Below are 44,049 nucleotides of genomic sequence, written 5' to 3' on the forward strand. Positions count from 1 at the left end.
ACCGAGTTAAACGTGAGACGGACGAGAACATCACCCACGACTCGCCGGCCACGATCCGATTGATCTGCCCAGCAGCTTAATTTAACGGCATTGCAGCATGGCCGACATGACCACCACTGATCTCGCCGATGGAGAGGCGGTGCGCGAGGCCGGCCGGACGCCCGGCTGGGCCGCGCTGCTCGCCGCGTCCATCGGGCAGTTCCTCGTCGTCCTGGACATCTCCGTCGTCAATGTGGCCCTTCCGCACATGCGCGAGGGCCTCGGCCTCGGCTCCACCGGGCTGCAGTGGGTCGTCAACGCCTACTCGCTGACCTTCGCCGGGTTCCTGCTCCTCGGCGGGCGCGCCGCCGACCTCTACGGGCGCAAGCGGGTGTTCCTGGCCGGTCTCGGCCTGGTCGTGGCGTCCAGCCTGGCGGGCGGGTTCGCGCAGGACGGCGCCATGCTGATCGGCGCCCGCGCCGCGCAGGGGCTCGGCGCCGCGATCCTCGCCCCGGTCACGCTGTCGCTGGTCACCGCGACGTTCCCGGCCGGCCCCGCCCGGACGCGGGCGATCGCCATGTGGACGGCCGTCGGCACCGCGGGCGGCGCGACCGGCGGACTCGTCGGCGGGCTGCTGACCGACTACCTGAGCTGGCGCTGGGTCCTGCTGATCAACGTCCCGGTCGGGGCGGTGGTCGCGGTGGTCGCCGCCCGCTGGCTGCGCGCCGACCGGCCCGCCGCCGGGCGCTCCCGGCTCGACCTGCCCGGCGCCGTCCTCGTCACCGCGGGCGTCGGCCTGCTCGCCTTCGGCATCCAGCGGACGGAGGAGCACGGCTGGTCGTCGCTGATCCCGCTGGCCGCCGGGCTCGCGCTGCTCGGCCTGTTCGTCGCGGTGGAGGCGCGGGCGCCGCAGCCGCTCGTCCGGCTCGGGATGTTCCGGCGGCGCAGCGTCGCGGTCGGCAACCTCGCGACGCTCGTCATGACGATGGCCGGGTTCGCGCTCTGGTACTTCCTGTCGCTCTACATGCAGAACGTCCTGCACTTCAGCGCCGTCAAGACCGGCCTGTCGTTCCTCCCGCACACCGCCGGGATCATCCTCGGCTCGCGGCTCGCGCCGAACCTGATGGCCCGCGTCGGCGCGCGGCTGCTGGCCGGTGCGGGCGGGCTCATGGCCGCCGCCGGGTTCGCGTGGCAGGCCGCCGTGCTGGACGCCGATGGAACGTTCCTCGGTGCGATCCTCGGCCCCGGCGCGCTGATGGCCCTCGGTTTCGGGCTGCTGATGACGCCGCTCGTGGAGGTCGCGACGAGCGGCGCGGACGAGTCGGAGGCGGGTGCCGTCGCGGGCGTCGTCAACACCTCCCGCACGATCGGCGGGGCGACCGGCCTGACCGTCCTCGGCACCGCCGCCGCGAACGCGGGCCCCGACCTGGTGGACGGCTACTCCGCGGCGTTCGTCGTCGCGGCCCTCGTCACCCTCGCCGGCACGGCCATCGTCCCCTTCCTTCCCCGCCCAGTGCGCGCCTTGAAGGAAGAACCGGCCATCCCTTAGGGCACGCCGTCCGGCGGAGACGCCTTCCCGGGAGGCCGCGCCCTCCCGGGAAGGCGCACTCTGTCGTCCGCACTCTGTCGTAGGGCAGGCAGCCTCGCGCGGCGCCGTCGTGCGGGGCGTGTGGCCGAGGTCGGTCGCGTCAGCCCGCATTGGAACGGGGAGCGCGCCGCCGTGCCGGGGGACGGTGGCGCGGGGCGGCACGTCACCGGGAGGTCGGGTTGCACGAGGACGAGCGGATCACCTGCATCGCGTTCCGCATCGGGGGATGGGACCGGCTGGGCACTCCGGCGCGGTTGCGGGCGCGCGCGGAGGCCGCCGGATTCCTGGGGCGGGCCGGGCGCGCCGGGCGGGTCGGGGCGGTGCTCGGGTCGGGGGAGGTGCTGGCGCTCGTGCTGCGCGCAGACCCCGCCGAGGCGGCCCCGGCCCTGCTGGACGTGCTGCGCCGCCGCCGCCCGCCGGGGGACGGGACGGCGATCGGGGTCGCGGGAGGCCCGGCCGGTCCGCGCACGGGCGCCGAGGTGGTCGCGGAGGCGGTCCGCCTGATGCGGCGGCCCGGCGTCCGGGACGCCCCCTTCACCGTGGTGCTGGGGGCGCTGCTGCACTGGCGGCTCCGGGACGCGCCGTCCATGCCCGCGTTCCAGCGGGTGAAGGGGGAGGCGTGCGGGCCCGACCACTGGGTGTGGCCGGCGGGGAACGCGCCCGGTGCACCGTGCGGCGCGGGGTGCCCCGGCCCGGAACCGCTGCTCGCCCTCGCCCGGCGGCAGCGCAGCCTCGGGCAGCGGCGCGCGGCGGTCGAGACGTGCCGGTTCCTGCTGCGCCGGTATCCGCTGACGCCCGCCGCCTACCCGCTGATGGACCTGGAGGAGCAGGACGACGTCGCGTCCGCCTACCTCGCCGACGGGCTCCGCGTCGTCCGGGCGCGCACCGGGCCCGACCGGGAGCGCCTGGAGCACGAGCTGCTGCTCGCGCTGGCGGACCGCGCCTACCGGCGGGGACGGCCGGAGCAGGGCGACCGGCTGGTGAACGCGGCCGCGGAGGTGTTCCCCGGGGCCGCCGCGCCGCTGCGCCTGCTGGCCCGCGAGGCCGCCCGGCGCGGAGACGGACCGGGGGCACGGGCTCTGCTCGCCGCCGCGCTCGCCCGGACGCGGGAGACGCCGTAGAGCCGCGGGAGACGCCGTAGAGCCGCCGTAGAGCCGCGGGAGACGCCGTGGATATGTGTCTCATGACCGGATCGGCCGGTAAAGCGGCTGCCATACTGGGTCCCCGTCCGGGCGGCCCGGCTCCGCGGGGCCGGCGCGGCGACACGTACGTGCGCTGAGGAGACGTCGATGACGAGCTCCGGTTGGCATCACCTCTCGTTCCTCGGCCGGCTGACCCCGCCGGCCCGCAACGCTGTCCTGCGGCTCGGCATGCCGCGGACCGTCCAGCGCGACCGTCCGCTGATGCGGCAGGGCGAGCCGGGCACGGAGGTGCACCTGCTGCTCGACGGCCGGGTCGCGGTGGCGCGCGGGGTGGAGAACGGCAGCGTGTCGCTGCTCGGCATCCGGCACCGCGGCGACCTGGTCGGCGAGATGGCGGTGCTCGGCGGCGGCGTCCGCACCGCGACGGTCACCACGCTCGACCGGTCGGTCCTGTCGGTGATCCCGGCGCAGCCGTTCATGGCGTGCCTGCGCGAGCACCCGGAGGCGCTGATCGCGCTGAACCTGATGACCGGCGACCGGCTCTCCCAGGCCAACACCTACCGCGCCGACGCCGCCGGCTACGAGGTCGAGGTGCGGCTGGCGCGGGCGCTGCTGTACCAGGCGCGGCGGACGCCCGAGCGCGAGGACGGCAGTCCCGTCGTCCGGCTGCGGCAGCGGCAGCTCGCGATGCTGATCGGCGCGCAGGAGGGCACGGTCCAGAAGGCCCTCAACGGGCCCGCGCTGCGCGACATCGTCCTGTGCGCGCGGGGCCGGGTGGTGCTGCTGGACGTCCACGAGCTGGCCCAGCTCGCCGAGATGAAGGCCCCGTCCGAACTGTGCGAGTGATGCTCGGCGGCGGCTTCTGAGGCAATCTCGCCTTTCCCGCACTGGTGCGGGTTGCTTCGTCCCCCGGGCCGCGAGACTGCGGTCACGGATGGAAGGGGGACGCATGGGGGCAGGATCGGCGGCAGGGGCGGGAGCGGGGGCGCGGTCGCGGCGTTCGCTCTGCGCGGCGCTCGACATCAAGGGGTGGAGCGGCCGGCTCGTGCCCGAGCAGATCCGCGCCCAGCAGGCGCTGGTGACCGTGGCGATGGCGGCGTGCCGGGAGGCGGGGCTGCCCGAGCAGATCGTGCAGAGCAGCGGGGACGGGGTGCTGATCCTGCCGCCGAGCGACATCGACGAGACCGCCGCCATCCCGGCGCTGGTGTCGGAGCTGGAGGTCGCGCTGCGGCAGGAGAACCGGCTGCTGGCCGAGGACGCGCGGATCCGGCTGCGGCTCGCGCTGACCAGCGGGCTGGTGACGCCGGGCCCGGCCGGCTTCAACGGCGCCGCGGTGATCGACTGCTTCCGGCTGCTGGACAGCCCGCCGGTGAAGGACGCGCTGGAGGACTATCCGGCGGCGCAGCTCGCGGTGATCGTGTCGGACCACCTGTTCCAGGACGTGATCCGCAACGGGTTCCGGTCGCTGCGCGCCGAGGACTTCTGGCGGGTGCGCAGCTCGCTGCCCGGCAAGGGCTTCGCGATGGACGCCTGGCTGTACGTCTCGGACCGCTCCGGCGGCCCGGCGCGGGCGCCGTCCGGCACCGCGGGGGCGCCGGACAGCGCGGCCGCGTCCGGGGGCACGTCCGGGGGCGGCGCCGCGGCGCCCGCCCCGCCGGAGGGGGTGGCGCGGGCGTGGGAGGCGCTGGAGCGGGGCCGCCCGCAGGAGGCGGTGCGGCTGCTGGCCGGCGTGGCGACCGATGACCGCGAGGGCTGGGCCGCGCTGCTGGACGTCCGGGCGGAGGCGCTGATGCGGCTCGGCGAGTTCGAGCGGGCGCGCATCGACCTGGAGGAGCTGCTCGGCCTGCGGGACGACCCGGTGGCGCCGCCCAGCCCATCGGCGCTGCTGCGGCTCGGCCGGTGCAACGTCGCGCTCGGGGCGGTGCAGGAGGCGCGGCAGACGCTGCTGTTCCTGCTGGAGCACGTCCCCTCGTCGGCGGAGGCGCACCTCGACCTCGGGCAGCTGGAGCGGCGCGCCCGGCGGTTCGCGACGGCGCAGAGCCATCTGCTGGAGGGGCTGCGGCTGATCCGGGAGCAGGCGCGCAAGGCCGGGCCCGGTGCACAGGCATCCGGTACACAGGCCGGGCCCGGCGCGCAGGAGCGGCTGCTGGACGCGTTCCTGCGCGAGCTCTCGGCCCTCCCCGTCATCGACGACGCCGCGCTGGACGACGCCCCGCTTGACCACGCCGCCCAGGACGGTCCGGGGTCCGGCGGCCCCGTCCTCCAGGGGCCGGCGCTTCATGGCCCGCCCCTCGACGGCCCGCCCGTAGGCGGCCCGCTCCTCGGCGGTGCGGGGCCGGAGGGCACGGCGTCCGGGGGCACGGCGTCCGGGGACACGGCCCTGGACGGTGGTCCGCCCGGAATGGCGACCGATTCCGGCCAGCGGCGCGGTCATTCTGATAACCGATTCTAATTCGGTGTCCGATTTAAACCGATAAGTCAATCGGCCAAGTGGGGCAATCTCCCCGTCAAACGGAAAAATTAGGACATCGAGCAACTTTTGATCTTCCTTCAACTGGAAGATCGTTAATCAGTAACAGTCGGATAACTAGCGTCGGGTCGTATGACGGGGCCCGGTCATCATCAGAAAAGTTCGGGGCGTACGGGGGACAGACACCATTGCAAGGGCGCTGGAGAATGATGCGAATGACGGGGCGAGCTTCGGCGTGCCCGCTGCGAATCACCATGGCGGCGGTGGTCACCGCCGTCCAGCTGGGGCCGCTGGCCGCGCCCGCCGCCGCGGCGCCCGCCGCCGCGCGTGCCGCCGGGCCGGCCGCGCGTGCCGCCGGGCCGACCGCGCGTGCCGCCGGGCCGACCGCCGCCCCCGAGCCGACGCTGATGGACGTGTCCATCCTGGTGGACGAGTCGGGGAGCCTGTCCGACGCCGACGTGCGCGAGGAGATCAAGGCCGCCACCTCGATCGCGCTCAGCGGGCTGAACCCGCGCAGCCGCGTGTCGGTCTACGGGTTCGGCAGCCAGAACCGACCGGGCCAGAACGCGATCACCGAGGCGTGCCCGCCGACCGTTCTGGACAGTTCGGTGAAGAAGGACGCGCTCGGCGCGTGCATTCGCAAGATCCACCGCCGCGCCGACGGCGAGGGAAACGACACCGACCATGCCGCCGCCCTGGCCAAAGGGCTGAGCGCGCTGGGCACCGGAGGCCCTGAAGGCGCGCTCAAAGTCGTCTTCCTGCTCACCGACGGCCGCCTCGACGTGCACCGCAGCCCCCATTACGGACGCATCGAAATCGACCGTAACCGGGAGGCGGAAAAGCAGGTCGAGACGCAACTGGCGCTCGCCTCCTCCGGCCGCGTCCAGGTTTGGCCGCTCGGCTTCGGCAGCGGCATCGACCACGCTGCGCTGGAGCGCTTCGCCGCCGGCGGCTACCAGGGCGCGTGCGACGGGCGGACCGCGTCCCGGCCGAAGGCCCGCGTCGTCCGCGACTCGGGGGACGTGGTGCGCTCGCTCACCGACGCGTTCGCCGCGGCGGGCTGCGCCGGTGTCAGCCGCAGCGACGAGACCACCCTCGGCCCCGGCCAGACCCGCGAGCTGAAGATCGACATCCCGATCATCGCGACGGACGGCAACATCACCGTGGCCAAGGGGGACCCGCGCGTCCGGGTGGACTACGTCCAGCCGGGCGGCGAGACCGTCGTGCCCAACGGCAGGTCCGGGCAGTCGGAGTTCAAGCGGGCCGGGGAGAACGCGGGCGTCGAGACGCTGCACATCGTCAACCCGCGCAACGGCACCTGGACGATCCGTCTCACCGCCCCCGACAAGCTCGCGAAGCAGCTGGTCAGCGCCACCGCCATCTGGCAGGGCGCGGTCAGCTCCTCGCTGGTGGTCGAGCCGCCGAGCGCGCGGACCGGGCAGCCGCTCACCGTCCGGCTGTCCCTCGTGACCCGCCAGGGCGCGGTCACCGACCGCAAGGCGCTCAGCGGCCTGAACTTCACCGTCCAGGCCACCGGGCCGTCGCTCGGCGCGCCGCAGAGCATCATCATCCGCGACGACGGCAAGGCCCCCGACGACCGGGCCGACGACGGCCGGTACGCGGGCACGTTCACCGCGCCGGGGCGGCCCGGCGACCTCACCTTCACCGGGGTGGTCAGCGGCTACGGCATCCACGCCGACAAGCTGCCGGTGACCGTCGCGGTCGGCGCGCAGGCGCCCGCGCTGCAGGGCCGCGTCGAGTTCTCCGCCGACCCGGTCGTGCACCCCGGCGCCGAGGTGCGCGGCAAGGTCACGATGGAGAACGCGGGCGCCCCCGTCCGCGGCCGGATCGTCCTGGAGGGTGCGGGGCGGGCCGGCGGCGCGGTGCTGGCCGGGAACACCGACCTGGCGATCGGGACGGGCGCCACCAGCCGCCCGTTCACCGTCCGCTTCCCGGACGACGCCGCGCTGGGCGGCACCTCGATGACCGTCAAGGTGGTCGACGCGGCCGACCTGTCGAAGGTGTACGCCAACGGGCAGCTCACCGTCACGGTGAAGGAGCCGCCCGGCTGGCTGGAGCGCAACCGCTTCCTGATCGCGGGCGCGGTGCTGCTCCTGCTGGCCCTGGCGCTGCTGCTCCACCTGCGCCGACGCGCGTGGAAGGCCGGCGTGGACGTCCGGTGGCTGCGCGCGTCCCTGCGGCAGGACGGCGAGGAGGTGGCCCGCCTCAAGGCCCCGTCGAAGTGGGCGCAGGAGTTCCGGTTCGTCGTCCACGACGGCTCGGCGGGCGAGCCGGGGCTCGACTACCCCAAGGCGGGCGACCGGCCCGTCCGGGCCCGCCGCGGCGCGCCCGGCAAGGTCGTCGTCCAGTTGCCGGACGGCCCGCGCTACGAGATCGCCGTCGGCGGCGACGGGGAGCCGCTGGAGGAGACCGGCCTCACGCTCGCCTTCACCGACGACCGGCCGCGCCGCGTGCGGGCGGGCCGCGGCGGCACCGGGCGCGGGACCGGCGCCCGGCGCGGCGCGAGCGGTACCCGCGACACCCCCGGGCGCAGCACCGCGGACCGCACCGCTTCCGACCGCACCGCTTCCGACCGCACCGGCCCCGACCGCACCGCCCCCGACCGCGGCGGCGAGACCTCCGGCGCGGCGCGGACCGGGCCCGCGGGCACCGCGAGACCGGCCTACGAGGACGACCCCTGGCTCTAGCCCGCCGATGACAAGGAACCCCCCATGAAGCTCTACCAGTCAGTCCTCTTCGTGGGACTCGGCGGCACCGGCTGCCTGATCGGCGCGGAACTGGAGCGCCGCCTCCGCGAGGAGTTCTGCGGCCCCGACGGCACCGCGTTCCAGCGGGTCCGCGAGGACGCCCTGCCCTACCAGCTGCCCGACTGCACCCAGTTCGTGTACGCCGACGTCAACCAGGCCGACCTCGACCGGCTGCCGGCCAGCGTCGTGCCGAGCCCGCAGCACGTCCCGGCGGTGCAGCGCACCGCGCACTACGTCCGCGGCCTCGTCCCGCGGGTCGACACCTACCCGGAAGTGGCCCGCAACCTGCGGCTCACCGCCGAGCGCGAGGTCGCCGCGTGGCTGCCGCCCGAACCCGGCGAGCCGCGGGTGACGCCGCTGCAGCGCGGCGCCGGGCAGCTCCCGACGATCGGCCGGGCCGCGCTGTTCGAGACGTTCCGCAGCGGCGTCGCGCACGCCACCGCCGACCTGAACAACGCGGTCGGCCGGCTGTCGGGGCCGCAGGCCGCCACCGACCTCTACAAGATCGGCGGCAGGTCGAGCAACAAGAACGCGGTGGACGTGTTCGTCGCGTTCTCCGTGGCGGGCGGCACCGGCGCCGGCATCTTCTACGACTACCTGCACCTGATCGGCGAGCTGTTCGAGCGCACCGACCTGCGCCCCAAGATCTACCCGCTGGTGCTCATGCCGTCGGCGTTCGTGGACGGCCTCGGCGGCGGCCGCCCCGCGCAGCTCAACGCGGGCCGGGCGCTGCTCGACCTGTTCCGGCTCGTCGACCGGCAGAACGGCGGCGGCGCCCGCCGCGACCTGCGCGGGCACACCTCGCGCGCGCCCGTCGACCCCGACGAGGTCGCGGTCCACTACCCGGTGGACGGCCGGATCGCGCTGCGGCCCGGCACCGCGCAGACCGGGTTCCTGTTCTGCCGGCCGGTCGGGGCCGAGCCGGGCGACCTGCGCCGGTCGGTGGTCTCGCTGATGCTGTCGCTGATCGGCACCGAGCTGGACCAGCGCGCCACCAAGGACGGCGAGCAGCACCAGTCGTTCGCCGACAGCTTCATCAACGCCAGCGTCGACCGGCAGATCCCCGCCGAGAACGGCATCGGCGGGCGCGGGGTGTCGACCGCGCTGGTCGCGTCGCTGACCGTGCCGGTGGACGAGCTGGCCGACCTGGTCGCCGGGCGGCTGCTGCGCAGCGGGGTGGAGGACCTGCGCGGCACCCCGTCCGGGCCGGAGTCCAACCGGTCGCTGATCCAGGAGTTCCTCGCCGTCGCGAACATCTCCGAGATCTTCACCCGGCCCGCGCAGGACCACGCCGATCCGGAGCCCGTCACCGGGGCGAAGGAGATCACCGCGGCGCTGAACGACCGGGCGGAGGCGATGCGGGCGGCGCTGGCCCGGCTGCGGACCCGGCTTGACCGGGAGATCCCGGACCGGGTCGGCGGCTTCGACCCGCGCGACGCCGTCCCCCGGATGCTCGGCACGACCGACCCGTTCCGGCTGGTCCGGGCGCTGTTCGGCAACCCCGACGCCACCGACGAGGTGGAGCGCGGCGGCGCGGTCGGGCTGCTGCAGCGCCGCCGGGTGGAGCCGCCCGCGCCGGAGGGCCTCGGCCCGAACCCGCCGCCGCTGCCGACGCTGCGCGACCGGTCCCTCGGCATGGTGAAGGCCAAGTGGACCGACCCGGACGCGGTGGAGGCCCGGGAGGAGCAGGACCGCTGGTACCGGTGGCGGACCCACGTGCAGTGGACCGAGCCCTGGTCGCAGCTCGCGCCGCGCTGGCGCAAGCCGCTCGACCAGGTCGAGGCGGTACTGCGCGGCCTGACCCGCGCGCTCGGCGAGCAGGCGGCGCAGGACCGCGACCGGTTCCGCGACCGCGCCGCGGACCTGTCGAAGTCCCGCGTCGGCGTGTCGTACCTGCTGCCGCCCGGTGGCGAGCTGGAGCAGTTCTACACGCGGGTCGTCCGGCGGATGACCGACGACCTGGTCGGCAAGGGGCGGCTGCGGCCGAGCGCGTCCGGGGCGGAGCTGCTCACCCTGCTGATCGGCTCGGACGGCTGGCGCGAGGCGTACCGGACGGCCTGGGACAGCAACCCCGAGGCGGCCGTCGCGCAGCTGCGCGAGCGGGTGAAGGCGGAGGTGAAGACCTGCTTCCGGATGGCCGAGCAGGGCCGTACCCCGCTGCTGCCGACGCTGCACGACCTGCTCGCGCAGGCCGCCGGGCAGGCGCCCGGGGAGCTGAGCGAGGCGGAGCTGGAGGAGTTCCGCGGCAAGCTCGCCGGGCTGGTGCCGGCGAACTTCAGCCCCCAGGGCACCGGCCGGCTGAAGGTGCTGGTGTCCTACCCGGCCGGCGCCGACGACCCGGCGATCGAGGCGTACCTGCGGGAGGCGGTGAACCTGCCCGCCGGGCCCGACCTCGTCTACGACTTCACCCACACCACGGCCGAGTCGATCACCGTGGTGCTGTTCCGGTCGTCGATGGGCATCACCGACGTCCGCGAGGTCCGGGACGTCCTGCGGACCTGGGCCGACGCGATCGACCGGCCGCAGCGGCAGGACTACCTGAAGTGGCGGCAGCGGCTCGGCTACGACTTCGGCTACCTCGCCACCCACGAGGAGCACCGCGTGCAGATCCTGCACCGGCTGCTGTGCGCGATGTGGAACGACAAGGTGACCGTGGACGGCGACCCGGCATCCCCGATCAGCGTGTCGGTGCGGCTGGCGGGCGGCGTGTCGATGACGCTGGAGCTGAAGCCGCTGGAGCACGCGTCGTCGTGGGGCAGCCTGCTCCAGGCGTACGAGCTGTGGACGTTCGCCGACAACGCCGGCATCCGGCGCGACTTCTGCGCGCAGCTGATGCGGGAGACGCCCGACGGGGTCGGCAGCATGCCGAAGCCGCCGGGCGACCTGTACCTGGTGCTGCGCGACATGGCGGACGCGCAGGTCCGGCGGATCGACGGCATGCTCGGCGAGCTGCACTCGTCCAGCCGGGCGCGCGCGCTGCAACTACGGGACTTCTGGGTCCGCACGTACCCTGCCGCGCTGGACACCGAGTTCACCGAGGTGTCCGCCGTCCGGGCGAACCTGCGGGCGCTGGAGAAACCCGCGCTACGCGATTCCCAGGACCCGCTTACCGAGGGACCGCGCCCGCAGGGGCCGCGCCCGGAGGAGCCGCGTTACGAGGAGCCGCGTTACGAGGGGCCCCGTTCTGACGGGCCGGGGTGGGAGCGATGAGCGTCCGCGCCGCCCGCGTCGCGCAGCTCGATCTGCGGGACCGCGACGCCGCCGAGGCCGACGACCTCGTGGCGGAGCTGCTGCACACCTCGCAGGACCTGGAGCTGCTGCTCGTCCTGGACACCGCCGAGGCGGTCGTCCGGCACCGGCGGGCGTTCGAGGCGCTGGACGCGTCCCGGCAGGTGTCCAGGCTGCTGTGCCTGGTGGCGGGCCGCCCGCCCGCCGCGCCGCCCGCCCCCGGCGCCGGTCCGGCGGTGCTGCGGCTGCCCGGCAACATCCAGCGCCGCGCGCTGTGGGTGATCGAGCAGACCGGGGTCGACTGGCCGCTGCGCGCCTCCGCCCGCGCCCGCCGCCGCGACGGCCGGGACGGCGACGGGTTCGCCCGGCTGACCGAGCTGCTGCGGCTGCCCGCGCTGTTCGAGCGCACCCACCGGGTGCTCGGCGAGGTGCCGTTCGGCGCGGCCGTGCCCGGCCTGCACCTGGCCGGGCAGGGCGGCACCGGGCAGGAGGACTTCCTGCTCGCGCTGCGCGCGGCGATCCGCCGGGCGCTGGACCCGGCGTCCCCGGCGCCGCCCGAGCGCGCGGACGAGCAGCCGCGCGGCCGGGTGCCGGTCCGGTTCACCGCCGGCAGCGGGCTGCGGCGCGCGTTCGACGACGCCGACCGCGCGCTCGCCGAGGCGCGGGAGGCCGCGGTGGAGCTGCCCGGCATCGGCGCGCTGCTGCGGGAGCTGCCGGCCGGCGCGGTGGTCCGGGACGCCGGGGACCGGCTCGGCGCGCTGCGCGACCGGCTCGCCGGCCTGTTCGGCGCCGTCCCGGACGGTGACCGGCTCACCGACGACCGGCGCGCCGCGATCGCCGCCCGCGGTGTCGAACCGCCGCCGCCGGAGCCGTTCGAGGCCCGGCCGTACCGCGACGGGCTGCACGCCTGGCTGGCCGAATGCCTGCACCGGGGCGTGTCGCTGCCGCGCCTGGACGGCGACCTGCGCGCCGCGGCGGCGGCGCTGGACGGGCGCGGCGGCCATGCCCGGCGGCTGCGCACCGCGTGCCCCGCCGAGCTGCCCGGCGCGCTGCGCGCACCGGCGCCGATGGCGCCGCCGCAGCCGTGGCTGCCGGCGGCGGGCGCGGTCGCGGCGGCGCTCGCCGGGCTGTCCCCGCTCGGCGTCGCGGGCGGCCTGGTGATGGCGCTGCTGTGGACGGCGCTGGTCGCGCTGACCGTGCTGCGCGGCCCCGGCGGCCGGATCGCCGACCACTCCCGCGCGCTCGGGCTGAACGCGTTCGGCGCCCTCGCCGGGGCGATCGGCGGCGGCGTGGCGGGCGACACCGGCCTGCCGCCCGCGGCGTGGGCGGCCGCGGTGGCGGTCGCCGTCGCGGGCGCGCTCGCCGTCGTCGCGCAGTCGTGGCGGGCCCGCGCGATCCAGTGGGGCGACGAGGCGGGGATCGACCGGGCCGAGGCGGCGCTGCAGGACATGCGGCACCTGCTCGGGGCCGCCGTCACCGACTGGGCCCGGCTGAACCGGCGGCTGGACACCGTCGACGAGCTGAACGCGCTGCGGCAGGCCCTCGTGGGCGTCCGCGAGGAGCTGGTCGAGCGCGCCGCGAAGTTGGACGCCGACGACTTCGGCCGCCCGTCCCGGTCGCCGCTGCGCTACCCGGAGGCCGTCCAGTCCTGGCTCGGCGACCTGGTCACCGAGGCGGTGCGCGGCGCGCCGCAGGCGGAGCGCGGCGAGCAGGCGGGCCCGCAGGCGCGCAAGGCCGCGCAGCTGCTCATCGACGACTGGGAGCACTCGGTGGAGCGGGGCCACGCCCCGGAGGCGGCGCCGTTCGTCGCCGACGCCCGCCCGGTGCCGCTGATCGACGCGGAGGACCTCGCGTTCGCCGCCGAGCAGGCCGGCCACGACCCGGCGGGGGAGATGTGGCAGCTGTGCGCGCCGGAGGACCTGGCGCTGCTGGACACCGCGCCGGACCCGCGCGCGGTCCGGTTCGCGCCCCGGTCGGCGGGCGACGCGGTGAGCCTGCCGCCCGGGACCGTGGCGGTGCCGTCGGCGGCGCACTGCGGCGTGCTCAGGCTCGTCCCGCTGCACGCGGGGGTCGTGGAGTGGACGTGGTCCGAGGAGGACGACGGCGGATCGGTCGAGGCGGGCCGGGACGGGAGGACGGCGTGAACGTCAATCTGCGCTACCGGGACGTCCACGGCGGGGAGGTGGAGGCGAAGGCCGTCGAGGCCGGCGGCGCGGAGCCGCCGCCGCGCCCGCCGCTGGAGGCGGTCCGGCTCCAGCTGGAGCTGCCCGACCGGACCCGCACGGTCCGCTGCGTCCGGCCCGTCGACCGGGGCCCCGGCGGGCGCGCCGCCGGCTACCGGCTGCTGGACGCCGAGATCCTCGCCGGGCTGCGCCTCGCCCGGCTCTGCGACGGCGGCCCCTACCCGGGCTCGGTGACCCGGCTGATCGGCTACGACGCCGACACGGCCGAGCCGTTCGCGCTGCTGGAGCCGCCGCGCGGCGTCGCCGTCGCGACGTACGCGGGCACGCTGCCGACCGACCAGCGGCGCCGCTTCCAGGTGGGGCTGCTGCGCGCGGTGCGGCTGCTGAACGCGGCGGGGATCGCGCACCGCGCGATCGGCCCGGACACCGTCCGGTGGGACGGCGACGAGGTGCAGATCACCGACTTCTCGCACGCGGCGCCGATCGGGTCGCCGCGGACCGTCGCCGGCACGCCGCCGTGGCAGGCGCCCGAGCAGCGGCCGCGGATCCCCGACGGCTGGGAGCGCGGCGTGGTCGGCCCGAACGACGACGTGTGGGCGGCCGGGCGCCTCATCTTCCACGTGCTGACCGGCGAGGAACTCGACGACCGCGACAAGCTCGCCGACCGGCCGGAGCTGGCGGAGCTGCTGGCCGGGGTGTTCGGCGCCCCGGACCGCCGGCCGTCCGCGCAGGCGCTGCTGGGCCGGCTCGGCGAGGCGGACGCGCCGCCGCGCCCGCTGCCGCCCGACCCGGCCTTCCTGCGGGGCCGGGAGCAGTTCTTCGCGCAGCGGCACCGCAAGCATCCGCACACGGCGGAGCCGGGCCCGGCCCCCGCCTCCGAGCCGCCGCCCGAGCGCCGCGCCCCGGCCCCGTCACCTCCGGGCGCGGCGGCGCGGCGGAGCCCGGCAGGGGCGTGGGTGCTGTGGGCTGGGATCGCGGCGCTGGTCGTCGTCGCCGGCTACCTGATGCTGGGGCGGTGACCGATGGCGACGTCGCTGCTGCACCAGACGCTGTTCCGCTGGGGCCGAGAAAGCCGGTTCGGCGCGAGCGCCGAGCCGGGCCTGCTCCCGGTCGCGAGCTCGCTGGAGGCATCGCCCGCCGGGGAGCTGCACCGCCTGCACGCCCGCGTCAGCCAGTGGCTGCGGTGCGGCGAGGGCGGCAGGCCGGAGTCCGGCCTCTGCTACGCCGTGCTCGGCGGCGAGGCGGTGCTGATCCGGCGCAGCCAGCCCGGCCCCGTCCGCAGTGCCACCGCGCACGTGCTGTCCGGCGCGGCCGGGGTCCTCACGCCCCGGCTGGCGCTGGAACTCCGGGACTGGACGTGGGCGTCCGCGGACTTGCCCGGCCGCGCGCCGATGGTCAACCCGAACGCGCTGATGGCGCACCGGTCGGGCCTCACCGACGAGGCGCGGTCCCGCGCCCTGGAGCGGCCGCTCGCCGTCCTGCTGTCGCACGTCCTGGAGGGGCCCCGCCCGGTCGACGCGGCCGTCACCCCCGCCACCATGCCGCTGCTGTGGGCGGTCGCCGACATCTGCACGGTGCTCGGCTCCGGGCTGGACGACTGGCCCTACTGGGCGCCGGCGTTCGAGACGTTCGCGGCGGGGGCGCCCGGCGCCGACCCGCCGCCGGGGCTGTTCCTGCGGTTCCGGCGGGACGGGGCCGACCGGCCGCCCCGGCCCGGCACGCTCCCGGCGGCGGTCGCGCTCGCCCGCCGGTACGTGCGTGAGGGGACCGACGGCCTGCGCGAGCTGCGCGCCACCGCCGGACTGACCGAGCTGGACACCATGAGCGGGCGGGTCGCCCGCCTCCTGGACACGGCGGAGGAACCCGTGGCCGAGCCGATGGAGATCCCTCCCACGCCCGGGGCGGCCGGGTGGGGCCCTGCACAGCCGGGTCCTGCGCAGCCGGGACCCGCACAGCCGGGAACTGCACAGCCGGGAAGTGCACAGCCGGGAAGTGCACAGCCGGGAACTGCACAGCAGGACGCCGGGCAGCCCGACGCCGGGTCGCCCCGGTACGCGCGGTCCGCGGCGGCGTGGGCCGAGCCCGAGCAACCCGCGGCCGCGCGATCCGCGGGGCGGGGGCGCGAGCAGGTCTCCTGCCCGATCTGCCTGGGCCGGCTCGACTGGGGGGAACTGCCGCTCTACACCTTCGACCAGAACCTCGCCCAGTACGTGGAGCTGACCGTCCCGAGGGGCACCAACGCCGAGCAGCGGGCGCGGCTGATGCGGACGGCGGCGGTGCGCTGCCCTAATCCCGGCGGGACGACGGGCGTCCACTACCTGCCCGCCGGATACGGGCAGTACGGGTCCCCGGCCGTCTACGGGTTCATCGGCGGGACCACGTCGGGCAAGACGCACCTGGCCGCCGCGATGGTCGCCGAGATCGAGCGCGGCGCGCTCGGCGAGTACGGCCTGACCGCCCAGCCCGTCGACCTCGACCGGCACCAGGCGTTCCTGCGCGACATGGTGCATCCGCTGTTCAGCGAGGCGTCCTGGCTGGCGCCGACCCGCGAGGGGGAGGTCGCCTTCGCGGACGCGTTCGTCCTGTCGGGCGCCGGGCGGCCCCGCGCGATGGCGCTGTTCGACGTGGCGGGCGGCGAGCTGAGCAACGTGGGCGACGCCAAGCGGTTCCTCGACATCGCCGACGGGCTGATCTTCGTGGCGGACCCGAAGCGCTTCACCCCGGGCAGCCTCGGCGACCCGGCGTTCAACACGGTGCTCAGCCTGCTGCGGTCCACCGGGCGGCTGTCGAAGGTGAGCGCCGCGATCGTGCTGAACAAGGCCGACCTGTACAAGTTCGACGACCCGGTGGCGCACTGGCTGAGCCGGGACGCGCCCGTCCTGGACGCCGCCGAGGTGCTGGAGGAGAGCGCCGACGTGTTCGGCTACCTGCACCAGCGGGACGCCGGGGCGTGGACGCGGCCCTACCAGGAGTGCGAGCGCGCCACCCTGCACGTCGTCTCGGCGACGGGGACGGACGCGATCGAGCGCGGCGCCCGGCCGCTGCGCGTGCTGCGCCCGCTCGTGGCGCTGATGGCGATGACCGGGCTGCTGGCCTCCGCCGACGCCCAGGACGTGGGGATCTGAGATGACCGAGGCACCCATCCACCAGATCGAGTTCCGCTGGGACCCCGACTACGACCTCACCGGCATCGCCTGGTCGTTCGAGTCGCGGACCCAGTTCGACAGCTGGAACACCCGGTTGAAGAAGCACGCCGGAGTGTCGGCGCGGGGCCGGACGGCGGCGGCGGAGGCGCCGTCCAGCGCCGTCTACCTCACCTACCCGGACGGCATGGCGGCGCTCATCCTGCGCAGCGTCGATCCGCGGGCGATGAGCCCGGCAAACGCGGCATCCGGCGCGGCCAGGGGAGCGGGTGCGGACCGCCTGCACCTGGTGGCGCGCGCGCTCATCGGGCTCGGCACGACGCTGACCCCCGATGTCGCGATGCTCATCGCGGCCTCCGACCCGCGCGGCATCTTCAACCGGCTGCCGGGCCAGGTCGGCCGCGGCGCCCCGCTGCCGCCGATGAGCTTCAGCCACCTGATCCAGAACGCGGTCGGATCCGAGCACCTCGAACGGCGGGCCCAGCGCGCGCCGGGGCTCGCCCCGCTCCTCGCGGCCGTGCTGGAGGACCCGGCCCGGCCGGTGACGATGATCCTGCCCGCCGAGGAGATCCGCAGCCCGGTCGCGGAGAGCCGCGCGCTGGCGCTGCTGTGGGCGTCGCGCCGCATCCTGAAGCCGCTGCTCACCGACGCGGACGGGCGGCCCCTCGACGGCTGGCGCGCCGAGTTCTCCACCTGCGAGGCGCCGCTCACCGGCGGCGACGGGCGGGCCGAGCCGGCCGTGGCGTTCCGCGAGCGGGGGCTGGACGGGCCGCCGATGCACGAGGGGCCGCGCGAGGTCCGGCCCGGCGACCCCGCCGCGCCGCAGGGCGACCTGTCCGCCGTCGCGGGGCTGCTCGCGGACGCCTACGCCGCGTTCGGCGACGACGCCGCGCGGCTCGTCCGGCCCGTCGTGCGGGACTGCACGACGCTGCGGGACAAGATCTTCGCCGTCGCGTGCAGCACGGAGATCGCCAGGGCCATCGACCCCGGCAGCGTCCCCGACGTACGGGAGCCCGTCAGGGCCCCGGCGCACGCGGCGCAGCGGCCGCCCGCGCCCGTCCGGGAGCCGGTTCCGGCCGCCGCCCGGCCCGCGGCTCCGCCGCCGGAGCCCGTCCGCGCGCCGTCCGAACCCGTCAACGCGCCGTCCGCTCCGGTGCGGCCGCCGGCGCCGCCGCGCGGAGACCCCCATCTCGTCCGGCTCTACGGGCTGCTCCGCGAGATCACGGCGCCCGCCGGCACCGTCCGCATCACGGACTGGGTCGCCGCGCGCACCGCCCGCGGCGCCGTCCTCGACCGGGAGGGGTTCTCCAGGGTCCTGCAGATCATGGAGGGCGAGCGATGGTTCGCCGACCGGGTCGCCGGCCTGCCGGGCGGCACCGTCCGGATGGCCGACCTGATGGAGCCGCTGTTCGCCGCGGGCCTCGGCGACGCGGCGCTGGAGGACTGGCTGCGGCGGGCGCACACCAACGGGGGGCTGCCCCCGGTGATCGCCGACGCGCTCGGGGTGCTCGCGGCCCGGCTGGAGCCCGACCGCGCCGACTGGCTGGTGGAGCGCTGCCTCGGCTACGCCATCGCCCAGCGCCCGGACGAGGGCGCCGCCGCGGCGGAACCCGCGCCCGTCGTCCGGCACGAGTCCGCGGTGGCGGCGGCGCTGCTGCTGCCCGGCCGGACACTGCCCGCCGCCGCCATCGGCCTCCTCGTCTGGACGTGGCCCGCGCTGCTCGCCGTCCTCGCCGTCCTCCGGCTGGCCTGACGCCGATGGGCGGACGGCTCGGAGAGCGGTGGAACAGGCGGTGGAGGGTGCTCGCCGCCTGCTGCGCGGTGGCCGCGCTCGGCGCGGCCGTCCTGCTCGGGGAGCTGGGGCAGGACCGCTCCGGTGACCGGGTCCGCGCGGACGCGCGGCGGGTCCACTGCCTGTCGGACGCGCGGCGGGCGGAGCTGGTGCGGGTGGCGGTGCGCCTCGGCGCGGCGGCGCCCGGCAGCACCGGCGCGGCGGTGCGCCCGATGCGCGACGGGAGGCCCGGCGCGCCCCTCACCGCCGACGCCTGGAGCCGCAGGGATCGGGCCGGGTTCGACCGCGCGTGCGCGCCGCTGGCCGTGCTGACCGGGACGAAGGCGCTGCAGGACCCGCCGCCCGGCCCGCCGCTGTGGCGCCGCGTGCTCACCAACCCGGTGTTCACCCTCGTCCTCGGCGGGCTGCTCACGGCCGTGACGTCCGCGTCCGCCGCCCGCGCCGTGCGGCGCGAGACCCTCGCCGACCAGCTCAACACGGCGGCGGCCGAGTACCTGAAGGCGGCGCAGGACGTGCGGCTCGCCCGCACCTGGGAGAACCCGTTGGACGCGGCGGCTCTGGAAGGCCGGAGGGTAGAGCTCGGCGCGGCGATCCTGCGCGCGGGGCTCCGCGACTCCGACCGGCGGAACCTCGGCGGCCTCCTGGACCGGACGCACCGGGAACTGATCGGCGCGGGGTTCCAGAAGGCGGCGAGCGAGGAGGCGGTCCGGCGGCTGGAGCACGCACTGAGCCAGGCGGTGCGCGGCGCGCCCGTCCCGGCGGTGGAGGGGCGGCCTTGAACCCTTTCGACGGCTACGGCGACTTCGAACCGTGCTGGAAGGGCGCCGACTGCCCCTACCAGCCGCGGGACTTCCTGCGGTTCACCAACGCGCCCGCGCCCCTGCCCCTCGACCACGTCCGGGGCAGCGTCGTGCTGGTCGCGGGGCCGCCCGGCCACGGCAAGTCGGTCTACGGGCACCGGCTGCTGCACGAGTACCAGGCGCAGGGGCTGACCCCGATCGAGCTCCTGCCGGCGGGGCCGTTCGAGGGGTGCCTCGCCCGCCGCCGCAGGGTGCTCGGCAAGCTGCGCGCCCAGACCGGCGGCCTGCGCCCCGGCGAGGTCTCCGACGCCGAGATCGACGACGCGGCGTGGGCGGACGGCCTGCGCAAGGTGATGGACCACGCCGACCGGAAGCTGGTCGTGCGGCTCCCCGGCGTCATGCAGGGCACCACCGGGTCCGGCGACCTGCTCGCCTGGGAGATCTGCCAGTACGCGATGGCGGCCGGGCCGGGCAACCACGTGTTCGTCTACGAGTTCAACGCGGAGGTCTGGCCGGACGACTGGGACCGCCTGCGCGCGGAGGTCGAGCGGCACCGCGACGCCAAGGTGCGGCTCCGCGTGCTGGAACCGGTCGCACCGGACCAGCTGCTGGCCGACGCGCAGGCCGTGATGGCCGCGCCGCCCGGTACGGGGGTCACCCTGGACGCCCAGATGTCCGAAGGGCTGCAGTACGTGCTCGGCAAGGACCTGCTGCATCCCGCGAGCTTCCGCAGGCTCATGCGGCTGGCGGTCGACCGCGTCATCGCCGAGCAGAGCACCAAGATCACCCTGGGCCACCTGCTGGACCAGGCCATGCGCATCAAGAAGGAGGCGGCATGAGCACCGGCGCCGCTCCCCTGGCCGACAACCCCTTCCCGGCGCGTCCCCCCGACCTTGGCGCGCACGGGGCGTCCTGCCCCGGGCCCGAGCTGCGGGACGGGTACATCGCGTTCGCGGACCGCCCCGACCCCCCGGACAGCGACGGCGGGGTGGTCCTCATCGCCGGCCGCCCCAACCTCGGCAAGTCGGTGCTGGCCCACCGCTGCCTGCACCACTACGAGCGGGCGGGCCGCCTACCGGCCGACCTGTCCGCGCGTCCGGCCGCCGATTTCGCCCGGCCGGCGGACTGCCTGGCGCTCATGCGCGGCGCCGACCTGCCCGACGAGTTGCGCGCGGCCCTGCGCGACACGGTGCGCGACCCCCTGCGCGAGGCGTGGGACCCGGACCCGGTCGAGGCCCACCGCGACCTCGGCCGCGCGCTGGACGGGCGCGCCTTCGCGGCCCGGCTGCCGCGCCCCGACCCCAGCCTGCGGCCGGAGGCGATCGCCGAGCGGGTGCTCGGCTGCGCGCGCGCGGCGGCCGCGGCGAACGGCAGCGTCTACATCTTCGAGTTCCCGTACTGGGAGGAGGCCGAGTGGCACCGGGTGCGGGAGATCGTCGGGCGCGGCCCGGACGCGCCGCTGGTCACGGCGGTGCCACTGGAGCCGTTCACCGACCGGGAGCTGATGGCGTTCCTGCACGCCCGGCTGGGCGGCGCGGAGCGGCTGGGGGCGCTGCTCGACCTCGACCCGGCGGTGCTGCTCCGGGCGCTGGCGCGGCAGCGCGCCAGCATCAGCCCGAACAACCTGACCTGGTTCAACGTGCTCTGCCACCGGGCGTTCGAGGCCGCGATCGAGTCGCGGGCCGCGCGGGTCGCCGTCCACCACTACCTCGCCGCCGCCGTCCGGACCGGTGCGCCGTGAACCGGCCGGAACCCGGCGGCGCGCCCCGGAGCCGGGCCCGCGACCGGGGGGCCAACCCGTTCCCGAAGGTGCCGGAGGTGCGGCTCGCCGGCAGCGGCATCACCGTGCACGTGGAGACCGACGCCGTCCGCGACGTCCGGCGCCTCGCGGTCGACTTCCTCACCGCCCGCCCCGACCTGCGCGGCGACCCGGGCGCGTCCGGGCGGGTCGCGGCGATCCTCGGCGAGTACGGCACCGGCAAGAGCCACCTCGCGTGGAGGCTGCTGGACGAGCTCTTCCGCAGCGCGGCGGCCCGGCCCGTCCTGCTGGTCGTCTCCGGCCAGCCGCGGGACACCGTCCTGACCCTGCACAGGCGGCTGCTGGCATCGCCCGGATCCGGTATCGGCGGCCCGATCCGGCCGGTCGACACCGCCGCCGGGGTGCTGCTGTTCGGCACCGTCGAGAAGATGGTCCGGGACCTGTACGGCGGGCTGTGGCACGGCAGCGGGGCGGACCCGGACGCGCCGCCGCCCGCCGCGTCCGACGAGCTGCCCGTTGACGAGATGCACCGGCTGCACGAGCGGCTCACGGAGATCGCCGAGGGCGACGCGGAGCTGGCCACGGTGCTCGGCCTGGTGTGGCACACGACGGCGGGCGCCGCCGCCTGGCGGTGGCTGTGCGGCGTCGAGCACCGGCCGGAGGCGGACGCGCGGATGCTCGCCGACCGAGGCGTCCACACCCCGCCCGTCGACCGCGACGACCGGGCGCTGCGCGTACTGCGCGCGCTGTCGCGGCTGTGCGCCTGGACGGGCGGCCGGATGGCGCTCGTCCTGGACGAGCTGCACCAGATCAGCCCGCGCGGCGGCGACGGCCTCACCGAGGTCGCCGCGACGCTGATGGACCTGATCGGCTGGGCCGCCGAGACCGGGGCGCTGCTCGCCGTCTGCGGGCTGCTCGACTTCTGGGAGGCGCTCCCGGACTCCGTCCGGGGCCGGGTGCTCACGCGGATCGTGCCGTCCGGGCTCACCACCCGCCAGATCACGGCGTACATCGCCGAGGCGCGGCACTCAGGCGGGGCCGAGGCGCGGCACTCAGGCGGGGCCGGGGCGCCGCAGCCCGGCGGCACCGGCGGCGACGATCCGCACCCGTTCACCGGCGACGCCGTGGAAGAGCTGTGGAAGATCACCGAAGGGCATCCGCGGCGGACCATCACCCTGTGCCACCACGCCTACGAGCGGCGCTCCGCCGGGGGCCTCATCGGCCCGCGGCAGATCCGCGAGGCGAGCCGGTCGCTGTGCGCGCCGGACACGCCGGACCATGTGCGGACCAAGCTCGCCGGCCGGTGCGCCGAGCTGGGGTATTACGTCGAGCGCGTCCGCCGGCCGGAGCCGAAGCCGGAGCCGGAGCAGGAGCCGGAGCCGGAGTGGAGTCCGGAGCTGCGGGTCCGCTCGTTGCGGGGCGGCGCCGAGTGCGCGCTGATCATCGCCGGGCCGGTGGTGTCCGACGAGGAGCGGAACCGGCTGACGCGGCGGGCGAACGCCCTGGCCCGCGGCGCGCCCGGCCGCGACGCCGTCCTGGTGATGGCGGGGCCGCTGGCCGCCACGTTCGCCGGCGAGCTCGAGCGGGCGTTCACCCGCGTCCTGCACTGGGACTCCGACACCTTCCACGACGACCTCGCCGCGACGCTGCACTCCCGCCTCGCGGTGAGCGAGCGGGAGGGGGTGTACGAGCTGCTGTTCGAGATGCGCCGCGAGATCGCCGCGCTGCGCGTCCCGGCCCCGGCCCCGCCGCCGCTCCCGGACGCGGGCGCGGCGGCCGGTGAGCGGATCTGGACCGACGCCGACCGGCGCGGCAGGTTCGAGGCCGCGGACCGGCTGTGCCGGCAGGCGCTCCAGGCCATCGCGATCGCCGACGCCCGGGTGCAGGAGTTCTGGCGGAGCCGGTTCGACGCGGACGCGCGGGGCCTCCCGGTGGCCCGGGCCGAGGCCCACGGCGACCGGTACGGCGCGATCGGCGAGTTCGTCTTCGGCCCGACGCTCCGGGCGCGCGGCGCGCTGGCGTTCCTCGACGACATCGTGCGGGCGTTCCTGGCCCGGATCGCGGACATGCTGGCCGACGACACGATGACGCTGCCGCAGATCCACGCCCGGCTGCGGCCGCTGCACCAGCGGGTCGACCACGCGGTGGACGCGGTGATCCGCAAGTACCCGGACGAGCGCGACGATCCGGGCAATGCCGTGGGGCGGCTGCTCGGCGTCGACGGCCGCATGCTCGACCAGCACCTGCGCGGGCTCGGCACGACCGTCTACAGCGTCATCGTCGCTCCGGGCGGTGGGGCGGCCCGATGAGCTACCGCACGGTCATGGCCGCCGACCTCCAGGGCTACGGGGACGCGCCGCAGAACGTCCAGGAACTGCTCCAGCGCAACCTCGTGGAGTCCCTGCGGGAGGCGGCCCGCAACAGCGGCCTGGACGCCGCGCGGTGGACGGAGCAGGGCAGCGGCGACGGGCTGCTGATGGTCCTCCCGCACGAGGTGTCCATCGAGGTGCTCGTGGGACGGTTCGTCCGCGAGCTGAACGGGGAGCTGCGCGGCCGGAACCGGCTGGCGGCCCCTCGGGCGCGGACCCGGATGCGGCTCGCGATCCACCACGGGCCCGCCGCCGAGGTCGCCAACGGCTTCAGCGGGACGGCGCCGGTCGCGGTGACGCGGCTGTGCGGCTGCGGCCCGCTGCGGGCCGCGCTGGACCGGGCGGACACCGCCCTCGGCGTGATCGTGTCCGAGCTGGTCTTCCGGGACTCGGTCGAGGCGGGCATGACCTCGCTGGAACCGGGGGAGCTGCGGCGCGTCCGGGTGGAGCGGCTGGACGGCGGCCGCGACGGCCACGGCTGGTTCTGGCTCCCCGGCGGCCCCGACCCGCACACCCTCGACCTCCCCGACGGCCTCGACCGCTCCGATGGCCTCGACCGCTCTGCCGCCGCCTCCGAGGAGAGCGCGCCGCCCTCGGGACACGGCGACAACCCGCGACCCGAGCCCCCGCCCGCGCAGACCCCGCCCGCGCAGCCGCCGGGGTCCGTCCACGTCGAGATGGTCAACGCGCGCACCTACATCCGCGGTGACCAGCACAACCACAACTACGGAGGCCGTCCATGAGCGATCCGGCAGCGGACGAGCGGCCGCCCGTCCAGCCCGAGGCCCGCGGTGGGGACAAGCCCGACAAGGAGCCCGGCGGCGACCCGAAGCCGGGTGACGGCGAGCGGTCGCGGACCGACGTCCTGAACGAGCAGCGCCGCCGCGGCACCGTCCAGGACCGCATCGGCACCGAGCGGGACGCCCTGTCGGGCTTCGTGCGGGCGGGGCAGTACATCGGCGGCGACCAGCACAACTACACCTTCACCGCGCCCGGCGGGCGGCGCTCCGCGGTCGCGCCGCTGCCGCAGCGGCACATCGAGGAGACCGAGTACGCCTTCGTCGCCCCCGACGGCTTCGACGAGCTGTGCCGCCGCGCCCGCGACCACCGCATCGTGATCCTCCAGGACGCCCCCGACACCGGCCGGTACGCGGCGGCGCGCCGCCTGCTGCACGTGCTCGCCAAGGAGGATGCGGCGGGCAGAGAGGATGCGGCGGGCAGAGAGGATGCGACCCGCCGGGAGGCGGCCGAGGGGGAGGACGCCGGTGGGCAGGGCGCCGGCGCTGGGACGGCGCTGTTCCGCGTGGACCCCGCCGTCGGCCTGGGCGAGCTGACGGCCGACGACCTGGAACGCGGCGCGGGTTACGTCTACCGGGAGCCGAGGCGGCCGGACGCCCTCACCGACTTCGTCCTGGACAAGGTCACCCGGCTGCTGGAGGACGCCGGCGCCCGCCTGGTCATCACGGTCGACAGCGTGCCCGCCGACGCCCGCGCGGCCGGGCTGGTGCACCAGGCCGGACGCGTGCGGGACCGCCGGGAGATCGTCACCGCGCTGCTCACGCTGTGGCTGGGGCGGCGGGCCCGGCCGGTGCTCACCGAGGAGGGCGTCCCGGAACTGCTGGACGCCCAGCTCGGCGGGGACGGCCCGCCCGGCCAGGCGCGGGCGGTCGCCCAGGAGCTGTACAAGGCGCACCGCGACGCGCTGCCGCTGGCCCGCACCGCCGAGCAGGCGCTGCGGCTGCGCGACGGGGAGCAGCGCGCCGAGTGGTTCGCCGGGCTCGGCAGCCTGTCCGTCCAGTGCATGGCGGTGGCGACGGCCGTGCTGAACGGGGAGCCGTACGAGACGGTCGCGCTCGCGGCGATGCGGCTGAAGGAGGACCTGGAGACCCGCGAGCCGCACCGCGACTCGCTCCGCCGCCTCGACGCCCCGCTGCGGCCGACCCGGCGCAGGTGGCTGGACGCGATCGGCGCCCGGACCGTCCCGTCCACGGTGCGGCTCAGGGACGGGGCGACCGCGCCCACCCGGGTGGTCCGCTACCTCGACCCGGACGCGCAGGGCAAGGTGCTCGGCTACTTCTGGAGCGAGTTCGACGAGCAGCGCCCGCGGCTGCTGGGCTGGCTGCGCTGGTGCGCCGAGCACCCGCTGGAGACCGTCCGGACCCGGACCGCCGTCGCACTCGGCTTCCTCGCCGCCGACGCGTTCGACCTGGTCAACACACTCGTCATCGAGCCGATGGCCGCCGACGGCGACTACCGGTACCGGACCGTCGCGGCCGCCGCGCTGCACGTGACCGTCACGCAGCGGCCCGCGCTGCGCGCCCCGGTGCGGGAGATGCTCAAGGTCTGGGCCGACCCGGAGGCGCCGGTCGAGCTGCGCGCCAGCGCGGCCCGCGCCTGGCGGGTCGAGTCGGTCGAGGGCGGCGTCTCGGCCGCGCTCGACTGGCTCGGCCGGCGCGCCACCGACGACGACGTCGCGGTCACCGCGGCGGTGTGCGAGTCCGTCACCGAGATGTGGGAGGACCGCTGGGACGGCGCGGACGTCCCCCGGCGGCTGCTGAAGTGGGCGAACGACGACGACGAGAACCGCCGGATCACCGGGCTGCTGGCGTTCCTGGTGGCGGCGAGCCAGCTCGTCCGCCGGATGCCGGGCGACGCGTTCGACTGGCCGGGCCTGCTGCACGTCGCCGCGGCCGACGACGACCGCATGCGCGACATCGCCGCGCTCTGGCGGGAGACCCTGCACGACCCGGTCCTGCAGGAGGACGCCGACGAGGTCCTGACCGAGTGGGCCCGGACGGCGGACGAGGCACCGGTCGTCCGCCGCACCCTGGCCCGCCTCGCCAGGGCGATCGCGACGGACCGGACGGTCGCCCGCGCCGTGGCGTACACGGCGCGCGGCTGGGCCGAGGGCGACGCGCCCGGCAGCGCCCGTGACGTACTGACCGCGCTCAACGGAAGGTGATGCAGATGCCCGAGCACAGGGAAGACGGCCAGGGCGGCCGGCGGGGCGGCGACCATCGCGCGGCGCCCCCGCAGCACCCCCGCCCGCAGCAGCCTCCGCAGCTCCCGCCGCAGGCCCAGCCCCAGCAGCCCGTCCAGCCGCCGCCGCAACCTCCGCAGCGGCCGGCCGGGCCGCCGCTCCCGGAGTCGTTCCCCGAGCGGTTCGCCCCGGCGGAGTCCGAACCGTCCGCGCCGCTGATCGTGGCCCGGCTGCCCGCGCGGGCGGCGCCCCGGACGGCGGCGCCTCCCGGCCGCTCCTACGTGTACTCCGACCGCGACGGGCGCCCCGTCGAGCTGACCGGCCGGCGGTCGCTCAACCCGCTCGGCTTCCTCGGCCCGCGCTACGAGTGGCGCGTCGAGGTCGACACGACGCTGCGCCGGGACGTGTTCGTCGACTCGGTGCCGAGCCGCACCGATCTCGCCCGGTTCGAGCTGACGATCGAGGCGGAGTGGGCGGTGAGCGACCCGGTCGCGGTGGTGGGCCACGGCATCACCGACGGCGCCGCGCTCGTCCGGTCCCGGCTGCTGGACGTGGCGCGCGCCGTCTGCCACCAGTTCGAGATCGGCCAGGTCGCCCGGGTGGAGGCGGCGCTCGCCGACCGGCTGCGCGCCGAGCCCCGCGGCTACGAGGAGGGCATCGGCGTGCGGCGCTGCTACGTCAAGGTCGTCCCGGACGAGCGGACCCGCCGGCGCCAGGAGCGGTTCGAGGACGCGCGGGTCGAGCGGCAGCTCACCAACGAGGAGGTCGAGGACCTGCGCGGCTCGATCCGCACCAGCTCCGACCTGTTCCTGCGCTACCTGGCGCAGGACCCCGAGCGGGTCGGCACCCTCATCGCCGACATGCGGGAGCACGAGCAGCTGAAGGAGCAGCGGGTCATCGAGCTGTACAACGCCGCCATCTCGGCGAACGTCGTCCGCCCGGCCCAGGTCAACGAGATGCTGGAGCGGCTGCTCGGCCCGATGACGGGGGTCCTCCAGCCGGAGGGCCGGACCGACCTGTTCGGCACCCGGGAGATCCCGGCGCCGTCGCCGCCCGAGCTGCCGATGATCCCCGGCCGGGTCGACCGGGGCACGGACGACTCCGCCCCCGCCCGAACCGGTGCCGCCCGAACCGGTGCCGCCGGAGCTGGTGCCGCCGGAGCCGGGGCCCCGGGACCCGGCGCGGACGAGGACGAGGACGTCATGCCCGGCCAGCTCCGCGGGCGGTCCGAGGACGGGGTGGAGTCCTGGAGGCCGATGCCGTGGGACTCCTGAGCCGCTTCCGCTCCGCGCCTCCCGCCTCCCCGAACGGTCCCGCTTTTCCGAACGGCACCGCTTTTCCGAACGGCACCGCCTCCCCGAACGGCACCGCCCCTGCCGGAGGGCCGGAGATGGACTTCCCGCGCCCGGCCGGCGCCGGCGCCCGGCAGACCCGGATGCCGTGGCGGCTGCCTGACGAGCCCGCCATCTCCGGCATCGCCGCCGACGCGGTGACCGTCGGGGCGCTGACCGTCCGGGCCGCCTCGCTCGTCGGGCCGGGGCACCGCTGCGCCGAGCCCGCCCAGCACCGGCAGGACGCCTACCGGCTCGGCCGCGACCCGGCGCGCCGGTTCCTGCTGGCGGCCGTCGCCGACGGCATGTCCGACAGCAGCCGCTCCCATCTCGGCGCGAACGTCGCCGCCACCGCGCTCGTCGCGCGGCTGCGCGCCGACCTCGGCCGCGGCGCCGACCCGGACGGTCCCGCGCTGTTCCTGGACGCGGCCCGGCAGATGTCGGGCATGGCCGCACAGCAGAAGGTGACGGAGAACGACGTGCGCGCCGCGGCGCTCGCCGCCGCCGTGCCGGTGGAGCCCGCGCCGGACGGGACCCGCCCGGTCTGGCTGTCGTGGCTGGCGGACGTCAGCGCGTGGCTGCGCACCGAGGACGGCTGGACGCGGCTGACCGGAACCGGCAAGGAGGGCCTCGACCAGGACGTGCTGACCGAGTTCCTGCCCTTCCACCCCGGCCGGACGCGGACGGCCCGGGTCGCGGTGCCGCGCGGCGCGGTGCTGGCGCTCGCGACCGACGGGATCGGGGACGTGCTCGGCGGCGGCGCCGCGCCGTGGTTCGCCGAGCGCTGGGCCGGGCCGCCGCACATCGCCTCGTTCGTGGCCGACGTCGGCTACGACGCCCGCGGGCGGCTCGACGACCGCACCGCCGTCGTGATCTGGTGCGACCGGTGAGGGCGTGGTCGGACCGGCCGTTCGGGCCGGTCACGCCGCTGCCGGACGTGGCCGCCGAGGGCGCCCGCGTCGCCGGGGAGAACGGCCAGTCGACGATGGTGTACGAGTGCGCCGGCCATCCCGGCTGGCTGGTGAAGCGCTACAAGCCCGGCTTCCCCGAGGAGCCGGCGGAGGTGCTCGACCGGCTGATCGCGCTGCCGGCCGCGATGAGCCCCGCCGAGCGCGCCGTGGTGGACGCGGCGACGTGCTGGCCCGTCAGCCGCGTCGAGTCGGGCGGCCGGACGGTCGGGGTCGTGATGGCCAAGGCGCCGCCGGAGTTCTTCGTCCGGGTCCGCACGCCGTTCGGGGAGTCCGACCCGATGCCGCTCAGCCTGGACCAGCTCGTCCAGTCCGACCGCGAGTTCTACGAGGCGCGCGACATGCCCGTCCCCGACCGGCGGGAGCGGGTCCTCGTCGCGCGGAACATGCTGCGCGTCGGGGCGGTGCTGGAGCGCCGCGACGTCGTCTACGGCGACTGGTCGTACGCGAACCTGTTCTGGGCGCGCGGGACGGGCGGCGTCTTCCTCATCGACATGGACGGCTGCGGCCTGTCGTCGCGCGCGTGGGTGGAGTGCAACTCCTGGGACGACCCCGCCGTCCGGCCGGGGGAGCGGCTCACCGTCCGCACCGACCGCTACAAGATCGCGGTGGCGGTGCTGCGCGCGCTGACGGGGGTGCGCGGGCAGGACCCGCATCCGGCCCTCGACGCCCTCGGCGGCCGGTTGCGCGCCGGGCCGTTCGGGGACGCCCTGAAATGCGCGATCGACGACCCGCCGGAGCTGCGGCCCAGTTCGGGCGAGCTGCTGGAGTTGCTGGAGAGCGAGCTGGACGCCCGGCCCGCACCCCGGCCCGCCCCGCCTCCGGTGCGGCAGCGGCCGCCCGAGCCCGTGCCTCCCTCCGAGGGGCCCACCCGGCCCCCCGCCGCCCCGCCTGCGCGCACCGCCGCCCCCACCGCCGCGCGCACCTCCTCACACGCCGCCTCCCGGCCGTCCATCGAGGACGACCCGTTCGAGCGGGACGCCGGTCCGGCGGCCGGCGGGCTCGACCGCTACGTCCTGCCGCTGATCGCCGCGTGCCTCGGCGTGCTGGCCCTGCTGGCGCTGGCCGGCCTCGCGTCCGCCCTTTTCTGACATACCGATCCGACCATTAGGAGGACATCCGGAAATGACCGAGCGAACAGGCGCGCAGGGCGGCCGCGGCAAGGGCATGCCGACCTATATCGCGCTCGACGTGTCCAAGTCGATGCAGGTTCACGAAACCCTGCTGAACGAGACCCTGGCGAAAATCATCAAGGAGCTGTACCTGAATCCGCGCGTCGCCGAGTTCGTGCACCTGTCGATCGTCACGTTCTCGTCCGCGCCGAACCTCGTCGTCCGGATGACGGAGCTGACGCGGATGCGGCAGATGCCGGTGCTGCGCTGCCAGGGCGGCACCAACTTCGGCCCGCTGTTCCAGATGCTGCGCGACCGGATCGACATCGACGTGCCGCTGCTCCAGGACAAGGGGTACAGCGTGCTGCGGCCGGTGGTGTTCCTGCTGACCGACGGGGCGCCGACCGACCGTCCCGACACCGGCTGGCGGGAGCCGCACCGGGCGCTCGTCGACCCGGACTGGCGGCGGCACGCCCGGGTCATCTCGTTCGGGTTCGGGGACGCCGTCGAGGACGTCCTGCGCGCCATGTCGACCGTCGAGACCTACATGGCGGACCCGGCCCTCGGCGACGCCACGCGGGCGCTGCCGGAGGCGATGAACGGGATGCTCAGCAGCATGGTCGCGTCCATGCAGGCCCGCGAGCTGCGGCTGCCGGACGACGTCGCCGGGTACCGCGCCCTGTCCGAGGAGTACGTCGAGCAGTGACCCCGGCCCGCCGGCGCGGCCGGGGGGCATGGCCGGGGCACGGCCTCAGGACACGGCTCAGGACACGGCTCAGGACACGGCTCAGGACACGGCGGCGTGCGGCACCGCCGCCTTCTTCTCCGGCAGGGCGGTGGCGCGGGTGAGGCGGCGGCCGAGGCGCTGGGCGGGGGACTCGATCCAGCGGTGGGACGCCCAGCTCGCCGCCACCAGGACCAGCACGAACAGCGACAGGCCGACGGCGTCCTCGCGCTCGGACGTGCCGATGAACTGCGCCGCGGCCATCAGCAGCAGCGGGTGCAGCAGGTACACGGAGAAGCTGATGGTGCCGAGCCCGGTCGCCCAGGCGGGGAAGCGGCGGTGCCGCAGCCGCCACGCCGCCGCGAACGTCAGCGCGGCGGCGACGGCCGCACCGGCCCAGACGAGCTGGGCGTTCGGGCCGTAGGGGGCGGCGTGCCACAACCCGGCGGCGAGCGCGCCCGCGAGGACAGCGCCGCCCGCCACGGCGCCCGCGCGCCAGGTGGTCTGGCCGTGCTCGGCGCGGTGGACGGCGGTGCCGGCGAACATGGTGGCCAGCAGGATGAGGCTCTCCCACGCGCTGACGCGGCCGTTCACGCAGATCAGCACGAGGGCGACGAGCCCGCCGAGGAGCCCGCCCAGGGTGCGGGCGGCGGCCCGCCGCGAAACCGCCGCCGCGATCGCCACCAGCAGGGCGGCGGCGGTCACCGCGACGACCGGGCCCGTCCCGGCGGTGCGCGACAGCAGGGCCGCGGGCGCGTACGCGCCGGTCAGCAGGCCGCCCGCCGTCAGCGTGACGGCGACCAGCGCCACCACCGTGAGGACGACGGCGGCCTGCGCGGACCCGCGGTGCCGCCCCACCACGTACAGCGCGACGATCAGCAGGTAGAAGGCCATCTCGTAGGAGAGCGTCCACAGCACGTTCATCGCGTTCGGGACGTTCAGCAGGTCCTGCAGCATCGTCAGGTGCGCCACGACCGCGGTCGCGGGGGAGTACTGCTCCAGCCCGGCGCGCAGTCCCAGGACGCCCAGCAGGAACGGCAGGACGGCGAGCAGGCAGGTCACCGCGAGCAGCGGGTAGATGCGGAAGAAGCGGCCGATCCAGAACCCGCGGACGCTGCCGCGCCGCTCCAGCGACGCCGGGATGATGTAGCCGCTGACGAGGAAGAAGACGAGCACGCCGAACAGTCCGGGATCGAACCAGTCGGCCAGCCGGACCCGCAGCGACGGAAGGTAGACGTAGCTCGCGTGGTGCAGTGCCACCGCCAGAGCCGCCCCGCCCCGGAGCGCGTCAAGCCACCCAAGTCTGGACGTAGCGGGAGGATCATCGGAAGTGACAAACATTCCGACAGGGTAGTCGCTCTGCCCTCAACTGCAACATGAAGGCCAGACTTCCCTAAAACGGTTATTTGCCGTGAAATAGGTGAGTCCGGTGGCCGGCGCGTCCGGTAAGGGCGCCGAAAGGGGAGCGATTCATGCCCGCGATCACGCACCGCTCGACCCGCGAACCGCTGATCAAGTCCCGATTCCTGTCCCATGGCACGCTCAAGATCACTGATGTGGCGGCGACCCGCCGTTTCTACGAGGAAGTGCTCGGCCTGGACGTCGTCCAGCCGATGATGGCGGCACTCTACGTCCGGCTCGGCGGCGACCACGCCTACGTGTGCGTGGAGTCCAAGCCGGACCGGCCCGACATGCCGCTGCTCTACCACAACGGGATCGACGTCGGCAGCGACGAGGACGTGGACGAGGCGTACGCGCGCATCGCCGAGGTGAGCGACGACTACGGCGTGAAGGAGCTGAACAAGCCCGTCCGCCAGCACGGCGTCTACTCGTTCTACCTCAAGGACCTCGACGGCAACTGGTGGGAGATCGGCCACCTGCCGCCGCGCGGCTACCGGTTCCGCTTCACCGACCCGCGCAACGACCTCACCGGGCGCGACGGCATCAGCCCCCAGGAGGCCAAGGAGGTGTTCCTGAACCCGGTGGTGGACACCGAGTGAGGGCCGGCGGCACCGACTGATGTGGGGCGGCTGGGGCACGATGGGCGCATGACGACACTGCCGCTGAGCCCGGACGAACTGCTCACCACCACCCGCACCGTGCGCAAGCGCCTCGACCTCGACCGGCCCGTGCCCCTCGACCTCGTCCGCGAGTGCCTGGAGATCGCGCTGCAGGCACCGAGCGGAAGCAACCGCCAGGGCTGGCAGTGGGTCGTCGTGACCGACCCCGAGCAGCGGAGGGCGATCGGCGAGTACTACCGGCGCTCGTTCGCCGCCTACGCCGCGTCCAAGGCGTCGGCGGACTCGCTCTACAAGGACGACCCGGACCGCGCCGAGGTGCAGCGCCGCGTCGGTGACAGCGCGGCCTACCTGGCCGAGCGGATGGGCGAGGTGCCCGTCCTGGTGCTCCCGTGCCTGCGGGTGGAGGGCGGCGAGCTGCCCGGCGGCAACCAGGCGGGCCTGTGGGGCTCGCTGCTGCCCGCCGCGTGGAGCTACGCGCTCGCCGCCCGCGCCCGCGGGCTCGGCACCGCCTGGACGTCGCTGCACCTGGTGTACGAGCGGGAGGTCGCCGAAGTGCTCGGCCTGCCCGCGGACGTGCGGCAGGGCGCGCTGCTCCCGACGGCCTTCTACACGGGCGACACCTTCCGCCCGGCGCCGCGCGTCCCGCTGGAGGAGGTCCTCCACATCGACCGCTGGTAGAGCGGCCGCGTCGTCGAAAACGCCGGCTCGGCGGGCGACCTGGGGACACTTATTGGCGGATCGCCAATAGGTTATTGCCACCCTGCCAATAGTTGTTCTAGTGTGCGGTGGCACAGCAGGGGGCCCTGCGGCGGAGGGGATGCCGAAGCAGCCGCCCCCCGCCGAGATCTTCGACGACCAGTGATGGGACGACGCATGCCCACCCCGTCTCCGGCGGCCCCGCGTGACCGACGTCTTCGCGCCAGACGCACGCGGGGCCTGCCGGGTCCCCCGCGCCCGACCTCGCGCCCGACCTCGCCCTCGACGAGCCCGCTTCCGGCGAGCCCGCAGCCGGCGAGGAGGTGACACCGGCCTTGTCCGCCATCCAACTGCCGCGCCGCGTCCACGGCCTGCTGGGCGAGGTCGGCGAGCTGTTCGTCATCGCCCTGGAGGCCGTCCGCCGCACCTGGGACGTGCGCACCTGGGCCTGGGAGTTCGCCGAGCAGGCGTGGTTCCTCGCCCGGGTCACGAGCATCCCGGTGATCCTCGTGTCGCTGCCGCTCGGCGCGACGGTCGCGCTGCAGGTCGGGCAGCTCGCCGCGCAGCTCGGCGCGCAGTCGGCGACCGGCGGCGCGGTCGTCGTCGGGCTGGTCCGCGAGGTCGCGCCGATCGCCGCCGCGCTGATCATCGCGGGTGCGGGCGGGTCGGCGATGACCGCCGACATGGGCGCCCGCCGCATCCGCGACGAGCTGTCGGCGATGGAGGCGATGGCGGTCAACCCGGTGCACCGGCTCGTCACGCCCCGGCTGTGGGCGGCGAGCCTGGTCTCCACGCTGCTCGCCTCGCTCGTCATCGTCGCGGGCGCGGCCGGCGGCTTCGTGTTCAACGTGCTGCTCCAGGACGTCACCCCCGGCGCCTACTTCGACGGCGCGGTGTCGCTGCTCCAGACGTCCGACCTGGTCGTCACGCTGCTGAAGTCCTGGCTGTTCGGCGTCATCGCGGCCGTGGTCGCCTGCTACATGGGGATGAGCTGCGCGGCCAGCCCGGTCGGCGTCGGCCGCGCCGTCAACCGCGCGATCGTCGTCGCGTTCATGCTCGTGTTCGCCCTCAACTATGTGATCACGACGGTGTACTTCGTCGCGTTCCCGCCGAGGATCTGATGGCCCTTCCCGTGATGGAGCGGATCGCGCCGCGCGCCGCGCAGGCGGGCACGGCCGCGCTCCAGCGCTCTGGCGACCTGGCCCAATGGCCGGTGTTCGTCTACCGCATCCTGCTGTACTCGGTGCGCGACCTGATCCTGCGCCGCAAGTACACCAAGACCATCGCCCGGCACGTCAGCGACGTGGTCGTGGGCGTCGGCGCCAGCGTCGTCGGCGGCGGCATGATCTTCGTCATCTTCACGATGGCGTTCTTCGTCGGCACCGAGGTGGGGCTCCAGGGCTACACCGGGCTGGAGTCGATCGGCGCGCAGTCCTTCATGGGCCTCGTCGGGTCGTTCGCCAATGTGCGAGAGATCACGCCGGTCATCGCGGCGGTCGCGCTCGCCGCGCAGTGCGGGTCGGCGTTCACCGCCGAGCTCGGCGCGATGCGGATCTCCGAGGAGATCGACGCCCTGGAGGTCATGGGCATCGGGTCGTTCGCGTACCTGGTGTGCACCCGCGTCGTCGCCGCGCTCATCGCGCTCGTGCCGCTCTACCTGATCGCGCTGTTCGCGAGCTTCTTCTCCACCCGGCTGATCAGCACGAGCTTCTTCGACCTGGCGCCCGGCGTCTACGACTACTACTTCCGGATGTACCTGCCGACCATCGACCTCGTCTACAGCGCGATCAAGGTCGCGGTATTCGCCTTCGCGGTGATCACCATCCACTGCTACTACGGCTTCTACGCGACCGGCGGACCGGCCGGGGTGGGCCGCGCCGCGGGCCGCGCGATCCGGCTGTCCATCATCGTGATCGTCGTCCTGAACCTGCTGCTGTCCTACGTCTTCTGGGGCAACGGCGCGACCGTGAGGCTCACCGGATGATCAACGAGGAGATCCCGCTGCCGCGCCGGCTGCTGATCAGCGCGGTCACGCTCGCCGTGCTGGCGGGCCTGCTGTACGTGCTGGTCGCCCGGCCGGGCCGCGACCCCGGCACGGTGCTGGCCGCGGAGTTCGGCCGCGCCGGGCAGGGCCTCGGCACCGGCACCCCGGTGAAGATCCGCGGGGTGACGGTCGGCTCCGTGGACGGCGTCGAGCTGACCGGCGGCGGCCGGGCCCGGGTCGCGCTGCGGCTGGACGCGGGGACGCGGGTCCCCGACACCGTCAGCGCGTCCATCGAGCCCGCGTCGGCGTTCGGGCCGAAGTTCGTCGCCCTAGTGCCCGGCGCGCACGCCGACACCGGCCCCTTCCTCGCGTCCGGCGCCCGCATCGCGCGGACCTCTGACCCGCGCGACCTGTCGGACCTGCTCGCCCGCGCCGACGCCGGGCTCGGCGCGATCGACGCCGAGGAGGTCGGCACGATCGTGCACACCGCCGCGACCGGCCTGCACGGGCAGGGCGCGCGGCTGCGGCAGACCATCGACCAGACCGGCATCCTGCTGTCGGTCGCCTACAAGAACCGCGCCAACGCCCGCCGCTTCATCGGCGACACCGCCGACCTGTCCGGCGCGCTGTCGGACAAGGGCGACGAACTGGTCGGCATCTCCGGCGACGCGAACGCGCTGATCGGCACGGCGGCGCAGGGCCGCGGCCGGCTGGCGGGCTTCGCCGACGGCCTGACGGACGTGTCGCTGCTGGTCTCGCACGGGTTCGACGAGCGCGGCGGGCAGCTCGGCCAGGCGTTCCGCTCGTCGGAGCGGACGGCGCGCATCATCTACGCGCAGCTCGGACTCGTCGGCGACGCCGTCCGCACGGGGAACAAGCTGCTGCCCCTCTACGGGGAGCTGACCAACTTGAAGGGCCCCGGCGGCAAGAACTACATCCGCACGCAGGGGTACCTGCCGACGGACCCGTGCGGGCTGATCCTCGGCCTGTGCGGTCCCTACGGCGGCACGCGGGGAGGGCGGTGACATGGCGTCCACCCTGTCGCGCCGCGCCCGCATCGGCCTCGTCGCCCGGCTCACCGCGTTCGTCACCGTCACCGGCGTCCTCACCACCGCCATCGGCATGCAGATCGCCCGCGTCGACACCGCCGGCGGCTGGCACCTCACCGCGACCTTCGACGACGCCAGCGGGCTGATGAAGGGCGACCAGGTGAAGATCGCCGGGGCGCCGGTCGGCCAGGTCGACGAGGTGAAGGTCGTCGACGGCAAGGCCCGCGTGAAGCTCACCGTCCGCGACGCGGTGCGCGTCCCCGCCGACAGCGAGGCCGCGATCCGCTGGCGCGACGCCATGGGCCGCCGCGTCGTCTACCTGGTCCCGGGCAAGAGCGCCGCCCGGATGCGGGACGGCGCGCGCATCACCCGGACGCGGTCGGCCGTGGACGGCAGCGCCCTGCTCGACCAGCTCGGGCCGCTCGTCCGCGCGCTGGACCCGAAGCAGGTCAACACCGTCCTCGTGTCGCTGTCGGAGGCGCTCGACGGGAACGCCGGCAACATCGACCGGCTGATCGCCGACATCGACACGCTGTCGGCGACGATCGCCAAGCGGCGCGAACTGCTGCGGCAGATGCTGGCCGACTACGCGACCGTCACCGGCATCATCGCGCGGCGCGACAAGCAGATCGGCTCCGCGGTCGACGACCTCGTCAGCCTGAGCGGCGCGTTCTCCGGCAACCGCAAGCTGATCGACGACACCCTCGTGCAGCTCGCCGCCCTCGCCCGGACCTCCGACGCGCTGCTCGCGGGCAACGAGCGCGAGCTCGGCCGGGTCGTGGACCGGCTGTCGGCGTTCTCGGCCGGGGTGAACCGCAACGACGGCACGCTGCTGCAGGTCCTGCGGTCGGTGACGCCGAAGCTCCGGCACATCTTCGCCGCCGCCGACAACGGCGGGTACGTGGAGGCCGCGATCCCCTGCCTCTCGCTCGCCGCGCCGCCCTGCCCGTACCCGACGCGCCTGCCCGGCCCCCGCGAGGGCGCCGCCGGCATCGACACGCCCAAGGAACTGGAGAACCTGATGGTCGGGGGTGGCCGATGGCACTGAAGTCCTTCCGGGACCGGAACCGGATCGCGGTCGGGCTGGTGTCGGCGGGCACGCTGGTCGCGCTGGTCGTCTCGGTGTACCTGGTCGGGACGCGCGGCCTGTTCAAGGACCGCTACACCGTCACCGGGGTGTTCGCCGCGACCGGCGGGCTGCGCTCCGGCGACGAGGTCCGGGTCGCGGGCGTCCGCGTCGGCGAGGTCGCCTCCGTCCGCCCCGACCACCGCAAGGGGCACGTCGTCGTGACCTGGAAGGTCGACGGCGACGTCGACCTCGGCCCGAACACCCGCGCCGAGATCAAGGTCGCGAACGTGCTCGGCGGCCGGTACCTGCGGCTGTCCGGCCCGGTCGCGAACCCGCACCTGGCGGACGTGCCCGAGGGCAGGCGCCGCATCCCGCTGGACCGCACCCAGGTCCCGACGACGATCAACGACGTGCTGGACGCGTCCACCCGGACGGTGTCCAAGCTCGACACCAAGGCCATCAACAAGATCGTGGCGGAGCTGAACGGGATCGGCGAGGAGGACCGCGGCCGGCTCGGCCGGGCGCTGACCAACCTCGCCGGCCTCGCCGAGGCGGTGAACGAGTCCGACCCGCAGATCAAGAAGCTGCTCGACAGCGGCGACCGGATCCTCAAGCTCGCGGACGCCAAGGACGCCGAGCTGTCCCGGCTGCTCACCAACGTCCAGGCCATGCTGGACGAGCTGCGCCAGCGCCGCACCGAGCTGGCGGCGTTCCTCGGGTCCGGGAACCGGACGGTCGCCGCCCTCACCAAGCTGATCGACGACCGGCAGGCGAAGCTGCTGACCCTGGTCGCCGACCTGCGCGGCACGCTCGGCACCCTGCGCCCCGCGACCGGCGACTTCAACGAGCTGCTCGCCTGGGCCGGGCCCACGCTGTCCGGGCTGTCCGGCACCGGTGGGCGAGGGCCGTGGCTGGAGGTCGTCGCGACCGGGCTCGGCCCGCTGTCGCCGAAGGACCTTGCCGACCTCGCCCGCATCGCACCGAAGGGAGCCCGCCCATGAGCCGCCGCGCACGCCCGGTCGCGGCGGCCGCCGTGCTCGCGCTGACCGCGGCGCTCGGCGGCTGCGGCATCGCCTCCGAGCCGACCTACCCGATGACGATCTACTTCGCGAAGGCGCCCTCCCTCTACGAGGAGTCGCAGGTGAAGGTGATGGGCGCCGACGCGGGGACGATCACTTCGATCAAGGACGAGAAGCACCGGGTGCGCGTCGACATCGCGGTGAAGCGGTCCGTGCCCGTCCCCGCCGGGGTCCACGCGGCGATCGACTCCTCCGACGCGCTCGGCGAGCGGTTCATCAGCCTGCACCCGGTGTGGAAGCCCGGCATGCCGGAGGCCGAGCCCGGGGCGGTCGTCCCGCAGGAGCGCACCGAGCTGCCGGTGGAGATCGACGACGCGCTCGCCGCGTTCGCCAAGCTCAACAACTCGATCGACGCGGGCGCGCTCGGCCCGGCGATCCACCGGGCCGCCGGGTCCGTGCGCGGCCGGGGGCAGGGCATCAACGACGCGCTGCACGACACGTCCGAGCTGACCGGCGACCTCGCCGCGCAGGACGAGAAGATCGCGTCGCTGGCGAAGGGCCTGCACAGCCTCGCCGCCGACCTCAACGGCCGCGACCGCAAGCTGTCGGACCTGCTGCGGTCCTTCTCCACCACGAGCCGGACGCTCGCCGACGAGCGCACCCGGTTGCGCGACTTTGTCGCCGGGCTCGCCGCCGCGATCCGCAAGAGCGACGTGCTGATCACCACCTACCGGGAGACGCTGCCGTCCACGGTCGCGGACCTGTCCAACATCGTGCTCAGCCTCAAGGGCAACGTCGCCGGGCTCACCCAGGCCATCGACAGCCTCGGCCGGTTCGCCGACGTCGCCGTCCAGGCGTGGGACAAGCGCAACCACGTCGCCACCATCCGGCTCGTCGTCCACGGCACCGTCCGGACCTGGCTCCAGCCGCTCTTCACCGCGATGGGCTGGGGGAACATTCCGTGCCTCGAAGGACAGCCGGCGCTCGCCGACTGCCGGCCGCCCGCGGGAGGACGGGGATGAGAGCATTCATGGTCTGTCTTCTCGCGTCCGTCCTGGTCGTCGCGGCGGGAGGCTGCTCGCTGCAGACGATCGGCGCGCCGCGCGGCGACGTGACCCTCAACGCCACGTTCGACGACGTGCAGAGCCTCGTCGTCGGGCACAGCGTCCAGGTCGCCGACATCCGCGTCGGCACCGTCACCGGCATCAGGCTGGACGGCTACCGCGCCCGCGTCACCATGTCGCTGCGCGAGCGCGTCCCGTCCGGGACGACGGCGACGATCGCCAAGTCGTCGCTGCTCGGCGAGAACTACGTGCGGCTGAACCTGCCGGCCGGGGCGCGGCTGGACACCGGCCCGTTCCTGGCGTCCGGCGCCACGATCGCGAACACCGGCGTCCAGCCCGACCTGGAGCAGATCAGCGAGAAGGTCGGGCCGCTGCTCGCCGCCCTCGGCGGCCAGGACATCGCCACCATCAGCGCCGAGTCCGCGACCGCGCTCGGCGGCAAGGGAAAGCAGCTCAACACGCTCATCTCCCGCGCGGCCGACGTCGGCGACCAGTACGCCGCCGCCAGCGCCGACCTGGGCCGCGCCCTCGACTCGCTCGGGCGGCTCGGGCGGTCCCTCAGCAAGGGCCAGAAGGACCTCGAGCGGCTGCCCGGCAACGTCGAGCTCGCCACCCAGCGGCTCCAGGCCGACCGCGACAACCTCAAGCGCACCATCCAGGCGCTGCTGAAGCTCGCCACCTCGGTGAACGCCAAGGTGCAGAAGCGCCACGCGGCGCGGCTCGCGACCCTGCTGAAGCGCGCGGACGAGCTGCTCGCCGCCGCGCTGCGCGGCCGCGACGAGCTGAAGACCCTGGCCGGGACCGTGCTGAACTTCCTCAACGGGCCGTCGGTGTCGTCCAGCGGCCAGGCGCTCCTGTTCCTGTGGATCAAGGGCTTCCTGCCGCATCCCGGTGCCGCCACGACCGGAACGGCCGGGAAGACGGGCACGACCGGCACGACCGGCACGACCGGTGCGTCCGGGGCGTCCGCCGGCGCGTCCGGCAAACGGCAGAACCTCCAAGGATTGCTGGGGCCGCGCCCATGAAGTTTCCCCGCGTCGCCGTCAACCTCGTGTTCTTCGCGCTGCTAGGCGCCGTCCTCGCGGTCTGGGCGGTCCGCAGCGTCATCCACATCGAGGCGCTCGAACGTCCCTTCACCGTCACCGCCGACTTCGCGTCCTCGCCCGGCCTGCACGGCGACCTGGAGGTCACGCACCTCGGCGTCCGCGTCGGCGAGGTCGGGACCGTCAAGCTGCGCGGCGACCACGTCGCCGTCGGCCTCAACCTCGACCGGGACGCCCGCGTCCCCGCCGACGTGAGAGCGCGGGTGCTGCGCAAGTCGGCGATCGGCGAGCCGTACATCGAGCTGACCCCGGCGGCGGGCACGTCCGCCGGAACCCGGACGCTCAAGGCCGGCGACCACATCCCGGTCGCCCGCACCGCCGGGACCACCGACTACAAGCAGCTGTTCGACGGCCTCAGCCGCACCCTCGACGCCGTCGACCCGCGCGACACCCGGACGCTCGTGCACGAACTGGCCACCGGTCTCGAAGGGCGCGGCACCGACCTGCACGACATGATCTCCGACGCGCACCGGCTGACCGGCACCCTCGCCGCCGACGCCGGCACGCTGGACGCGCTGTCGCGCGAGCTCACCCGCCTCACCGCGACGCTCACCGCCCACCGCGGCGACATCGCCTCCGGCGTCGACGACCTCGCGCTGCTCACCGCGTCCCTGCGGCAGTCGAGCCGCGACCTCGACAGCGTCCTCGCCAAGGGGCCCGGCGCCATGAAGAACCTGCACGCGCTGCTGCAGGACGCCCGGCCCGGCCTGGACTGCCTGCTCACCGCCGCCGCGACGCCCACCGCGCCGCTGATGACGCCCGCCAACCAGCGGAAGATCACCCACGTGCTGCGGCTCGTCCCGACGCTGCAGGCGCTCGTCTCCGACATCACCGCGACCGAGGCGAGCGGCAAGTACCTGCGGGTCACGCCCGTCATCACGCTCACCGGACCGGCCAAGGCGGCGACCGAGTACACCACCCCGACGCCGAAGCCCAAGGCGCCGAACCTCACCCTGTGCAAGGCGAACGGGCCGGTGGGCCAGGAGGCCGCGCAGGCCGCCTCGAAGATCAAGCCGACCCCCGGGGCGGGCCGCGGCGACGCGGGGTCCGGCGCGCCCGCCGGCACCTCCCCGGACGGCGACCTGCGTCCGGTGAACGCGAGCGGGGAGCAGCGGGACACCCGCTGGCTGCCGCTCCTGCCTCCCGTGCTCGGCGGCCTCATCGTCGTCGCCGCCGTCCTCAACACCCTCCGCGTCGCCCTGCGCCGCCGTTCCCGATAGGCCCCTGGAGGACCTCGTGAGCAAGACCGACACCCGTCCGAAGGACGACGCCGAGACCGCGGAGCCCGAGGTCGCCGAGGACACGGCGGCCGACGAGGAGACCAAGGCCGACGAGGAGACCAAGGCCGAGGACAAGGCCGAGGCCGGCGAGCCGGAGAAGGCGAAGGCCGAAAAGGAGCCCGCCGAAAAGAAGCCCGCCGAGGAGGAGCCCGCCGGGAAGGTGGCCGTCACGAAGGACGGGGGTGCCGGCGAGACCGGCCGGGCGGCGTGGTGGCGGCGGGTGCCCGGGAAGGCGTGGCCGGTGCGGGCGACGGTCGCGGTGGCGGTCGTCGGGTCGGCCGTCACCGCCGGGCTTCAGTGGCACGAGGCCGACCAGGCGGCACAGCGGGACGCTGAGCGCACGCAGGTCAGGGCCAGCGCCGCCGAGTTCGGGCAGGCGCTGCTCAGCTATGACCACACCAAGCTGCGGGACGCCCGGAACCACGTCCTGTCGCTGGCGTCCGACGACTTCGCGAAGACCTACGACGAGGCGTTCACCGGCGGGCTCGAAGGCGTCATCACCAAGCTGAAGGCGGACGCGACGGCGACCGTCCGGACCGTGTACCTCGGTGAGATCGAGTCGGGGACGGCCAAGGCGGTCGTCGTCATGGACTCCGAGGTGCACAGCACCGCGGGCACCCGCCGGGTCCTCGGCTCCTACCTCGACATGCGGCTGGTCCGGCGCGGCGGGGAGTGGAAGGTCACCGACGTCACCTCGGTCGGCGCGGCCAACGAGAGCATGACCGACCCGGACGGCAACCAGCAGGACCCCGGCAAGGCCGTCCCGACGCCGAAGCCGAGCAACTGACCCGGAGCCGGGGCGGGACCGGGGCGATGGGTCAGCGGTCGAGGACGGCCTGGAGGGCGCCGTCCGCCGCCTCCGTCCCGGTGCCGGCCTCGCCGACCGCGCCGTTCCATTTCTCGGCGTAGGCGTCCGCGCTCTGGGCGAACGAACTCCTCAGCGCGGGCCCGAGCAGCAACCCGGCGACCGGGACTAGGTGCCGCCCCCAGCCACGGCCTTCGACGGTGGCGGTGACGTCCACCGTCCATTGCCCGTCGCCGTCCGCGACCCGGGTGACGGTCAGGGCCGCCTCGCCCGCCGGGTTCTCGGCGCGGCCGGTGAGGAGCGGCGCCGGGGTGCCGCCCCACCAGCGCCCGAGGCCGGCCTCGGCCGCCGCTGTGACCTGCGAGTATCCCTCGAACGCCCCGGCGAACCCGGCGCGGACGGCGGTGGGCTTGCGGGCGCCGTCGGTCTCGATCCAGGCCGCCTGCCCGCCGTCCGGGGTGCCGAACTCGACGCGGTTCGCGCCGTCGCGGTCCCACGCCGCCACGTGCACGTCGAGCGGCTCGATCTCGTCCTCCGGGACGAAGGCGACGCGGTACCGCGCGCCGGGCCCGATGTGCTTGCCCTTCAGAAGCCGGACGCTGAAGGCGCCCGCCTCCCGCTTGACGAGCCGTCCCCGGGAGAAGGGCAATCCCTCGATTCCCTGATGGAGGGTCGCCGCATACTCCTCGACCCATTCGCGCGAAACGGCCTTGAGCGTCACCCGGTGCTCGAAATCGAGCCGGTCCCGCAGGCCGTGCTTCACGATGCCGGGCATTTCCTTGTTCCATGCGGTCACGACGTCGGCGATGCCCTCGTCCAGCGCGCGCCGGATCTGCGCTCGCGCGATGACCAGCCCGACCGCCGCGAACGGCCGGGCGAGGGACCGCCCGGTGAGCCGCGCCGTCGTCCGGACGGTCCAGCGTCCCCGCTTGTCCTTGCGGCGGGCGATCCGCAGCTCGGCGCCGGCGAACGGATGGACCACCCGGACGGAGACGGGAGCCGCCTTCTCCCGGGACCCGGACCACCACTCGTCGACCCGCAACTCGCCCTCCCACCGCGCGCGACGCAGCCCGCGGAACGGCTTCGGCCCCTGGTAGTCGCCCGAGACGCGGACGGAGTCGAGCCGCCGGGCGGCCATCCGCAGACCTATCCGCAGGTTGACCGTGTGGCCTTCGGAGACGATCGCGGCCTCGATCCGCGACTCGCCGACCCTGTTCCAGGCGAGGACGCGCACATCGAGGGAGAGCTCGTCCGTCTCGCCGGTGTAGCGGGCTCCGGCGGCGAGGTGCCTGCCCTCCACCAGCCTCAGGTCGTCGATGACCTCGTCCCCGAACCGGAGCCCGTCCTTGGTGACCGGTGCCTGCTCCGCGGCGTCCAGCAGCGCGCGCACGGCCTGGTCCAGAAGATCTCGTGGAAATGGGGCGAGTGCGGCATCGCGCCGGAACCGGGCCATGCGCCTCATGATCCTTGATCGGCGTCCGCGTGAACAGGGGGAAATCCCCATGGACGGCCCGCGGAATCGTGAGGTCTAGGGCGTGTCTCGAAGTCGGGTGTGTGACGGTGTGTCGTGATCTCTAAGTAGTGAGGTCTCCGGTAGATGGGTTCATCGACGAAGAAGAACCT

At 75.1% G+C, this 44,049-nt stretch carries 33 protein-coding genes; 31 read left to right on the forward strand and 2 right to left on the reverse strand.

Going from position 1 to position 44,049, the window contains the following annotated elements; all coding sequences use genetic code 11:
• Nucleotides 1–106 precede the first annotated feature (106 nt).
• The 20 genes from CHF16_RS35830 (at nucleotide 107) to CHF16_RS35920 (ending at nucleotide 30,318) form a co-directional block, all read left to right on the forward strand.
• Nucleotides 107–1,528 carry an MFS transporter gene (locus tag CHF16_RS35830; protein WP_089330662.1) on the forward strand — a complete coding sequence of 474 codons (1,422 nt, stop codon included), beginning with the start codon at nucleotides 107–109 and terminating at the stop codon, nucleotides 1,526–1,528.
• A gap of 218 nt (nucleotides 1,529–1,746) precedes the next feature.
• A complete protein-coding gene (locus tag CHF16_RS35835; protein ID WP_089330633.1) occupies nucleotides 1,747–2,688 on the forward strand; it encodes a hypothetical protein in 942 nt (313 codons plus the stop codon).
• A gap of 168 nt (nucleotides 2,689–2,856) precedes the next feature.
• Nucleotides 2,857–3,555: a Crp/Fnr family transcriptional regulator gene (locus tag CHF16_RS35840; protein ID WP_089330634.1), complete on the forward strand. Its 699-nt coding sequence runs from the start codon at nucleotides 2,857–2,859 to the stop codon at nucleotides 3,553–3,555.
• A 103-nt stretch (nucleotides 3,556–3,658) separates the two neighbouring features.
• The gene (locus tag CHF16_RS40670; RefSeq protein WP_179271865.1) at nucleotides 3,659–5,161 is read left to right on the forward strand and encodes a tetratricopeptide repeat protein; all 1,503 of its coding nucleotides are present in this window, start codon (nucleotides 3,659–3,661) and stop codon (nucleotides 5,159–5,161) included.
• 233 nt (nucleotides 5,162–5,394) lie between these two features.
• Nucleotides 5,395–7,887: a vWA domain-containing protein gene (locus CHF16_RS35850; protein WP_179271866.1), complete on the forward strand. Its 2,493-nt coding sequence runs from the start codon at nucleotides 5,395–5,397 to the stop codon at nucleotides 7,885–7,887.
• Nucleotides 7,888–7,911: 24 nt separating this feature from the next.
• A complete protein-coding gene (locus tag CHF16_RS35855) occupies nucleotides 7,912–11,157 on the forward strand; it encodes a tubulin-like doman-containing protein (RefSeq protein WP_089330637.1) in 3,246 nt (1,081 codons plus the stop codon).
• Nucleotides 11,154–13,319, forward strand: coding sequence for a hypothetical protein (locus CHF16_RS40675; protein WP_179271867.1), 2,166 nt, complete (start codon nucleotides 11,154–11,156; stop codon nucleotides 13,317–13,319). Before CHF16_RS35855 ends, CHF16_RS40675 begins: the two co-directional genes overlap by 4 nt.
• A complete protein-coding gene (locus tag CHF16_RS40680) occupies nucleotides 13,316–14,377 on the forward strand; it encodes a protein kinase domain-containing protein (protein ID WP_179271868.1) in 1,062 nt (353 codons plus the stop codon). Before CHF16_RS40675 ends, CHF16_RS40680 begins: the two co-directional genes overlap by 4 nt.
• Before the next feature lie 3 nt (nucleotides 14,378–14,380).
• Nucleotides 14,381–16,483: a hypothetical protein gene (locus CHF16_RS35865; RefSeq protein ID WP_089330638.1), complete on the forward strand. Its 2,103-nt coding sequence runs from the start codon at nucleotides 14,381–14,383 to the stop codon at nucleotides 16,481–16,483.
• 1 nt (nucleotide 16,484) lies between these two features.
• Nucleotides 16,485–18,254 (forward strand): hypothetical protein, encoded by a 1,770-nt coding sequence (locus CHF16_RS35870; RefSeq protein ID WP_089330639.1) that lies wholly within the window; start codon nucleotides 16,485–16,487, stop codon nucleotides 18,252–18,254.
• Nucleotides 18,255–18,259: 5 nt separating this feature from the next.
• Nucleotides 18,260–19,072: a hypothetical protein gene (locus tag CHF16_RS35875; RefSeq protein ID WP_143228263.1), complete on the forward strand. Its 813-nt coding sequence runs from the start codon at nucleotides 18,260–18,262 to the stop codon at nucleotides 19,070–19,072.
• Nucleotides 19,069–19,932 carry a hypothetical protein gene (locus CHF16_RS35880; protein ID WP_089330641.1) on the forward strand — a complete coding sequence of 288 codons (864 nt, stop codon included), beginning with the start codon at nucleotides 19,069–19,071 and terminating at the stop codon, nucleotides 19,930–19,932. The genes CHF16_RS35875 and CHF16_RS35880 overlap by 4 nt, the downstream gene beginning before the upstream one ends.
• Nucleotides 19,929–20,834, forward strand: coding sequence for a hypothetical protein (locus CHF16_RS35885; protein WP_089330642.1), 906 nt, complete (start codon nucleotides 19,929–19,931; stop codon nucleotides 20,832–20,834). Before CHF16_RS35880 ends, CHF16_RS35885 begins: the two co-directional genes overlap by 4 nt.
• On the forward strand, nucleotides 20,831–23,161 hold the full coding sequence (locus CHF16_RS40685; protein ID WP_089330643.1) for a hypothetical protein: 2,331 nt from the start codon (nucleotides 20,831–20,833) through the stop codon (nucleotides 23,159–23,161). Before CHF16_RS35885 ends, CHF16_RS40685 begins: the two co-directional genes overlap by 4 nt.
• A complete protein-coding gene (locus CHF16_RS35895) occupies nucleotides 23,158–23,964 on the forward strand; it encodes a hypothetical protein (RefSeq protein ID WP_089330644.1) in 807 nt (268 codons plus the stop codon). Before CHF16_RS40685 ends, CHF16_RS35895 begins: the two co-directional genes overlap by 4 nt.
• Nucleotides 23,961–26,183, forward strand: coding sequence for a hypothetical protein (locus CHF16_RS35900; protein ID WP_089330645.1), 2,223 nt, complete (start codon nucleotides 23,961–23,963; stop codon nucleotides 26,181–26,183). The genes CHF16_RS35895 and CHF16_RS35900 overlap by 4 nt, the downstream gene beginning before the upstream one ends.
• A gap of 5 nt (nucleotides 26,184–26,188) precedes the next feature.
• Entirely contained in the window at nucleotides 26,189–27,475 is a 1,287-nt protein-coding gene (locus tag CHF16_RS35905; protein ID WP_143228264.1) for a hypothetical protein, read from the forward strand.
• A gap of 116 nt (nucleotides 27,476–27,591) precedes the next feature.
• Nucleotides 27,592–28,422, forward strand: a complete 831-nt coding sequence (locus CHF16_RS35910) for a protein phosphatase 2C domain-containing protein (RefSeq protein ID WP_089330647.1) — start codon at nucleotides 27,592–27,594, stop codon at nucleotides 28,420–28,422.
• The gene (locus tag CHF16_RS35915; protein WP_089330648.1) at nucleotides 28,419–29,591 is read left to right on the forward strand and encodes a hypothetical protein; all 1,173 of its coding nucleotides are present in this window, start codon (nucleotides 28,419–28,421) and stop codon (nucleotides 29,589–29,591) included. Before CHF16_RS35910 ends, CHF16_RS35915 begins: the two co-directional genes overlap by 4 nt.
• Before the next feature lie 34 nt (nucleotides 29,592–29,625).
• A complete protein-coding gene (locus CHF16_RS35920) occupies nucleotides 29,626–30,318 on the forward strand; it encodes a vWA domain-containing protein (RefSeq protein WP_089330649.1) in 693 nt (230 codons plus the stop codon).
• Between the two features lie 81 nt (nucleotides 30,319–30,399).
• Here CHF16_RS35920 and CHF16_RS35925 read toward each other — a convergent pair whose 3' ends face one another.
• On the reverse strand, nucleotides 30,400–31,596 hold the full coding sequence (locus tag CHF16_RS35925) for an acyltransferase family protein (protein ID WP_245869746.1): 1,197 nt from the start codon (nucleotides 31,594–31,596) through the stop codon (nucleotides 30,400–30,402).
• Nucleotides 31,597–31,808: 212 nt separating this feature from the next.
• Here CHF16_RS35925 and CHF16_RS35930 point away from each other — a divergent pair, with 212 nt between their 5' ends.
• The 11 genes from CHF16_RS35930 to CHF16_RS35980 all read left to right on the forward strand — a co-directional run bounded on the left by CHF16_RS35930 (nucleotide 31,809) and on the right by CHF16_RS35980 (nucleotide 42,408).
• A complete protein-coding gene (locus CHF16_RS35930; RefSeq protein WP_089330651.1) occupies nucleotides 31,809–32,336 on the forward strand; it encodes a VOC family protein in 528 nt (175 codons plus the stop codon).
• Between the two features lie 48 nt (nucleotides 32,337–32,384).
• Nucleotides 32,385–33,035 (forward strand): nitroreductase family protein, encoded by a 651-nt coding sequence (locus CHF16_RS35935; protein ID WP_089330652.1) that lies wholly within the window; start codon nucleotides 32,385–32,387, stop codon nucleotides 33,033–33,035.
• 353 nt (nucleotides 33,036–33,388) lie between these two features.
• The gene (locus CHF16_RS35940; protein WP_089330653.1) at nucleotides 33,389–34,174 is read left to right on the forward strand and encodes an MlaE family ABC transporter permease; all 786 of its coding nucleotides are present in this window, start codon (nucleotides 33,389–33,391) and stop codon (nucleotides 34,172–34,174) included.
• A complete protein-coding gene (locus CHF16_RS35945; RefSeq protein WP_245869747.1) occupies nucleotides 34,174–35,037 on the forward strand; it encodes an ABC transporter permease in 864 nt (287 codons plus the stop codon). The genes CHF16_RS35940 and CHF16_RS35945 overlap by 1 nt, the downstream gene beginning before the upstream one ends.
• Nucleotides 35,034–36,062: an MlaD family protein gene (locus tag CHF16_RS35950; protein ID WP_089330654.1), complete on the forward strand. Its 1,029-nt coding sequence runs from the start codon at nucleotides 35,034–35,036 to the stop codon at nucleotides 36,060–36,062. Before CHF16_RS35945 ends, CHF16_RS35950 begins: the two co-directional genes overlap by 4 nt.
• A gap of 1 nt (nucleotide 36,063) precedes the next feature.
• The gene (locus CHF16_RS35955) at nucleotides 36,064–37,134 is read left to right on the forward strand and encodes an MCE family protein (protein ID WP_089330655.1); all 1,071 of its coding nucleotides are present in this window, start codon (nucleotides 36,064–36,066) and stop codon (nucleotides 37,132–37,134) included.
• Nucleotides 37,125–38,156 (forward strand): MCE family protein, encoded by a 1,032-nt coding sequence (locus CHF16_RS35960; protein ID WP_089330656.1) that lies wholly within the window; start codon nucleotides 37,125–37,127, stop codon nucleotides 38,154–38,156. The genes CHF16_RS35955 and CHF16_RS35960 overlap by 10 nt, the downstream gene beginning before the upstream one ends.
• Nucleotides 38,153–39,196, forward strand: coding sequence for an MCE family protein (locus CHF16_RS35965; RefSeq protein ID WP_089330657.1), 1,044 nt, complete (start codon nucleotides 38,153–38,155; stop codon nucleotides 39,194–39,196). The genes CHF16_RS35960 and CHF16_RS35965 overlap by 4 nt, the downstream gene beginning before the upstream one ends.
• An 8-nt stretch (nucleotides 39,197–39,204) precedes the next feature.
• Nucleotides 39,205–40,263: an MlaD family protein gene (locus CHF16_RS35970; protein ID WP_245869748.1), complete on the forward strand. Its 1,059-nt coding sequence runs from the start codon at nucleotides 39,205–39,207 to the stop codon at nucleotides 40,261–40,263.
• Nucleotides 40,260–41,561 carry an MCE family protein gene (locus CHF16_RS35975; RefSeq protein ID WP_089330659.1) on the forward strand — a complete coding sequence of 434 codons (1,302 nt, stop codon included), beginning with the start codon at nucleotides 40,260–40,262 and terminating at the stop codon, nucleotides 41,559–41,561. Before CHF16_RS35970 ends, CHF16_RS35975 begins: the two co-directional genes overlap by 4 nt.
• 16 nt (nucleotides 41,562–41,577) lie before the next feature.
• Nucleotides 41,578–42,408, forward strand: coding sequence for a hypothetical protein (locus tag CHF16_RS35980; RefSeq protein WP_089330660.1), 831 nt, complete (start codon nucleotides 41,578–41,580; stop codon nucleotides 42,406–42,408).
• 31 nt (nucleotides 42,409–42,439) lie between these two features.
• On the opposite strand, the gene CHF16_RS35985 is transcribed toward CHF16_RS35980, so the two are convergent.
• Nucleotides 42,440–43,879 carry a hypothetical protein gene (locus CHF16_RS35985; RefSeq protein WP_143228265.1) on the reverse strand — a complete coding sequence of 480 codons (1,440 nt, stop codon included), beginning with the start codon at nucleotides 43,877–43,879 and terminating at the stop codon, nucleotides 42,440–42,442.
• Nucleotides 43,880–44,049: the final 170 nt, after the last annotated feature.

The organism is Actinomadura meyerae (genome assembly GCF_900188445.1).
Lineage (GTDB): Bacteria > Actinomycetota > Actinomycetes > Streptosporangiales > Streptosporangiaceae > Spirillospora > Spirillospora meyerae.

Coding starts and splice junctions, on each gene's coding strand:
- CHF16_RS35850 (WP_179271866.1), top strand. CDS start 5,395: ATGACGGGGCGAGCTTCGGCGTGCCCGCTGCGAATCACCATGGCGGCG.
- CHF16_RS35960 (WP_089330656.1), top strand. CDS start 37,125: ATGGCACTGAAGTCCTTCCGGGACCGGAACCGGATCGCGGTCGGGCTG.
- CHF16_RS35830 (WP_089330662.1), top strand. CDS start 107: ATGACCACCACTGATCTCGCCGATGGAGAGGCGGTGCGCGAGGCCGGC.
- CHF16_RS35975 (WP_089330659.1), top strand. CDS start 40,260: ATGAAGTTTCCCCGCGTCGCCGTCAACCTCGTGTTCTTCGCGCTGCTA.
- CHF16_RS35985 (WP_143228265.1), bottom strand. CDS start 43,879: ATGGCCCGGTTCCGGCGCGATGCCGCACTCGCCCCATTTCCACGAGAT.
- CHF16_RS40670 (WP_179271865.1), top strand. CDS start 3,659: ATGGGGGCAGGATCGGCGGCAGGGGCGGGAGCGGGGGCGCGGTCGCGG.
- CHF16_RS35855 (WP_089330637.1), top strand. CDS start 7,912: ATGAAGCTCTACCAGTCAGTCCTCTTCGTGGGACTCGGCGGCACCGGC.
- CHF16_RS35955 (WP_089330655.1), top strand. CDS start 36,064: ATGGCGTCCACCCTGTCGCGCCGCGCCCGCATCGGCCTCGTCGCCCGG.
- CHF16_RS35840 (WP_089330634.1), top strand. CDS start 2,857: ATGACGAGCTCCGGTTGGCATCACCTCTCGTTCCTCGGCCGGCTGACC.
- CHF16_RS35965 (WP_089330657.1), top strand. CDS start 38,153: ATGAGCCGCCGCGCACGCCCGGTCGCGGCGGCCGCCGTGCTCGCGCTG.
- CHF16_RS40675 (WP_179271867.1), top strand. CDS start 11,154: ATGAGCGTCCGCGCCGCCCGCGTCGCGCAGCTCGATCTGCGGGACCGC.
- CHF16_RS35875 (WP_143228263.1), top strand. CDS start 18,260: ATGGGCGGACGGCTCGGAGAGCGGTGGAACAGGCGGTGGAGGGTGCTC.
- CHF16_RS35905 (WP_143228264.1), top strand. CDS start 26,189: ATGCCCGAGCACAGGGAAGACGGCCAGGGCGGCCGGCGGGGCGGCGAC.
- CHF16_RS35900 (WP_089330645.1), top strand. CDS start 23,961: ATGAGCGATCCGGCAGCGGACGAGCGGCCGCCCGTCCAGCCCGAGGCC.
- CHF16_RS35885 (WP_089330642.1), top strand. CDS start 19,929: ATGAGCACCGGCGCCGCTCCCCTGGCCGACAACCCCTTCCCGGCGCGT.
- CHF16_RS35945 (WP_245869747.1), top strand. CDS start 34,174: ATGGCCCTTCCCGTGATGGAGCGGATCGCGCCGCGCGCCGCGCAGGCG.
- CHF16_RS35895 (WP_089330644.1), top strand. CDS start 23,158: ATGAGCTACCGCACGGTCATGGCCGCCGACCTCCAGGGCTACGGGGAC.
- CHF16_RS35870 (WP_089330639.1), top strand. CDS start 16,485: ATGACCGAGGCACCCATCCACCAGATCGAGTTCCGCTGGGACCCCGAC.
- CHF16_RS35920 (WP_089330649.1), top strand. CDS start 29,626: ATGACCGAGCGAACAGGCGCGCAGGGCGGCCGCGGCAAGGGCATGCCG.
- CHF16_RS35950 (WP_089330654.1), top strand. CDS start 35,034: ATGATCAACGAGGAGATCCCGCTGCCGCGCCGGCTGCTGATCAGCGCG.
- CHF16_RS35970 (WP_245869748.1), top strand. CDS start 39,205: ATGGTCTGTCTTCTCGCGTCCGTCCTGGTCGTCGCGGCGGGAGGCTGC.
- CHF16_RS35865 (WP_089330638.1), top strand. CDS start 14,381: ATGGCGACGTCGCTGCTGCACCAGACGCTGTTCCGCTGGGGCCGAGAA.
- CHF16_RS35935 (WP_089330652.1), top strand. CDS start 32,385: ATGACGACACTGCCGCTGAGCCCGGACGAACTGCTCACCACCACCCGC.
- CHF16_RS35930 (WP_089330651.1), top strand. CDS start 31,809: ATGCCCGCGATCACGCACCGCTCGACCCGCGAACCGCTGATCAAGTCC.
- CHF16_RS35910 (WP_089330647.1), top strand. CDS start 27,592: ATGGACTTCCCGCGCCCGGCCGGCGCCGGCGCCCGGCAGACCCGGATG.